This window comes from Pseudomonas mosselii (assembly GCF_005796105.1).
In the GTDB taxonomy this organism is placed as follows: domain Bacteria; phylum Pseudomonadota; class Gammaproteobacteria; order Pseudomonadales; family Pseudomonadaceae; genus Aquipseudomonas; species Aquipseudomonas mosselii_C.
This window is the reverse complement of record NZ_VAUO01000002.1, coordinates 626,975-683,792: the sequence shown is the minus strand read 5'-3', so window position 1 is coordinate 683,792 and position 56,818 is coordinate 626,975. Positions and strand designations below refer to the sequence as shown.

52 protein-coding genes (2 of these 52 cut by a window edge) are annotated in these 56,818 nt (G+C 62.7%); 31 read left to right on the top strand and 21 right to left on the bottom strand.

What is annotated here, in order from left to right:
- Positions 1–192, top strand: the 3' portion of a protein-coding gene (locus tag FEM01_RS08100; protein ID WP_138218911.1) for a glycine zipper 2TM domain-containing protein. Its footprint begins 357 nt before the window's first position; the window shows 192 of its 549 coding nt (coding positions 358–549); its start codon lies off the left edge, out of view; its stop codon occupies positions 190–192.
- Positions 193–259: 67 nt separating this feature from the next.
- Here the strand turns inward: FEM01_RS08100 and suhB are convergent, their stop codons facing one another.
- On the bottom strand, positions 260–1,078 hold the full coding sequence (suhB, locus tag FEM01_RS08095; protein WP_138218910.1) for a type III secretion system regulator SuhB: 819 nt from the start codon (positions 1,076–1,078) through the stop codon (positions 260–262).
- Between the two features lie 150 nt (positions 1,079–1,228).
- On the opposite strand from suhB, the gene trmJ reads away from it, so the two are divergent.
- The 21 genes from trmJ to FEM01_RS07990 all read left to right on the top strand — a co-directional run bounded on the left by trmJ (position 1,229) and on the right by FEM01_RS07990 (position 19,821).
- A complete protein-coding gene (trmJ, locus tag FEM01_RS08090) occupies positions 1,229–1,984 on the top strand; it encodes a tRNA (cytosine(32)/uridine(32)-2'-O)-methyltransferase TrmJ (protein ID WP_138218909.1) in 756 nt (251 codons plus the stop codon).
- 3 nt (positions 1,985–1,987) lie between these two features.
- Positions 1,988–2,776 (top strand): serine O-acetyltransferase, encoded by a 789-nt coding sequence (gene cysE / locus FEM01_RS08085; protein WP_138218908.1) that lies wholly within the window; start codon positions 1,988–1,990, stop codon positions 2,774–2,776.
- Between the two features lie 168 nt (positions 2,777–2,944).
- Positions 2,945–3,436, top strand: a complete 492-nt coding sequence (gene iscR / locus FEM01_RS08080; RefSeq protein WP_138218907.1) for a Fe-S cluster assembly transcriptional regulator IscR — start codon at positions 2,945–2,947, stop codon at positions 3,434–3,436.
- A 44-nt stretch (positions 3,437–3,480) separates the two neighbouring features.
- Complete coding sequence (locus FEM01_RS08075) at positions 3,481–4,695, top strand: IscS subfamily cysteine desulfurase (RefSeq protein ID WP_138218906.1); 1,215 nt, start codon at positions 3,481–3,483, stop codon at positions 4,693–4,695.
- Positions 4,696–4,741: 46 nt separating this feature from the next.
- A complete protein-coding gene (iscU, locus tag FEM01_RS08070) occupies positions 4,742–5,128 on the top strand; it encodes a Fe-S cluster assembly scaffold IscU (RefSeq protein ID WP_003248539.1) in 387 nt (128 codons plus the stop codon).
- Positions 5,129–5,152: 24 nt separating this feature from the next.
- The gene (gene iscA / locus FEM01_RS08065; RefSeq protein WP_003248536.1) at positions 5,153–5,476 is read left to right on the top strand and encodes an iron-sulfur cluster assembly protein IscA; all 324 of its coding nucleotides are present in this window, start codon (positions 5,153–5,155) and stop codon (positions 5,474–5,476) included.
- An 8-nt stretch (positions 5,477–5,484) separates the two neighbouring features.
- Entirely contained in the window at positions 5,485–6,006 is a 522-nt protein-coding gene (hscB, locus tag FEM01_RS08060; RefSeq protein WP_138218905.1) for a co-chaperone HscB, read from the top strand.
- Positions 6,007–6,049: 43 nt separating this feature from the next.
- Positions 6,050–7,912, top strand: a complete 1,863-nt coding sequence (hscA, locus tag FEM01_RS08055) for a Fe-S protein assembly chaperone HscA (protein WP_138218904.1) — start codon at positions 6,050–6,052, stop codon at positions 7,910–7,912.
- 3 nt (positions 7,913–7,915) lie between these two features.
- Complete coding sequence (fdx, locus tag FEM01_RS08050) at positions 7,916–8,257, top strand: ISC system 2Fe-2S type ferredoxin (protein ID WP_138218903.1); 342 nt, start codon at positions 7,916–7,918, stop codon at positions 8,255–8,257.
- Between the two features lie 10 nt (positions 8,258–8,267).
- Entirely contained in the window at positions 8,268–8,468 is a 201-nt protein-coding gene (iscX, locus tag FEM01_RS08045) for a Fe-S cluster assembly protein IscX (RefSeq protein WP_138218902.1), read from the top strand.
- 88 nt (positions 8,469–8,556) lie between these two features.
- Positions 8,557–8,988, top strand: coding sequence for a nucleoside-diphosphate kinase (ndk, locus tag FEM01_RS08040; RefSeq protein WP_138218901.1), 432 nt, complete (start codon positions 8,557–8,559; stop codon positions 8,986–8,988).
- A 24-nt stretch (positions 8,989–9,012) separates the two neighbouring features.
- Entirely contained in the window at positions 9,013–10,155 is a 1,143-nt protein-coding gene (gene rlmN / locus FEM01_RS08035; RefSeq protein ID WP_138218900.1) for a 23S rRNA (adenine(2503)-C(2))-methyltransferase RlmN, read from the top strand.
- A gap of 14 nt (positions 10,156–10,169) precedes the next feature.
- Entirely contained in the window at positions 10,170–10,931 is a 762-nt protein-coding gene (gene pilW, locus FEM01_RS08030; protein WP_138218899.1) for a type IV pilus biogenesis/stability protein PilW, read from the top strand.
- Positions 10,928–11,944: a RodZ domain-containing protein gene (locus FEM01_RS08025; RefSeq protein ID WP_138218898.1), complete on the top strand. Its 1,017-nt coding sequence runs from the start codon at positions 10,928–10,930 to the stop codon at positions 11,942–11,944. The genes pilW and FEM01_RS08025 overlap by 4 nt, the downstream gene beginning before the upstream one ends.
- A gap of 3 nt (positions 11,945–11,947) precedes the next feature.
- Complete coding sequence (ispG, locus tag FEM01_RS08020) at positions 11,948–13,057, top strand: flavodoxin-dependent (E)-4-hydroxy-3-methylbut-2-enyl-diphosphate synthase (protein WP_138218897.1); 1,110 nt, start codon at positions 11,948–11,950, stop codon at positions 13,055–13,057.
- 24 nt (positions 13,058–13,081) lie between these two features.
- On the top strand, positions 13,082–14,371 hold the full coding sequence (gene hisS, locus FEM01_RS08015) for a histidine--tRNA ligase (protein WP_138218896.1): 1,290 nt from the start codon (positions 13,082–13,084) through the stop codon (positions 14,369–14,371).
- Between the two features lie 38 nt (positions 14,372–14,409).
- Positions 14,410–15,051, top strand: a complete 642-nt coding sequence (locus tag FEM01_RS08010; RefSeq protein WP_138218895.1) for a tetratricopeptide repeat protein — start codon at positions 14,410–14,412, stop codon at positions 15,049–15,051.
- Entirely contained in the window at positions 15,026–16,195 is a 1,170-nt protein-coding gene (gene bamB / locus FEM01_RS08005) for an outer membrane protein assembly factor BamB (protein ID WP_138218894.1), read from the top strand. The genes FEM01_RS08010 and bamB overlap by 26 nt, the downstream gene beginning before the upstream one ends.
- 117 nt (positions 16,196–16,312) lie before the next feature.
- Entirely contained in the window at positions 16,313–17,776 is a 1,464-nt protein-coding gene (gene der, locus FEM01_RS08000) for a ribosome biogenesis GTPase Der (protein ID WP_138218893.1), read from the top strand.
- 117 nt (positions 17,777–17,893) lie between these two features.
- A complete protein-coding gene (locus tag FEM01_RS07995; RefSeq protein ID WP_138218892.1) occupies positions 17,894–19,042 on the top strand; it encodes a pyridoxal phosphate-dependent aminotransferase in 1,149 nt (382 codons plus the stop codon).
- Positions 19,030–19,821 carry an amidohydrolase gene (locus FEM01_RS07990; RefSeq protein ID WP_138218891.1) on the top strand — a complete coding sequence of 264 codons (792 nt, stop codon included), beginning with the start codon at positions 19,030–19,032 and terminating at the stop codon, positions 19,819–19,821. Before FEM01_RS07995 ends, FEM01_RS07990 begins: the two co-directional genes overlap by 13 nt.
- A gap of 366 nt (positions 19,822–20,187) precedes the next feature.
- Here the strand turns inward: FEM01_RS07990 and FEM01_RS07985 are convergent, their stop codons facing one another.
- Positions 20,188–22,743 (bottom strand): sulfite reductase flavoprotein subunit alpha, encoded by a 2,556-nt coding sequence (locus FEM01_RS07985; RefSeq protein WP_138218890.1) that lies wholly within the window; start codon positions 22,741–22,743, stop codon positions 20,188–20,190.
- 121 nt (positions 22,744–22,864) lie between these two features.
- Positions 22,865–25,153, bottom strand: a complete 2,289-nt coding sequence (locus FEM01_RS07980; protein ID WP_138218889.1) for a TonB-dependent receptor — start codon at positions 25,151–25,153, stop codon at positions 22,865–22,867.
- Positions 25,154–25,375: 222 nt separating this feature from the next.
- Here FEM01_RS07980 and FEM01_RS07975 point away from each other — a divergent pair, with 222 nt between their 5' ends.
- The 3 genes from FEM01_RS07975 (at position 25,376) to FEM01_RS07965 (ending at position 27,461) form a co-directional block, all read left to right on the top strand.
- The gene (locus FEM01_RS07975; protein ID WP_138218888.1) at positions 25,376–26,056 is read left to right on the top strand and encodes a Fe2+-dependent dioxygenase; all 681 of its coding nucleotides are present in this window, start codon (positions 25,376–25,378) and stop codon (positions 26,054–26,056) included.
- Between the two features lie 3 nt (positions 26,057–26,059).
- Entirely contained in the window at positions 26,060–26,809 is a 750-nt protein-coding gene (locus FEM01_RS07970; RefSeq protein WP_138218887.1) for a tetratricopeptide repeat protein, read from the top strand.
- A 97-nt stretch (positions 26,810–26,906) separates the two neighbouring features.
- Entirely contained in the window at positions 26,907–27,461 is a 555-nt protein-coding gene (locus FEM01_RS07965) for a hypothetical protein (protein WP_138218886.1), read from the top strand.
- 78 nt (positions 27,462–27,539) lie between these two features.
- Here FEM01_RS07965 and FEM01_RS07960 read toward each other — a convergent pair whose 3' ends face one another.
- The 5 genes from FEM01_RS07960 to FEM01_RS07940 form a co-directional block, all read right to left on the bottom strand.
- Positions 27,540–28,703, bottom strand: coding sequence for a type III PLP-dependent enzyme (locus FEM01_RS07960; protein ID WP_138218885.1), 1,164 nt, complete (start codon positions 28,701–28,703; stop codon positions 27,540–27,542).
- A gap of 592 nt (positions 28,704–29,295) precedes the next feature.
- Entirely contained in the window at positions 29,296–30,453 is a 1,158-nt protein-coding gene (locus FEM01_RS07955; RefSeq protein WP_138218884.1) for an osmoprotectant ABC transporter ATP-binding protein OsmV, read from the bottom strand.
- Positions 30,450–31,103 carry an ABC transporter permease gene (locus FEM01_RS07950; protein WP_138218883.1) on the bottom strand — a complete coding sequence of 218 codons (654 nt, stop codon included), beginning with the start codon at positions 31,101–31,103 and terminating at the stop codon, positions 30,450–30,452. Before FEM01_RS07950 ends, FEM01_RS07955 begins: the two co-directional genes overlap by 4 nt.
- Positions 31,100–32,014 carry a glycine betaine ABC transporter substrate-binding protein gene (locus FEM01_RS07945; RefSeq protein WP_138218882.1) on the bottom strand — a complete coding sequence of 305 codons (915 nt, stop codon included), beginning with the start codon at positions 32,012–32,014 and terminating at the stop codon, positions 31,100–31,102. The genes FEM01_RS07950 and FEM01_RS07945 overlap by 4 nt, the downstream gene beginning before the upstream one ends.
- A gap of 13 nt (positions 32,015–32,027) precedes the next feature.
- A complete protein-coding gene (locus FEM01_RS07940; protein WP_138218881.1) occupies positions 32,028–32,741 on the bottom strand; it encodes an ABC transporter permease in 714 nt (237 codons plus the stop codon).
- Positions 32,742–33,234: 493 nt separating this feature from the next.
- On the opposite strand from FEM01_RS07940, the gene FEM01_RS07935 reads away from it, so the two are divergent.
- Positions 33,235–34,818, top strand: a complete 1,584-nt coding sequence (locus tag FEM01_RS07935; RefSeq protein ID WP_138218880.1) for a peptide chain release factor 3 — start codon at positions 33,235–33,237, stop codon at positions 34,816–34,818.
- A 361-nt stretch (positions 34,819–35,179) separates the two neighbouring features.
- Here FEM01_RS07935 and FEM01_RS07930 read toward each other — a convergent pair whose 3' ends face one another.
- The 4 genes from FEM01_RS07930 to FEM01_RS07915 all read right to left on the bottom strand — a co-directional run bounded on the left by FEM01_RS07930 (position 35,180) and on the right by FEM01_RS07915 (position 38,955).
- A complete protein-coding gene (locus FEM01_RS07930) occupies positions 35,180–36,259 on the bottom strand; it encodes a polyamine ABC transporter substrate-binding protein (protein WP_138218879.1) in 1,080 nt (359 codons plus the stop codon).
- Positions 36,260–36,311: 52 nt separating this feature from the next.
- Positions 36,312–36,653, bottom strand: a complete 342-nt coding sequence (locus FEM01_RS07925; RefSeq protein WP_138218878.1) for a cupin domain-containing protein — start codon at positions 36,651–36,653, stop codon at positions 36,312–36,314.
- A gap of 31 nt (positions 36,654–36,684) precedes the next feature.
- Entirely contained in the window at positions 36,685–38,091 is a 1,407-nt protein-coding gene (locus FEM01_RS07920) for an NAD(P)/FAD-dependent oxidoreductase (protein WP_138218877.1), read from the bottom strand.
- 63 nt (positions 38,092–38,154) lie between these two features.
- Positions 38,155–38,955 carry an AraC family transcriptional regulator gene (locus FEM01_RS07915; RefSeq protein ID WP_138218876.1) on the bottom strand — a complete coding sequence of 267 codons (801 nt, stop codon included), beginning with the start codon at positions 38,953–38,955 and terminating at the stop codon, positions 38,155–38,157.
- 214 nt (positions 38,956–39,169) lie between these two features.
- Between FEM01_RS07915 and FEM01_RS07910 the strand changes: the two genes are divergently transcribed.
- Entirely contained in the window at positions 39,170–40,069 is a 900-nt protein-coding gene (locus FEM01_RS07910) for a hypothetical protein (RefSeq protein WP_138218875.1), read from the top strand.
- 217 nt (positions 40,070–40,286) lie between these two features.
- Here the strand turns inward: FEM01_RS07910 and FEM01_RS07905 are convergent, their stop codons facing one another.
- The 9 genes from FEM01_RS07905 to FEM01_RS07865 all read right to left on the bottom strand — a co-directional run bounded on the left by FEM01_RS07905 (position 40,287) and on the right by FEM01_RS07865 (position 52,008).
- Complete coding sequence (locus FEM01_RS07905; protein ID WP_138218874.1) at positions 40,287–41,255, bottom strand: peptide ABC transporter ATP-binding protein; 969 nt, start codon at positions 41,253–41,255, stop codon at positions 40,287–40,289.
- Positions 41,255–42,223, bottom strand: coding sequence for an ABC transporter ATP-binding protein (locus FEM01_RS07900; RefSeq protein ID WP_138218873.1), 969 nt, complete (start codon positions 42,221–42,223; stop codon positions 41,255–41,257). The genes FEM01_RS07905 and FEM01_RS07900 overlap by 1 nt, the downstream gene beginning before the upstream one ends.
- Positions 42,224–42,233: 10 nt before the next feature.
- Positions 42,234–43,160, bottom strand: a complete 927-nt coding sequence (locus FEM01_RS07895) for an ABC transporter permease subunit (RefSeq protein ID WP_138218872.1) — start codon at positions 43,158–43,160, stop codon at positions 42,234–42,236.
- A gap of 10 nt (positions 43,161–43,170) precedes the next feature.
- Positions 43,171–44,181: an ABC transporter permease subunit gene (locus FEM01_RS07890; protein WP_138218871.1), complete on the bottom strand. Its 1,011-nt coding sequence runs from the start codon at positions 44,179–44,181 to the stop codon at positions 43,171–43,173.
- A 76-nt stretch (positions 44,182–44,257) separates the two neighbouring features.
- Positions 44,258–45,853, bottom strand: a complete 1,596-nt coding sequence (locus tag FEM01_RS07885; protein ID WP_138218870.1) for an ABC transporter substrate-binding protein — start codon at positions 45,851–45,853, stop codon at positions 44,258–44,260.
- 71 nt (positions 45,854–45,924) lie between these two features.
- On the bottom strand, positions 45,925–47,295 hold the full coding sequence (locus tag FEM01_RS07880) for an OprD family porin (RefSeq protein WP_431188571.1): 1,371 nt from the start codon (positions 47,293–47,295) through the stop codon (positions 45,925–45,927).
- 253 nt (positions 47,296–47,548) lie between these two features.
- The gene (locus FEM01_RS07875; protein ID WP_138218868.1) at positions 47,549–49,141 is read right to left on the bottom strand and encodes an ABC transporter substrate-binding protein; all 1,593 of its coding nucleotides are present in this window, start codon (positions 49,139–49,141) and stop codon (positions 47,549–47,551) included.
- 217 nt (positions 49,142–49,358) lie between these two features.
- Positions 49,359–50,984 (bottom strand): ABC transporter substrate-binding protein, encoded by a 1,626-nt coding sequence (locus tag FEM01_RS07870; RefSeq protein ID WP_138218867.1) that lies wholly within the window; start codon positions 50,982–50,984, stop codon positions 49,359–49,361.
- 307 nt (positions 50,985–51,291) lie between these two features.
- A complete protein-coding gene (locus tag FEM01_RS07865; RefSeq protein ID WP_138218866.1) occupies positions 51,292–52,008 on the bottom strand; it encodes an SIMPL domain-containing protein in 717 nt (238 codons plus the stop codon).
- 301 nt (positions 52,009–52,309) lie between these two features.
- Here FEM01_RS07865 and FEM01_RS07860 point away from each other — a divergent pair, with 301 nt between their 5' ends.
- The 4 genes from FEM01_RS07860 to FEM01_RS07845 all read left to right on the top strand — a co-directional run.
- Positions 52,310–53,563 (top strand): ATP-binding protein, encoded by a 1,254-nt coding sequence (locus tag FEM01_RS07860; protein WP_138218865.1) that lies wholly within the window; start codon positions 52,310–52,312, stop codon positions 53,561–53,563.
- A 2-nt stretch (positions 53,564–53,565) separates the two neighbouring features.
- A complete protein-coding gene (locus FEM01_RS07855; RefSeq protein ID WP_138218864.1) occupies positions 53,566–54,126 on the top strand; it encodes a response regulator transcription factor in 561 nt (186 codons plus the stop codon).
- A gap of 412 nt (positions 54,127–54,538) precedes the next feature.
- On the top strand, positions 54,539–55,480 hold the full coding sequence (locus FEM01_RS07850) for an AEC family transporter (protein ID WP_138218863.1): 942 nt from the start codon (positions 54,539–54,541) through the stop codon (positions 55,478–55,480).
- A gap of 60 nt (positions 55,481–55,540) precedes the next feature.
- Positions 55,541–56,818 carry the 5' portion of an amino acid permease gene (locus FEM01_RS07845; RefSeq protein WP_138218862.1) on the top strand. It continues 81 nt past the right edge of the window, so only the first 1,278 of its 1,359 coding nucleotides appear in the window; the start codon lies at positions 55,541–55,543; its stop codon lies off the right edge, out of view.

Below are 56,818 nucleotides of genomic sequence, written 5' to 3'. Positions count from 1 at the left end.
GATACCTACACCACCACGCAGACGCGCTGCAACACGGTCAACGATGTCAGTGAGAAGGTGGTGGGCTACAACGTCACCTATTCCATTGGTGATCAGGTGGGCAAGGTGAAGATGGATCACGAGCCGGGCTCGACTATCCCGCTGGACAAGAACGGCAAACTGATTCTTGGGCAGAATCAGGCGGGGCAGTGATCGCCGCGCTGCGGCTGTGAGGTACAAAAAAAGCACCCCGAGGGGTGCTTTTTTGTACCTGAGGCAATCAGCGCTTCAGGTGTTCGGGCAGGTGCGGCTGGATGGCGATCAGCACGCCCTTGAAGCATTTGGTGCCGCCGGCGACGATGTGGCCCTTCTCGAGGAATTCGTGGCCACCTTTGAAGTCGCTGACTCGGCCACCGGCTTCTTGGATCAGCAATACGCCAGCAGCCATGTCCCATTCGGACAGGCCCGACTCCCAGAAGGCATCGAAGCGGCCAGCGGCCACGTACGCCAGATCCAGGGCGGCGGAACCGGCGCGACGGATGCCTGCGGTCTGGCCGGTCAGGGCGCGGAGCATGCCCAGGTAGTTGTCCAGGTCGGCCATTTGGTTATCGCGGAACGGGAAGCCGGTGCCCAGCAGGGCGCCGTCAAGGCTGTTGCGCGCGCTGCAGCGAATGCGGCGGCCATTGAGCTGGGCGCCACGGCCACGGCTGGCGGTGAATTCTTCTTGGCGGACCGGGTCGACGATCACGGCATGCTCAAGGCGGCCGCGATACTTACAGGCGATGCTCACGGCGAAGTGAGGAACGCCACGCAGGAAGTTGGTGGTGCCGTCCAGCGGATCGATGATCCACAGGTAATCCTTGCCTTCTTCACCGGTACCGGCATGCAGGCCGGTCTCTTCACCCAGGATGGAGTGGTTCGGATAGGCCTTGCGCAGGGCATTGACGATGGTCTGCTCGGCAGCGCGATCCACCTCGGACACGTAGTCCTTGGCTTCTTTTTCGTCGACTTTGATGGTGTCCAGGCGTTCGATGGAGCGGAAAATCAGTTCACTGGCGCTGCGAGCGGCGCGCAGGGCGATATTCAGCATAGGCTGCATGGGCGTTTCACCTGGGATGTTAAAGAGGAAAGCCGCCTAGTCTATCAGAAATCTGCCTCGGCAGAAGGGTGACATGCGCATTCGTGGCGTTACGCCCGTCGGTTCTGTAAGATCATTCGCCCCTTCTTCTGTATCCGTGAGCTCAACACCTTGTTGCAGAATATTCGTGTTGTTCTGGTCAATACCAGCCACCCCGGTAACATCGGCGGCGCTGCACGTGCCATGAAAAACATGGGCCTGTCGCGCCTGGTGCTGGTCCAGCCACTGGATTTCCCTGCTGCGGACGCCCGCGCCCGTGCCTCGGGCGCCGACGATGTGCTCGACGCCGCCGTGGTGGTCGAAACCCTGGAGCAGGCGCTGGCCGGCTGTAGCTTGGCGATTGGCACCAGCGCCCGCGAGCGCAGCATCCCTTGGCCGCTGCTCGATCCGCGCGAGTGTGCGGGCAAGGCCGTCGAGCGTGCCGCTGGCGGTGAGGAAATCGCCCTGGTATTCGGTCGCGAGCACGCAGGCCTGACCAACGACGAGCTGCAGCGATGTCACTTTCACGTGCACATCCCCTCCAATCCCGACTTCAGCTCGCTGAATCTGGCTGCCGCAGTCCAGGTGCTCGCCTACGAGGTGCGCATGGCCTGGCTGGCAGTTCAGGGCGAGCCGTCGAAAGCCGTGAAGGACGACGCCTGCGAACTGGCGACCCTGGATGAGATGGAGCGATTCTACGACCACCTGGAGCAAACCCTGGTGGGTATCGGCTTCCTCGATCCTGAAAAGCCCAAGCACCTGATGGCTCGCCTGCGCCGGCTGTACGGGCGCAGTTCGGTAGAGCGTACGGAAATGAGTATTTTGCGCGGCATCCTCACCGAGACCCAGAAGGTCGCCCGGGGTGAGCCGCATAAGAAGAAGGACTGATCGATGTTCGAACGTCTGCGTGAAGATATCCAGAGTGTGTTCCACCGTGACCCGGCAGCGCGTAATGCCTTCGAAGTGTTGACCTGCTATCCGGGCATGCATGCCATCTGGCTGCACCGCCTGGGTAATGCCCTGTGGCGCCGCGACTTCAAGTGGTTGGCGCGGCTGGTGTCCAACTTCGGGCGCTGGATGACCGGGATCGAGATCCATCCGGGTGCGACCATCGGTCGGCGTTTCTTCATCGACCACGGCATGGGTATCGTGATTGGCGAAACCGCCGAGATCGGTGATGACGTGACGCTCTATCAGGGTGTCACGCTTGGTGGCACCAGTTGGAACAAGGGCAAGCGTCACCCAACCCTGGAAAACGGTGTGGTGGTCGGTGCTGGTGCCAAGGTGCTGGGTCCGTTCACCGTCGGCGCCGGGGCCAAGATCGGCTCCAATGCCGTGGTCACCAAGGCGGTACCGGCAGGCGCTACGGCGGTGGGTATTCCAGGGCGTATCATCGTCAAGCACGAAGATGACGCGGTGCAAGCCAAGCGCAAGGCAATGGCCGAGAAGATCGGCTTCGACGCCTATGGCGTCAGCGGTGACATGCCTGACCCGGTGGCGCGGGCCATTGGCCAGATGCTCGACCATTTGCAGGCAGTCGATGAACGCCTCGAAGGCATGTGTGGCGCGCTGACCCGCATGGGCAGTGACTACTGCGCCAAGGAGCTGCCCGCGCTACCCGCCGACGAGTTTGCCGAGGCCTGCGCCGAGGCCAAGCAGGGCGACACTCAGCCGCACTGATTGCGTCTTGCCGATACAAGGGGCGTGTGCTCGCGCCCCTTGTCTGCTACACTCGCGCCCGCCTTCCGCATGCTTACCCGACTAAAGCACTAGGTCTAATAGTTGACTTAAATGCTCGGGAATCGCATACTCGCACACATCCTGTAACTCCCGTGGTAACCATACGCCATGCGACTGACTACCAAAGGCCGATACGCCGTGACCGCCATGCTTGATCTGGCGTTGCACGCGCAGCATGGGCCGGTGTCTTTGGCCGATATTTCCGAGCGCCAGGGCATTTCCCTCTCTTATCTGGAGCAGCTGTTCGCCAAGCTGCGCCGCAGCAGCCTGGTTTCCAGCGTGCGCGGCCCGGGCGGCGGATACCAGCTGTCGCGCGGTATGGAAACCATCCAGGTGGCCCAGGTCATCGATGCAGTCAACGAATCGGTCGATGCCACCCGTTGCCAGGGCCTGGGGGATTGCCATGCCGGTGATACCTGCCTGACTCACCACCTGTGGTGCGATCTGAGCCAGCAGATCCATGAATTTCTCAGTGGCATCAGCCTGGCCGACCTCGTCGTGCGCCGTGAGGTGCAGGAAGTCGCCCAGCGCCAGGACCTGCGCCGCGTCGCGGGCCGTACCGCACAGCTGGACAAGATTGAGACGTCCGCCGTCGACTGAATTAGCCGCGATGAGCGACGCCACCGCCTGATAGGAGATACTCAATGAAGTTGCCGATCTACCTCGATTACTCCGCGACCACCCCGGTCGACCCGCGCGTTGCCCAAAAAATGGCCGACTGCCTGCTGGTCGACGGGAACTTCGGTAACCCGGCCTCGCGCTCCCACGTGTTCGGCTGGAAAGCTGAAGAAGCCGTGGAAAACGGTCGCCGTCAGGTTGCCGAGCTGATCAACGCCGACCCGCGCGAAATCGTCTGGACCAGCGGTGCCACCGAGTCCGATAACTTGGCCCTCAAAGGCGTGGCGCACTTCTATCAGACCAAGGGCAAGCACATCATCACCTCCAAGATCGAGCACAAGGCGGTCCTGGACACCGCTCGCCAGCTCGAGCGCGAAGGTTTCGAAGTCACCTACCTCGAGCCAGGCGAAGACGGCATCGTTACCCCAGCCATGGTCGAAGCCGTGCTGCGTGACGACACCATCCTGGTCTCGCTGATGCACGTGAACAACGAAGTCGGCTCGATCAACGACATTGCCGCGATTGGTGAACTGACCCGTTCGCGTGGTGTGTTGTTCCACGTCGATGCCGCCCAGTCGGCCGGCAAGGTCGAGATCGATCTGCAAAAGCTGAAAGTTGACCTGATGTCGTTCTCGGCCCACAAAGCCTACGGTCCTAAAGGTATCGGCGCGCTGTATGTCAGCCGCAAGCCTCGCGTGCGTCTGGAAGCCATTATCCATGGTGGCGGTCATGAGCGCGGCATGCGCTCGGGTACGCTGCCGACCCACCAGATCGTCGGCATGGGCGAAGCCTTCGCCATCGCCAAGCAGGAAATGGCTGCCGAGAACCTGCGTATCAAGGCCCTGAGCGAGCGCTTCTTCAAGCAGGTCTCCGACCTCGAAGAGCTGTACGTCAACGGCAGCCAGACTGCCCGCGTGCCGCACAACCTGAACCTGAGCTTCAACTACGTCGAAGGCGAGTCGCTGCTGATGTCGCTCAAGGACATCGCCGTTTCGTCCGGTTCGGCCTGCACCTCCGCTTCGCTCGAGCCGTCCTATGTCCTGCGTGCCCTTGGCCGCAACGACGAACTGGCGCACAGCTCGATTCGCTTCTCTTTCGGCCGCTTCACCAGCGAAGAAGAAGTCGACTATGCGGCGCAGAAAGTCTGCGAAGCCGTGAACAAGCTGCGTGAGCTGTCGCCCCTGTGGGACATGTACAAAGACGGCGTCGACATCTCCAAGATCGAGTGGGCCGCCCACTAAGCAGTCGCCGGCAAGAGCGGCTCCCTGATGAGGAAGGAATTGCACCATGGCATACAGTGAAAAGGTCATCGACCACTACGAAAACCCACGCAACGTCGGCAAGATGAATGCCGAGGACCCGGATGTCGGGACCGGCATGGTCGGCGCGCCGGCCTGCGGTGACGTGATGCGTCTGCAGATCAAGGTCAACGAGCAAGGCGTCATCGAAGACGCCAAGTTCAAGACTTACGGCTGTGGTTCGGCCATCGCCTCCAGCTCCCTGGCTACCGAGTGGATGAAGGGCAAGACCCTGGACGAAGCCGAAACCATCAAGAACACCCAGTTGGCCGAAGAGCTGGCACTTCCGCCGGTCAAGATCCACTGCTCGGTACTTGCCGAGGATGCCATCAAGGCTGCCGTACGCGATTACAAGCAAAAAAAAGGCTTGATCTAAGTCGCCGCGAGGTAAGGAGTTCCGATGGCTATCAGCATGACAGAAGCCGCCGCCAACCACATTCGCCGCTCCCTCGACGGGCGCGGCAAAGGTGAGGGCATTCGCCTGGGCGTGCGCACCACCGGCTGCTCGGGCCTGGCCTACGTGCTGGAATTCGTTGACGAGCTGGCCGACGAAGACCAAGTGTTCGAGAACCATGGCGTGAAGGTCATCATCGACCCCAAGAGCTTGGTGTATCTCGACGGCACCGAGCTGGACTTCGTCAAGGAAGGGTTGAACGAAGGCTTCAAGTTCAACAACCCCAACGTGCGCGGTGAGTGTGGCTGCGGCGAAAGCTTCAACGTCTGAGGCGGGCCGTGGGTACTCTCTGTCATTTCGCTCTGTTCGACCTGCAACCGGGCTTCAAGCTGGACCTGGAGCGGCTTGCCACGCGTTACCGCGAGCTGGCCCGCGAGGTCCATCCTGATCGCTTCGCCGACGCTTCCGAGCGTGAGCAGCGCGTTGCCCTGGAAAAGTCCGCGGCGCTCAACGATGCCTACCAGACCTTGCGCAGTGCACCGCGTCGTGCGCGTTACCTGCTGGCCATCGGTGGCCATGAGGTGCCTCAGGAAGTCACCGTTCACGACCCTGACTTCCTGTTGCAGCAGATGCAGTGGCGCGAAGAACTCGAAGACTTGCAGGACGAAGCCGACCTCGAGGGTGTCGCGGTGTTCAAAAAGCGCCTGAAGGCTGCCCAGGACACCCTTAACGAGGACTTCGCCGCCTGTTGGGATGTAGCTGCCCAGCGCGACCAGGCCGAGCGCCTGATGCGCCGTATGCAGTTCCTCGACAAGCTCGCCCAAGAAGTGCGCCAACTCGAAGAGCGCCTCGACGATTAACCCCGGCGTCGCCCGTGACGACGCCTAAGGTACCCCGACAAGCATGGCCCTACTGCAGATCGCCGAACCCGGTCAGAGCCCCCAGCCGCACCAGCGCCGCCTGGCGGTGGGTATAGACCTGGGCACCACCAACTCTCTTGTCGCCGCCGTACGCAGTGGGCGCAGCGAACCGCTGCCCGATGCGCAGGGCAGCGTCATCCTGCCGTCCGCAGTACGTTACCTGGAAGCAGGTATCGAGGTCGGCCAGGCTGCACGCGAAGCGGCTCCAAGCGACCCTTTGAACACCATCATGTCGGTCAAGCGCCTGATGGGGCGCGGCCTGGCAGACGTCAAGCAACTGGGTGAGCAACTGCCTTATCGCTTCGTCGGTGGCGAGTCGCACATGCCGTTCATCGACACGGTGCAGGGCGTCAAGAGCCCGGTGGAGGTGTCTGCCGACATCCTCAAGGTGCTGCGCCAGCGCGCCGAGCAAACGCTCGGTGGTGAACTGGTTGGTGCCGTGATTACCGTGCCGGCCTACTTCGACGATGCCCAGCGCCAAGCCACCAAGGACGCTGCGCGTCTGGCCGGCCTGAATGTGCTGCGTTTGCTCAACGAACCGACCGCCGCTGCCGTTGCCTATGGCCTGGACCAGAACGCCGAAGGCGTGGTGGCGATTTTCGATCTGGGCGGTGGCACCTTCGACATTTCCATCCTGCGCCTGACCGCTGGCGTGTTCGAAGTGCTGGCCACTGGTGGCGATACCGCCCTGGGTGGTGATGACTTCGACCACGCCATCGCCGGCTGGATCATCGAGCAGGCGGGGCTTAGCGCCGACCTCGACCCGGCCACCCAGCGCCTGCTATTGCAGACGGCCTGCGCCGCCAAGGAAGCCCTGACCGACGCCGATGCCGTCAGTGTCAGCCACGGCGCCTGGCAGGGCGAACTCAGCCGCGCTGCGTTCGAAAGCATGATCGAGCCACTGATCGCCCGCAGCCTCAAGGCCTGCCGCCGCGCCGTGCGCGACAGCGGTATCGAGCTTGAAGACGTTGGCGCAGTGGTCATGGTTGGCGGTTCGACCCGTGTACCCCGTGTGCGCGAAGCCGTGGGTACGCTGTTTGGCCGCACACCGTTGACCTCCATCGACCCGGATCAGGTGGTCGCCATTGGCGCCGCTGTCCAGGCCGATACCCTGGCCGGCAACCGTCGCGAGGGTGGCGAACTGCTGCTGCTCGATGTCATCCCGCTGTCGCTGGGTCTTGAGACCATGGGCGGGCTGATGGAAAAAGTGATTCCGCGCAACACCACCATTCCGGTGGCCCGTGCCCAGGAGTTCACGACGTACAAAGACGGCCAGTCGGCCATGATGATCCACGTGCTGCAAGGTGAGCGCGAGCTGATCAGTGACTGCCGCTCGTTGGCGCGCTTCGAGCTGCGTGGCATTCCGGCCATGGTCGCCGGTGCTGCGAAAATCCGCGTTACCTTCCAGGTGGATGCCGATGGCCTGCTCAGCGTTGCCGCGCGTGAACTGGGGTCGGGCGTCGAGTCGAGCATCCAGGTCAAGCCCTCGTATGGCCTGACTGACGGCGAGATCGCGCGCATGCTCAAGGACTCGTTCGAGCACGCAGGCTCCGACAAACACGCGCGTCAGCTGCGTGAGCACCAAGTCGACGCCGAGCGCCTGCTCGAAGCGGTACAAGGTGCCCTGGATGCCGACGGCGAGCGTCTGCTCAGCAGTGACGAGCGCGACGCCATCGCCTTCCAGATGCAGGAACTACGTGATTTGCTGGCCGGCACCGATGGCGCTGCCATCGAGCAACAGACCAAGCGTCTGTCGCAGGTGACCGATGCTTTTGCCGCCCGTCGCCTTGATTCGACGGTCAAAGCCGCACTGGCCGGGCGCAACCTGAATGAGATCGAGGAGTAATCGATGCCGCTGGTGACATTCCTGCCGCATGAGAAGTTCTGCCCCGAAGGGCTGAGCGTGGAAGTACCGACCGGGACCAACATCCTGGAGCTGGCCCACGACCATCACATCGAGATGGAAAGCGCCTGCGGCGGCGTCAAGGCCTGCACCACCTGCCACTGCATCGTGCGCAAGGGCTTCGACTCGCTGGATGAGGCTGACGAGCTCGAAGAAGACATGCTGGACAAGGCCTGGGGCCTGGAAGCGCAGTCACGCCTGGGCTGTCAGGTGGTGGTGGGCGATCAAGACCTGACCATCGAGATCCCCAAGTATTCGCTCAACCACGCCGCCGAAGCGCCGCACTGAGGAGGCCTGCATGAGTCTGAAATGGATTGATGTACTTGAGATCGCCATCGAGCTTGCAGAAAGCAAGCCTGAGGTCGATCCTCGTTACGTGAATTTCGTCGATCTGCACCGTTGGGTGCTGGCACTGCCTGCGTTCAGCGACGATCCGTCGCGCGGCGGCGAGAAAGTGCTCGAAGCCATCCAGGCGGCCTGGATCGAAGAAGCCGACTGAGCGCACGCTGCAGGTTAGGCAATCCCCTGGAACCCGCGTATAATTCGCGGGTTTAATTTTTCGCAATACTCATTTTCTGGAGTTTTCCATGGCTGTTCAACGTACTTTCTCCATCATCAAGCCTGACGCTGTTGCCAAGAACGTCATCGGCGAGATCACCACTCGCTTCGAGAAAGCCGGCCTGCGCGTCGTTGCCTCGAAAATGAAGCAACTGTCCAAAGCCGAAGCCGAAGGCTTCTACGCCGAGCACAGCGCTCGCGGCTTCTTCGCTGACCTGGTTGCCTTCATGACTTCCGGTCCGGTCGTTGTTCAGGTACTGGAAGGCGAGAACGCTGTTCTGGCTAACCGCGAGCTGATGGGTGCCACCAACCCGAAAGAAGCCGCTGCCGGCACCATCCGTGCTGACTTCGCCGTTTCCATCGACGAGAACGCCGTTCACGGTTCCGACTCGGAAGCTTCGGCTGCCCGCGAAATCGCTTACTTCTTCTCCGCTACCGAGCTGTGCGACCGCATTCGCTAAGCGAAGCAGGTCTTGGGTGATTCCATGAGTGACATGACTGGCAAGATCAACCTGTTGGGCCTGCCCCTCCAGGAAATGGAAAAATTCTTCGAGTCCATCGGAGAGAAGCGTTTTCGTGCCGGTCAGGTCATGAAATGGATTCACCACTATGGCGTCGACGATTTCGCCGCCATGACCAATGTCGGCAAGGCCTTGCGCGAAAAGCTCGAGGCCGTTGCCGAGATTCGGGGGCCGGAAGTGGTCAGCGAAGACATTTCCGCCGACGGTACCCGTAAATGGGTGATCCGCGTTGCCTCCGGCAGCTGCGTCGAGACCGTCTACATCCCCACCGACGATCGCGGTACCCTGTGCGTGTCGTCGCAAGCCGGTTGTGCCCTGGACTGCAGCTTCTGCTCCACCGGCAAGCAAGGCTTCAACAGCAACCTCACCGCCGCCGAAGTGATCGGTCAGGTGTGGCTTGCGAACAAATCCTTCGGGACCGTCCCGGCCAAGATCGACCGCGCCATCACCAACGTGGTCATGATGGGTATGGGCGAGCCCCTGCTGAATTTTGACAATGTCATCGCCGCCATGAAGATCATGATGGAAGATCTGGGCTATGGCATTTCCAAGCGCCGCGTCACCCTGTCCACTTCGGGCGTGGTGCCGATGATCGACGAGTTGGCCAAGCACATCGACGTGTCGCTGGCCCTGTCGCTGCATGCGCCCAACGATGAGTTGCGCAACAAGCTGGTGCCGCTGAACAAGAAGTACCCGCTCAAGGTGCTGCTGGATTCCTGCATGGGCTACATGTCCACGCTGGGCGGCAAGCGCGTGCTGACCGTCGAGTACACGTTGCTCAAGGACGTCAACGACCAGCCCGAACACGCGGCGCAGATGATCGAACTGCTGCGTGACGTGCCGTGCAAGATCAACCTGATTCCTTTCAACCCGTTCCCGCATTCGGGCTACGAGCGGCCGAGCAACAATGCCATCCGCCGCTTCCAGGACCTGCTGCACCACGGCGGTTTCAACGTCACCACCCGCACCACCCGCGGTGACGACATCGACGCCGCCTGTGGTCAGTTGGTCGGGCAGGTTAACGACCGTACCCGTCGAAGCGAGCGCTACATCGCCGTGCGTCAGCTTGCCGCCGACGAGCCGCAAGACAGCGCCGCGCGCCTCTGACGAGCAGGCCATCCATGACCCTGCGCGCTGCGCTGTCGATCCTCACGCTTGCGCTGCTGGCCGGCTGCGTGTCGGGTGGCGCCAGCGATCCACTGGCCACGCGTCAGGGCCGCGAGCAGGCGAGCCGGGCGTATGTGCAGCTTGGGCTGGGTTATCTGCAACAAGGACTGACCGCGCAGGCTAAGGCTCCGCTGGCCAAGGCATTGGCGCTCGACAGCCGCGATGCCGACGCGCATGCCGCCTTGGCGTTGGTGTTTCAGGCCGAGGGTGAGCCGCAACTGGCCATGCAGCATTTCGAAAAAGCCCTGGCCATACGTTCGAGTGACACGCGAATCCGCAACAACTACGGCAGTTTCCTATATGCTCAGGGGCGGTTCGCCGAGGCCCAGGCAATGTTTCGCCTGGCCGCCGCCGATACCTTGTATCCTGAACGCTCCCGGGTGTATCAGAACCTCGGCCTGACGGCACGCAAGCTGGGTGAGGGCGAGCAGGCCCGCGAGTATCTGGAAAAAGCCCTCCGGCTCGATCAGCGGCAACCGAAAGCGTTGCTTGAAATGGCTGAGTTGTCCTACGAAAACAGGCATTATGTGCCGGCCTGGGACTACTACGATCGTTTCAGCCAACTGAGCGACCAGAGCGCCCGTAGCCTGCTGCTAGGCAGCCGCCTGGCCATTGCCCTTGACGATCAGGGCAGTGCGGCCCGGATGGGCCAGCAATTACAACGACTTTATCCCGGTACGCCGGAATATCAGCAATACCTGTCGGAGCAACGATGAAAGCCGCTCACACCGAAGTAGCAGCAGCGCCTCGCCACAATCCCGGGGATGTCTTGCGCCAGGCCCGCGAGCAGCGGGAATGGAGCCAGGCTGAGGTCGCAAAAAAGCTCAACCTTACGGTTTCTTCGCTGAACAACCTTGAAACTGGCGCTTTCGACAAGCTGCCCGGGCATACCTTCGCCCGTGGTTACATCCGTGCCTACGCCAAACTGATGGACATGGATCAAGCACCCTTGGTGGCTGCGTTCGACCAGATCACCGGTACCCACGCCCAAGGCAGTGATGTGCACTCGCTGGGTCGCATCGAAGAACCGGTGCGCCTCTCGCATAACATCCTGCGGGTGGTTAGCCTGGTGTTGCTGGTAGCGGTTATCGGAGGCGGTTTCGTCTGGTGGCAGGACCAAGGTAGCTTGCGTGGCAAGGACCTGGCCAAGATCGCGCTGGAGCACGTCGAGGTCGAGAGTGCCGACGGCACCACCCAGATTCACCCGCTGGACGAGCCGGAAGACCAGGCCGTCAGTGAAGCGCAGCAGCCAGAAGGCCAGGTATTGCCGCTGGAGCCGGTCAATGGGAGCGAAGCGCCAGCCGCCAGCGAAGAGACGCCGATAGCTGTCGCTCCGGCCGCGAGCGCTGCGGCACCGGCGGTGGCCAGCACGCCTGCTGCTACGCCAGCACCTGCCGCTCCGGCGGCCCCTGCGGCACCCACTGCCAGCGTCGCCCCGGTTGCGCCGGTTGCCAGCGTTCCAGCCGCACCCGCCGTTGCACCTGCCGGCAGCGCCAAGGTACACATCCAGTTCACCGCCGATTGCTGGACCCAGGTCACCGATGGCAACGGCAAGGTGCTGTTCAGCGCCATCAAGCGCAAGGGCGACAGCCTCGATCTGACCGGCCAGCCACCGTTCGCGGTTCGCCTTGGGTTCGCCCGCGGCGCCCAGGTGAGCTACAACGGCCAGGCAGTCGATGTGGCCCCGTTCACCAGTGGCGAGACCGCTCGCCTGAAGTTGGGACAGTAAGTCATGCACGGCGAATCTCCGATCAAACGTCGCGAATCCCGCAAAATCTGGGTCGGCAATGTGCCGGTGGGCGGCGATGCGCCCATCGCGGTGCAGAGCATGACCAACACCGACACCAACGATGTGGCCGCCACCGTGGGTCAGATCCAGCGCCTGGTCGATGCAGGGGTGGACATCGTTCGCGTCTCGGTCCCGGACATGGACGCCGCCGAGGCCTTCGGCAAGATCAAGCAGCAGGTCAGCGTGCCGTTGGTCGCCGACATCCACTTCGACTACAAGATCGCGTTGCGCGTGGCTGAGCTGGGCGTCGACTGCCTGCGCATCAACCCGGGCAACATCGGTCGCGAAGACCGCGTGCGTGCGGTGGTCGACGCCGCCCGTGACCGTGGCATCCCGATCCGTATCGGTGTCAATGCGGGCTCTTTGGAAAAAGACCTGCAGAAGAAGTACGGCGAGCCGACCCCGGCAGCCCTGGTCGAGTCTGCGCTGCGCCATGTCGAGCACCTCGACCGCCTGGATTTCCAGGATTTCAAGGTCAGCGTCAAGGCATCCGATGTGTTCATGGCCGTCGAAGCCTACCGCCAGTTGGCCCGGCAGATCGTGCAGCCGCTGCACCTGGGCATCACCGAAGCCGGTGGCCTGCGTTCGGGAACGGTGAAATCCGCAGTCGGCATCGGTATGCTGCTGGCCGAAGGCATCGGCGACACCATCCGTATTTCGCTGGCGGCCGATCCTGTCGAAGAAGTGAAGGTCGGCTACGACATCCTCAAGTCGCTGCACCTGCGTTCGCGTGGCATCAACTTCATCGCCTGCCCGAGCTGCTCGCGGCAGAACTTCGATGTGGTCAAGACCATGAACGAGCTGGAAGGGCGCCTGGAAGACCTGCTGGTGCCGCTGGACGTGGCGGTGATCGGTTGCGTGGTCAACGGACCGGGCGAAGCCAAGGAGTCCCATGTAGGGCTCACCGGTGGTACGCCGAACCTGGTGTACATCGATGGTAAGCCATCGCAGAAGCTGAACAACGAGAACCTGGTCGACGAGCTGGAAAAGCTCATTCGCCAGAAAGCGGCCGAGAAGGTCGAGGCCGACGCGGTGCTGATCGCCCGCGGCTGATACACAGATTCGTAAGGACTTTTCGTGAGCAAATCGCTGCAAGCCATTCGTGGCATGAACGACATCCTGCCCGAGCAGTCGCCGCTGTGGCGCTACTTCGAAGGCACCGTGGCCGGCCTGCTGGACAGCTACGGCTACAGCCAGATCCGTACGCCGATCGTCGAGTTCACCGAGCTGTTCAAGCGCTCTATCGGTGAAGTCACCGATATCGTCGAAAAAGAGATGTACACCTTCGAGGATCGCAACGGCGATTCACTCACCCTGCGTCCCGAAGGCACCGCCGCGTGCGTGCGTGCCGTGCTCGAACACGGGATCACCGGCAACGGCCAGGTGCAGAAACTCTGGTATGTGGGGCAGATGTTCCGCCACGAGCGCCCGCAGAAAGGCCGCTACCGCCAGTTCCACCAGATCGGCGTCGAGGTGTTCAACCTCGACGGCCCAGATGTGGATGCCGAGCTGATCATGCTCACCTGGCGCCTGTGGGGCCTGCTGGGGATCCAGGACGCCGTGCAGTTGCAGCTCAACAGCCTGGGCACCAGTGAAGCCCGCGCCCGCTACCGTGACGCGCTGGTCGACTACCTGTCGGCGCGCCTGGAGCAACTGGACGAAGACAGCCAGCGCCGCCTCAAGAGCAACCCGCTGCGCATCCTCGACAGCAAGGACCAGAACACCCAAGCCGTGCTGGTCGACGCGCCCAAGCTCGAAGACTACCTCGATGAAGAATCCCGCGTGCACTTCGAAGGCCTCAAGGCCCGTCTCGATACCGCGGGCATTCCGTTCGTGATCAACACCAAGCTGGTACGTGGCCTGGACTACTACAGCAAGACCGTGTTCGAGTGGGTCACCGACAAGCTCGGTGCCCAGGGCACCGTCTGCGCCGGTGGCCGCTACGACGGCCTGGTCGAGCAGATGGGCGGCAAGCCGACCCCAGGCGTTGGTTTCGCCATGGGTATCGAGCGTCTGATCCTGCTGCTGGAAACCCTCGACAAGGTGCCCGCATCCATCAGCCGGACCATCGATGTGTACCTCTGTGCGTTCGGTGATGCCGCTGAACTGGCTGGCCTGCGCCTGAGCGAAAGCCTGCGCGACCGCCTGCCGGGCCTGCGCCTGGCGGTGAACGCCGGTGGTGGTAGCTTCAAGAGCCAGTTCAAGAAAGCCGACAAGAGCGGCGCGCTGTTCGCCCTGATCCTGGGCGACGACGAACTTGCCCAGCAGACGATTGGCGTCAAGCCCCTGCGTGGCCAGGGCGAACAACAGAACATTGCCTGGGATGCTCTGGCAGAGCACCTGGAAACCGCGATCGCCCAGGCGTAACGCGGTTCAACAACGAATAGGCGAAAAGGAGTATTGGGGTGTCGAGTACCGATGATGATGATCTGGCAGGCGTCAAGGACTGGTGGAACCGCAACGGCAAGCCGCTGCTGACCGGTGCACTGCTGGCCGGCGTGGTGGTGATGGGCTGGCAGACCTGGCACAAGTACCAGGCTAACCAGTCGCAAGGCGCCTCGGCGCTGTACCAGGCCCTGTTGGAAACCTCGCTGACCCCGAGCGGCCAGCCCGACACGGCCAAGGTTGCCGAGCTGTCCGGCAAGCTCAAGAGCGAGTTCGCCGGTACCGCCTACGCCCAGTACGGCAGCCTGTTCGTAGCCAAGGTCGCGGTGGACAGCGGCAAGCTGGACGACGCTGCCAGCGAGTTGAAAAGCGTGCTGGACAAGCCAGCCGACGCCACCCTGGGCGAGATTTCGCGTCAGCGCCTGGCGCGTGTTCTGGCCGCACAGGACAAAGCCGAAGAGGCCCTCAAGCTGCTCGACGGCGACACCGACAAGGCGTTCCAGGCCAGCCGCGAGGAGCTCAAGGGCGACCTGCTGGTTCAGCTGGGGCGCGCCGATGACGCCCATAGCGCCTACGAAAAAGCCAAGGCCGCGCTGTCTGACGACGCCGCGATCGGTGGCCTGCAACTGAAGCTGGATGACCTGGCCAAAGGGGACGCCTGAAGTGAAGGGTTGGAAACAAGCAGCAGTGCTCACCCTCGCCGTGTTGGCCGCGGGTTGCAGCAGCAACAGCAAGAAGGAACTGCCACCGGCCGAACTGACCAAGTTCACCGAGGAAGTGGTGCTGAAGAAGCAGTGGAGCCGTTCGATCGGTGACGGCCAGGGCGAGACCTACAACACCCTGGTACCGGCTATCGAGAACGACCGCATCTACGCTGCCGATGTCAACGGCAAGGTCTTCGCCCTCGACCGCAACAACGGTGACGTGGTCTGGAAAAAAGACCTCGAGTTGCCTGTTTCCGGCGCCGTCGGCGTGGGTTACGGCCTGCTGATGCTGGGCACCCTCAAGGGTGAAGTCGTGGCCCTGGACTCCAGCACCGGTGAAGAGCGTTGGCGTGCGCGCGTGACCAGCGAAGTGCTGGCCCCGCCTGCCAATAACGGCGACGTGGTGGTGGTACAGACCCAGGACGACCGTCTGATCGGTCTCGACGCCGCCACTGGCGAGCGCCGCTGGATCTACGAAAACACCCCGGCGGTGCTCACCCTGCGTGGCACCGGTGCGCCGATCGTCACTAACCGTTTGGCCGTCGCTGGCCTGTCCACCGGCAAGGTGGTGGCGGTAGACATCAGCAACGGCGTGCCCGTTTGGGAGAGCCGCGTGGCTATTCCGCAGGGCCGTTCCGAGCTGGATCGTGTGGTGGACATTGACGGCGGCTTGCTGCTATCCGGTGGCACGCTCTATGTTGGCACCTACCAGGGCCGTGTGGCTGGCCTGGACCTGGAAAGCGGCCGTGTGCTGTGGCAGCGTGATGCGTCCAGCTACGTTGGCGTGGCCCAGGGCTTCGGCAACGTCTACGTGAGCGAGGCATCGGGCACCGTCGAAGGTATCGACGAGCGTTCCTCCAGCGCGCTGTGGAGCAACGACAGCATGGCCCGTCGCCAACTGTCGGCGCCTGAGGTGTTCTCCAGCTATGTGGCGGTCGGTGACTTCGAAGGTTACCTGCACCTGCTCAGCCAGGTCGATGGTCGCTTCGTCGGCCGTGAGCGTATCGACAGCGATGGTCTGCGCGCCCGCCCTCTGGTAGTCGGCGACACCATCTATGTCTTTGGCAACAGCGGCAAGCTTGAGGCATTGACCATCCGCTGAAGCTAAGCTTGGGGCTCTGACCGGCCCCGGGCCGCGGTGCATGATGCGCCGCCCGAATACCGGCCGCTGCCTTGCAGCGGCCTTTGCATTTTCAAGAATTCAAGAGTGGAGAGCCGCATGGTTCCCGTAATCGCCCTGGTGGGCCGGCCGAACGTCGGCAAATCCACCCTGTTCAACCGCCTGACCAAGACCCGCGATGCCATCGTCGGTGACCTGTCGGGCCTGACCCGTGACCGCCAGTATGGCGATGCCAGCTGGCAGGGTCGTTCGTACATCCTCATCGACACCGGCGGTATCACCGGTGACGAAGTGGGCATGGACGAGAAAATGGCCGAGCAGTCGCTCATGGCCATCGAAGAAGCCGACTACGTGCTGTTCCTGGTCGATGCCCGTGCCGGCATGACCGCCGCCGACCAGATGATCGCCGATCACCTGCGCAAGCGGAACAAAGCGGCGATCCTGGTCGCCAACAAGATCGACAACATCGATCCTGATATCGCGCGTGCCGAGTTCTCGCCGCTGGGCATGGGCAACGCCATCCCGGTGGCTGGCTCTCAGGGGCGCGGCATCAACGCGCTGATGGAGTCGCTGCTCGGCCACATTCCGCGCGACCCTGAAGAAGAAGCCCTGGACGAGGAGGTCGCCGAAGGCGAGGAAGCCACGCGCATTCCAGGTCCGAGCGAGAAGGATGGCATCAAGATCGCCATCATCGGTCGCCCCAACGTTGGCAAGTCCACGCTGGTCAACCGCATGCTCGGTGAAGAGCGCGTGGTGGTGTACGACCAGCCGGGCACTACCCGCGACAGTATCTACATCCCGTTCGAGCGCGATGGCGAGAAGTACACCTTCATCGACACAGCCGGTGTGCGCAAGCGCGGCAAGATCCACGAGGAAGTCGAAAAGTTCTCGGTGGTGAAGACGCTGCAGGCGATCAAGGACGCCAACGTGGTGATCTTCGTCATGGATGCCCGCGAAGGCGTGGTCGACCATGACTTGAACCTGCTGGGCTTCGCCCTGGACGCTGGCCGCGCCGTGGTCATCGCCCTGAACAAGTGGGACGGCATGGAGTCGGGCGAGCGTGACTACGTCAAGACCGAGCTGGAGCGCCGGCTGTTCTTCGTCGACTTTGCCGATATCCACTTCATCTCGGCCTTGCACGGCACGGGCGTGGGCCATCTGTACAAGTCGGTACAGGCTGCGTTCAAGTCGGCGGTGACCCGCTGGCCGACCAGCCGCCTGACGCAGATCCTCGAAGACGCCATCAGCGTGCACCAGCCGCCGCTGGTCAACGGGCGTCGGATCAAGCTGCGCTACGCCCACCTCGGGGGGGCCAACCCGCCGCTGATCGTGATCCACGGTAACCAGACCGACAAGATCCCCAACTCCTACTCGCGTTACCTGGAGAACACCTATCGCCGCGTGCTCAAGCTGGTCGGCACGCCGATCCGCATCGAGTACAAGGGCGGTGACAACCCGTTCGAGGGCAAGAAGAACACCCTCACCGATCGTCAGGTCAACAAGAAGCGCCGCTTGATGTCGCACCACAAGAAGGCTGAGAAGAAGCGTCGCGACAAGCGCTGACAGGCGCAACCGGCAAGCTTCAAGCTGCAAGAAGAAGCAAACGGTGATTCACGCCGCTTTTTCTTGCAGCTTGAAGCTTGTAGCTTATAGCTCTCAGTCCCCAGGAAAGAGGGCTCCATGATTCGCAGCAAACTGCCGAACGTCGGCACGACCATCTTCACCACCATGTCGCAACTGGCCGTCCAGACCGGTGCGCTGAATCTCTCCCAAGGCTTTCCCGACTTCAATGGCCCGCAGGCGTTGCTCGATGCCGTCGGCCGCCATGTGAGCGCCGGGCATAACCAGTATGCGCCGATGACCGGCCTGCCGGCACTGCGTCAGCAGGTGGCGGCGAAGGTCGCGCGCCTGTACGGCGTGAACGTCGATGCCGAGCAGGAAGTGACCATCACCCCCGGTGCCACCGAGGCGATCTTCTGCGCAATCCAGGCGGTGATCCACGCCGGAGACGAGGTGATCGTGTTCGACCCAAGCTACGACAGCTACGAGCCTTCGGTGGAGCTGGCAGGGGGGCGTTGCGTGCATGTGCCGCTCAGCGACGAAGGTTTCAGCATCGACTGGCAGCGTTTCAGCGATGCCCTGAGCCCGCGTACGCGCATGGTCATCCTCAACTCGCCGCACAATCCCAGCGGCGCGCTGATCAGCCGTGACGACCTGGACCAGTTGGCGTGCCTGATCGGCGAGCGCGATATCTACCTGGTCAGCGATGAGGTCTACGAGCACCTGATCTACGATGGTGTGCGCCATGCCAGCGTGCTGGCCCACGAGCAGTTGTACTCACGCGCCTTTGTCGTCAGTTCGTTCGGCAAGACCTACCACGTCACGGGTTGGAAGACCGGCTATGTAATCGCGCCACCGGCCTTGAGCACAGAACTGCGCAAGGTGCACCAGTACGTCAACTTCTGTGGCGTCACGCCGCTGCAATGTGCCCTGGCCGACTTCATGGCCGAGCACCCGGAGCATATCGACGAGTTGCCTGGTTTCTACCAGGCCAAGCGCGACCTGTTCTGCGACTTGTTGCAGGATTCGCGCTTCACCTTCACCCGCACGCCTGGTACGTACTTCCAGCTGGTCGACTACCGTCAGATCCGCCCCGACCTGAACGATGTGGAGATGGCCCTGTGGCTGACCCGCGAGCATGGCGTGGCCAGTATTCCCGTGTCGGTGTTCTACCAGCGCCCCATGCCTGAGCAACGTCTGGTGCGCCTGTGCTTTGCCAAACGAGAGGAGACGCTGCGAGAGGCGGCGGAACGACTATGCGCGATCTGAGTGCACTGCCCAACTTGAGAGTCGCCTTGGTCCAGACCACCCTGGCATGGCACGACCGCGAGGCCAACTACGCCCATTTCGAGGAACTGATCGGCCAGGTGGGCGAGGTGGATCTGGTGATCCTGCCGGAGATGTTCACCACCGGCTTCTCGATGGATTCCGAAAGCCTCGCCGAGCCGGAAAATGGCCCGACCTATAAATGGCTGAAGGCCCAGGCCAAGAAAGCCAACGCGGTGATCACCGGTAGCGTGATCATCCAGGCCGCCGATGGCAGCCACCGCAACCGATTGTTGTGGGCTCGGCCCGATGGCGAGTTGTTGCACTACGACAAGCGCCACTTGTTCCGCATGGCCGGAGAGCACAAGCATTACACCCCGGGCGAGCGCCAGGTGCAGTTCGAACTCAAGGGCTGGCGGATTCGTCCGCTGATTTGCTATGACCTGCGCTTCCCGGTGTGGAGCCGTGATGCTCAGGATACCGATCTGCTGTTGTACACCGCCAACTGGCCGGCGGCGCGCCGTTTGCACTGGAACCGCCTGCTACCGGCGCGGGGCATCGAGAACCTGTGCTTCGTGGCGGCGGTGAACCGCGTGGGCACCGATGGCAAGGGCTTTGCCTATTCCGGCGACAGCCAGGTGCTGGATTTCCAGGGCGAGAGCCTGCTCAGCGCAGGGGAGGCCGATGGCGTGTTCACCGTGGAACTGAGGGCGGCGGAACTGGCGGCCTACCGCACGCGCTTCCCTGCCAACCTGGATGCCGATACCTTCGCCCTGCACTGAGGCGTCGCCAGTCCCCTGTAGGAGCGGCCTTGTGTCGCGAACGGGCTGCGTAGCGGCCCCAGGATTTGTGCCGCATGCAAAATCGCCTGGGCTGCTGCGCAGCCCGTTCGCGACACAAGGCCGCTCTCATAGAACTACACATAACTTGTTGATTTAGCAGGGACCTGTGGGAGCGGGCTTGCCCGCGAACACCGGCGAAGCCGGTGCCATACACCGAGTCGCCTGCTTCGCGGGCAAGTCGGGGCGCCGAACCGCCGCTCCCACAGGGTACGCGGAGCGCTTGCGAAATCAGTTCTCTGCGCGACAGCGCAGCCCAAAGGGCTGGGTAATCTCCTACAGGGACTGCGACCTCAGCTTAGATGGGCATCAGTACACATCCCGCCGATACCGCCCATCCTCGATCAATTGCTGCACACGGGCTTGCCCAAGCACACCCTGCAACGCCGCATCCACCCCGGCAGCCATGCCATGCAGGCTGCCGCATACGTACACGCAAGCGCCATCATCGATCCAGCGCTTGAACTCGGCGGCCTGTTGAAGCAGCACATCCTGCACATACACTTTCTCTGCCTGGTCCCGCGAAAACGCAAGGTCCAGCCGTGCCAGCTCACCCGTAGCCAGCCAGCCTTGCAGCTCGGCGCCACACAGCAGGTCGTGGGCGCGGTTGCGTTCGCCGAACAGCAGCCAGTTGCGTGTCTCGCCGCCAGCGATACGCGCCTTGATCAGGCTGCGCAGTCCGGCCAGGCCAGTGCCGTTGCCGATCAGTACCATCGGTGCCGGAGCTGCCGGCAGGTGGAAAGCACTGTTGCGGCGCAGGCGCAGGCTGACGCTTGCGTCCAGCGGCAGGTATTCGGTGAGCCAGCCGGAGCCCAGGCCCAACTGGCCGTCGGGGTGGCGTTCCTGGCGCACGATCAGCTCCAGCTCGCCATCGCTGGCAATCGAGGCGATGGAGTATTCGCGCGTTGCCAATGGGATCAGCGCGTCGACCAAGGCTTGGGCGTGCAGGCCGATCAGGTGTTCGCGGCTGCTCGGCAACTGGCGGCTGGCCAGCGCCTGGCTCAGGGTTTCGCGCAGGCCGTCCAACTCAACTGGGCTTTGCGGGTCCAGGCCCAGCCCGGCGAGCAGCGCGTCGACGCGCGGTTGGCCGTTGCGCGGCAGGATTTCCACCAAGTCGCCGGCTTCCCAGCTAGACGGTGTTTGCGCTTGCAGGCCGAGCAGGTAGACCGGTGCGCCCTGGCTGCCGGGGTTGAGCAGCGTGCGGCGGGCCAGGCGCCAGTTGCCGAAGCTTGGCGGTTGCCAGGCGGTTACCGCCTGGGCGCCGGTGAGTTGCGCCAGCTCCTGGTGCCACAGCTGCAATGCGCCAGGGTCGGCGTTGTCCACCTCCACCGGGCTGAAGGCGCTGCTGGCGCCACGCTCGCTCAACCAGGCTTGCAACCTGCGGGCAAACCCGCAGAAGTGCGGATACTGGCGGTCGCCCAGGGCGAGCAGGGCGTAGTCCAGGTGCGCCAGCGCCCAGGGTTGGCCGATGACCTTGCGTTCGAAGGCACGGGCGCTATCGGGCGCTTCGCCATCGCCGAAGGTACTGACTACGAACAAGGCGCGGTTGGCTTGGCGCAGCTCGGTTTCGCCCAGCTCGGCCAAAGCGCGCACCTGCACCGGGTAGCCTGCGGCCTGAAGTTGGCCGGCGCTCTGCCAGGCCAGTTGCTCGGCCAAGCCGCTCTGGCTGGCGAAGCCGATCAGCCAGCTATCGCCGCTGTTGCCAGTGGCGCCTACCGCACCACGCGCCGCGCGCACCTGGCGCTTCTTGCGGCGACGGTCGAGGTAGAGCAGCCAGCCGGTGACGAAGAACAGCGGCATGCTCAGGCTGGCGAGGGTGACGATGATGCGTCCTGGCAGGCCGAAGTATTCGCCCACGTGCAGGGCATAAACGCTTTGCAGCAGTTGCGCCTTGAAGGATTTTTCGGTGTAGCGGTCGTGGTTTTTCACCGTGCCGGTGGCAGGATCCAGCACCAAGGTATTGAAGGCGCGCGAGTGTGCAGCGTCCTCCAGCAGGTAGAACAGGTTGGCCGGCTGGCCGCCTACCGGTGGCAGTCGCAGGTTGTAGGCCGCGAGGCTCGGCCCTGCGTCATTCTTGAGGCTGCTCCAGATGGCGTCGTAGTCCACCACCAAGGGCGCTGCGTTCTTGTCGAGCTGGGGCGGTCCGTGGCGCCTGCCACGGCCTTCTCCGCGCTTTTGCTCACTGGCCGCGGGCTTGTCGGCAAGCCATGCGTTCAGGCCTTGGCGGTACCAGTCGTAGGACCAGAACAGCCCGGTCAGGGCGAACAGCAGGTAGAACAGCAGGCACCAGGTACCGAACACGGCGTGCAGGTCCCAATTGAAGGCGCGGCCTTTCTTGGCCCAGTCCAGGGTTAGCCAGGTACGCCAGTTCAGGGCCTTGCGCGGCCAGCGCAGGTACAGGCCCGACAGGCAGAAGAAGATCAGCATCAGGGTGCAGGCCCCGGTGATCTGCCGGCCGGTTTCACCCATGGCAAGGAAACGGTGCAGGTTGAGCATCAGGTTGAAGAAGCCGGCGCCGGCCACATCACCTTTGAGCGCGCCGGTGTAGGGGTCGGCGTAGCGCAGCGTGCCGCGACGCTCGCCAGGCGGCGGGGTGAAGAATATCCGTGCGGCATTGCCTTGGCGCACATCGACCCAGAGCATCGAAACCTTCTCGCCCTGGGCGGCTTCGACCCGGCGCACCAGCTCTGCCGGTGGCAACACGCCTTGCGGGCGGACTTCGACCTTGAGCGTATCGGTATTGAAGGTACGCAGCAGTTCTTCCTGGAACGAATACAGCGCACCGGTGATGCCCATCACGGCTAGCACGAGGCCGGCCGTGATGCCAAACAACCAGTGCAATTGAAACAGCGTCTTCTTCACCACATCGATCACCTTGTCTTGCCGCTCGAGCGCCAGCGGCGTGCATTATGCCTTCATACGCGAAAACCCCGTCCACTGAATGGGCGGGGCTTTGCCACTTGCCTGAGCGCGGTTGGCCGCTGAATCAGAAGTGCAAGCGGGTGCTCAGTAACGCGGTGCGACCTGCCGCCTGGTTGGCGAAGTGGGTCGCGAACGCCTTGTCGTAGTAGGTCTTGTCGGTCAGGTTCTGCACGTTCAACTGCAAGTCGATGTGCTTGGTCAGCTTGTAGCTGGCCATGGCGTCGTAACGCCAGTAGGACGGCACATACGTCGAGTTGGCGACGCTGCCCCAGACTTTGTCGACGAAGAATGCGCCCCCGCCGAGGGTCAGCTTGTCGGTGACCGCGTAGGTGTTCCACAGGCTGAAGCTGTTCTTCGGCGTGTTGCCCAGCTCGTTGCCGTTGGTCAGTGCTTCGACGAAGATCGGTGCCAAGGCAGTGCCGATGTTCACCTTGCCGCCATCGATCTGTTCGCTGTCCAGGTAGCTGTAGCCAGCGAATACCTGCCACTTGGCGGTGAGCTTGCCCGAGGCTGACAGCTCGACACCGTCCACACGCGTCTGGCCCGCGTTCTCATAGGTATTGAGGTTGGTCAGGACACGGGTGTTTTCCTTTTCAGTGCGGAAGATCGCCGCGCTCAGCGACAAGCGCTGGTTGAACAGGTCCCATTTGGTGCCGATTTCGTAGTTGGTGGTTTCTTCCGGCTGCATGTCGTTCTTGACGGCTCCGGTGGTCACCGGGTTGCCATCGGTGCCTTCGCCCAGCATCGAGCCGGTCGGGGTGGCCGAGGTGGCATACGAGACGTAGATGCTGCCGTTGTCACGCGGTTTCCACACCAGGCCAACCTGGCCGGTGACGAACTCGCTGACGTCCTCGCCCTTGTTCTGGAAGCCGCTGGTGACGGTGGTCACGCCGCTGGCATTGTAGGTGCGGAACTTGGTGGTGAAATGGTCGTAGCGCAGCCCCAGGTTGAGCAGCCATTGCGGATCGAGTTCTAGGGTGTCGAAAGCATAGAGCGCGCGGGTGGTACTGCTGGTGTCGGTGCCCGCGTAATTGCGGCTGATGGTGCCTGTCCATGCGTCGTCCGGGTTCGGGTCGTCCAACGAGGTACAGCTGCCGCCGTTGCTTGGGCCGGTACAGGTGGTGATCCTGCTGTTCGGGCTGACCAGGTAGCTCTGGCGGGTGGCGTCCTCGTGGCTCAGCTCGATGCCGGTCGAGAAGTTGTTCTTGAAACCGCCCAGGTAGAACTCGCCGAACAGGTCGGTCTGGTTGGTGGTGGTGGCGGTGTTGCCGACACGGCTGTTGGCGCGGCGCCACACGCCGTTGTTGATCACGTTGCCGGCGCTGTCGTCGGGCTGGGTCAGCACGTAGTCCTGCATGCTGTTGCCATGGCGCAGGGTGTTCTTGACGGTCAGGCTGTCGCTCAGGTCGTGTTCGATGCTGAAGGTGCCGATGTCTGTGCGGGTCTTGCGAAAGTCCCGGCTGGTCAGGCCGTAGAAGTTGCTGCTGTCGCCGCCATCGGTGGGCTTGTCGGGGCTGGCAGCGGTATGGGTTCGGCCCACCGAGTAGCCATACGGGATGCCCGAGTCGGGCAGGTCGTCGCTTTCTACGTGGTAAAAATCAAGGTTCACACGCGTTGGCGTGCCCAGGCCGAAAGCCAGCGACGGGGCGATCCCCCAGCGGTCGTAGTTGACCTTGTCGCGGCCGGCGACGTTGCTTTCATGGCTCATCAGGTTCAGACGCCCGGCGGCGCTGTCGCTGAATTGATAGTTGCCATCGAACGTGTAGCGTTGGGTCTGGTCCGAACCCCAGGTGTAGCCAGCGTCCAGCGAGTCTCCCAGGTGGGCTTTCTTGCTCACCAGGTTGATGCTGCCGCCGGCCGAGCCGCGACCACCCATGGCCGAGTTCGGCCCTTTGCTGACCTCGACCGATTCCACCGCGAAGATTTCGCGGGTCTGTGCGCCGGTGTCACGCACACCGTCGATCATGGTGTCGCTCTGCGCGTCGAAGCCGCGAATGAACGGACGGTCGCCTTGCGGGTTGCCACCTTCTCCGGCGCCCATGGTGATGCCGGGCACCGTGCGCAGGGCGTCCTGCAGGGTCAGGGCATTGGTGTCCTTGATCACTTGCTGTGGGATCACGGTGACCGAGCGTGGCGTGTCTACCAGTGGCGCGGTGTATTTGTGCGACGCGGCTTGCTCGACCTTGTAGTCGGTGCTCGCCTGTTCGGCCTGGCCACTGACGCTGGTGGCGTCGAGGGTGATGGTCGCCGGGGCGACCGGATCGGCGGCATACGCGGAAGTGGCGGTGATTGCCATGCCGATGGCAGAGGCGAGCCGGCGTGGTGAGCTGACAGCGTGTGGCACGTGACGCATGGTTGTAGACCTTCCCCAAGGTTCGAAGGCGGCGGATGGTAATGTAAGCGAATGTAAGGAACAATTGAGAAGCGTTACCATTCGTGAGGAATTTACATTCTTTACAAATTTCCCTTACGGTTTTCGTGGGCTCATGCGTCTCTTCGTGACGAAGGGGGCTTGTGGTACGTAAAAGGGAATCAATATCATTGCCACCCCTTTGCCGAGCCAGGTGCCATCGTCATGCTGCTTCACATTCCCGGGCTGTTCGACGCTGACGAAATCCAGCGAATCCGCCAGGCCCTGGAGCAGGCCGACTGGGCCGATGGCAAGGCAACCGCCGGTTATCAGTCGATCAAGGCCAAGCACAATCTGCAATTGCCCGAGGCGCATGCCCTGGCCAAGGAGATCGGCAGTGCGCTGATCGATCGGCTGTGGCGCAACCCGTTGTTCATGTCGGCGGCGTTGCCGCACAAGGTATTTGCGCCGCTGGTCAACTGCTACCGCGAGGGTGGTCATTTCGATTTCCACATCGACAACGCCCTGCGCCAGCCCAAGGGCAGCCCGGATCGGGTGCGCACCGACCTGTCCTCGACCCTGTTCCTCAGCGACCCTGAGAGCTACGACGGCGGCGAGCTGGTGATCCAGGACACCTACGGCGTGCAACAGGTCAAGCTGGCTGCCGGCGACCTGGTGCTGTACCCAGGGACCAGCGTACACAAAGTCAATCCGGTGACCCGTGGTACGCGTTATGCGGCGTTCTTCTGGACCCAAAGCCTGGTGCGCGACGATGGCCAACGTACGCTGCTGTTCGGGATGGACAACGCCATCCGCCAGCTCAGCGCCGATGTACCGGATCATCCGTCGCTGCTGCAACTGACCGGCACCTATCACAACCTGTTGCGCCGCTGGGCGGAGGTTTGAGGTATGTCCTACCCGCTGCGGCGTGAAGAGACCTTGGATATCGCTGGCCTCAAGGCCATGCTCGAGCACAGCCCCGGCCAGGCTGCCCAGGCGATCTTGGCGGCGGCAGGCCAGGGGGTGGTCGAGGCGCAGTTGTTGCTTGGGCAGATCCTGCTCGATGGGCGCGGCATCCAGCAGGACGAGCAGGTTGCCCGGCGCTGGTTCAGCATTGCCGCGACGGCCGGCAGCGCCATGGCCCATAACATGCTGGGGCGTTGCCTTGAGCATGGCTGGGGCGGTGACGTCGATCTGCAACAGGCGGCGATTCACTACGCAATCGCTGCGGATACGGGCCTGGACTGGGGCCTTTACAACCTGGGTAACTTACTGGCTACCGGGCGTGGCGTACCGGTCAACCAGGCGCAGGCCTTGGTGTGCTACGAGCAGGCTGCGCAACTGGGCCATGCCAAGTCGATGAACTTGTATGGACGCTACCTGGAGCAGGGTATTGCCACCACCGCGAGTCCAGCGCGGGCCGTGCGCTGGTATCGGCGCTCGGCCGAGGGTGGGGACTTTCGCGGTATGTTCAGTCTGGCGTTGGTGCTGGTGGAACGGGGGGAAATCGCCGAGGCTGCGCCCTGGTTCGATAGGGCGCGGGAGGACGGCAACCTCAACTTTCTGCGCAGTGCACTGGCGACGCTGCAAGGCGCGGGGCCGACGTTGATGAGCTTCGCGGCGCGCTACGCCGAGGAGATCGAACGGCGCGGGGAATGACCTGCCCCGCGCCGACGGAGTGTTTCCCAGTTATACCGCCTCGGTGTCTTGGTTAGCGTGGCGGTCGGCCATGTGGGCCGTTACCGGGAGCTGGACCATGAGCGACACGATTTATCTGAAATGGCTGCGCGGCCGTCTGACCTGTGAGCTGGGTGGTGCAGTATGGCCGGTCTGTTTCAACCGCAAGGGCTATCTGGAGGTCATGCGCCAGGCGGTAGAGCCAGAACTGTTCTACATCGGGATGTTGAAGCACCCGGCAATTGGGGGCGAAATCGCATTTGAGTTTCGCACTGCCGATGGCCAGCAGGTCACTGGGGGCGAGCATGCCGGGCTTACCGCTTCGAGGGAGTTGCTGCCAACCCCCGGTCCGGCCCTGCGCATTTTCAGCAAGGGAGAGGTCGGGCCGGACTTCCCCAACCAACACTACGTCAAGTTGCAATCCCTCGATTCGCGTTGGGTCGCAGTGAGCGGCCGGCGCAAGGTGGACCGTGACTGGCAGTGGTTCGCCATCAATCCGGCCCGTGAAGTACCCATCAGTATCGCCGAGCGTGAGGCTGGCATTCTGCGTCTGCTTGAGCCGCATTTTGCGGGGGCGACAACCTTCACCCTGGAACTGATCGATAGCGACGAGTATGAAGCCCCCGAGACATGAAGGGGGGGCTTTGGGGTCCTTCGTCGGCAAGTGCAGGATGGCACATATGAAAACGGGGCCTTTCGGCCCCGTCTTGCGTTACAGGTAGTAAGCCTTCAGCGGCGGGAAGCCGTTGAACTCCACTGCGCTGTAGCTGGTGGTGTAGGCGCCGGTGGACAGCCAGTACAGGCGGTCGCCGATGGCCAGGTTCAGCGGCAGGCCATACTTGTAGTGCTCGTACATGATGTCGGCGCTGTCGCAGGTTGGGCCGGCGATGACCACTTCTTCGGCTTCGCCTTTCTTCTCGGTCCAGATCGGGAACTTGATGGACTCGTCCATGGTTTCGATCAGGCCGGAGAACTTGCCCACGTCGGTGTAGATCCAGCGCTCGACGGCGGTGCGCGACTTACGTGCCACCAGCACCACTTCGCTGACCAGGATACCGGCGTTGGCGATCAGCGAACGGCCGGGCTCCAGGATGATTTCCGGCAGGTCGTCGCCGAAGTCTTCCTTCAGGAAGCGAATGATCTCTTCAGCGTAGGTTTCCAGGCTGTTGGTGCGGGTGATGTAGTTGGCCGGGAAGCCGCCACCCATGTTGATCAGCTTCAGCTCGATGCCGTCTTCTTCCTTGAGGCGCTCGAAGATCACCTTCACCTTGGCGATGGCGGCGTCCCACACGCTGATGTCGCGTTGTTGCGAACCTACGTGGAAGGAAATGCCGTACGGCACCAGGCCCAGGTCGCGGGCGAGGATCAGCAGGTCCATGGCCATGTCGGTCTGGCAGCCGAATTTACGCGACAGGGGCCAGTCTGCAGTGGTGGAGCCTTCGGTGAGGATACGTACGTAGACTTTCGAGCCCGGCGCAGCCTTGGCAATGTTGCGCAGGTCGGCTTCGGAGTCGGTGGCGTACAGGCGCACACCTTTCTCGTAGAAGTAACGGATGTCCTTGGACTTCTTGATGGTGTTGCCGTAGCTGATGCGGTCGGCGCTGACACCACGGCCCATCACCTTGTCCAGCTCGTAGATCGAGGCGATGTCGAAGCTCGAACCCTTGTCCTTCAGCAGGTCGATGATCTCGACTGCCGGGTTGGCCTTGACCGCGTAGTAGACCTTGGCGAATTCGAACCCTGCGCGCAGGTCGTCATACGCCTGGCTGATCATCTGGGTGTCGATGAGTACGAACGGGGTTTCCTGCTTGTCGGCGAACGCCTTCATTTTCTGGAAGGTGTCACGCGCGAAATAGTCTTCGACCTGGATCGACATGCTCAAGGGCTCCATGGGCAAACTGAAAAGATAAGTGGCTGCAAACTGAACGCCCTCCGTATCCCCACTTTGGTTCGCCTACTTCCCAAGGCATGTCGCCGAAAGCAAAAAGGTCAACCGTGCCTGTGAAGCGGCGGCGGGTGACCTTGCTGTCTCGTCGTCAGTACTTGAGCCGGATGGATCGTTTCCAGCATGGACGTTCGGCGCGCACTTTAGGGCGTGAAGACAGCAAGATCAACAGGTAATCCGGGCGCGTTCGTCGCGGATCGGCCACCAGCATTCTGAATAACCGACTCGTGTGACCGGCAGATGTTCCCAGGCATGTTGCAAGCGTTAAATATTGTGGAATAGAGCGCATTGGCGCCTGTGCGGGCAAGCCCGCTCCCATAGGCATCAGGTGGCACAGCATGGGGGCGTGCGTGCCTCGCTACAGGGCGCAAGTGTTCATATTTATGGCCACGTTTTTCTGGTACTGGCGTGCAATGAAGCGTGCATAAATTTTTTGTTACCGACGGGCGGAATCGTCGATTTCCAGCTGCATCGCCAGCGGTTGGCCTCGCCAGGAGCCTCCGTGCTCCCGGACAGGCCCCAGTCAGGAGGCCAGTGCCTCGGCGGGCGACACGATGGAGCTCTTGGCTCCGCGCGAGCGCCCTGAACTCAGATAGGCGGCAATCGACTCCTGGGTCACTTCGCCGAGGAACACTTGCTCAGCATCGAGCACCGGCAACCACGCGCGGTTGAACTCGTACATCCGCGACAGCAGGATGCGCAGGTGCTCGTCATGCGCAGCGGTGGCATTGAAGTTGCGCAGGAAGTCCGCGCAACTACCTTGCTGGCGGTGCATGTCGCGCCGGCGCACATACCCCAGTGCCTTGTTCTGCGCATCGGTCACTACCACGTAGCGGCGGTCATGTTCATCCAGCAGCTCCAGTGCATCGCTGACCGGCGTCTCGGGGCTGACCGACGGGGCGTTGTCCGCAGCATCTTCGGCGCGTACCAGCAGCAGGCGTTTCAAGGTGCTGTCCTGGCCGACGAAGTTGCTGACGAAATCATCCACCGGATGGGCCAGCAAGGTGTCTGGATGATCCAGCTGAAGCAGCTTGCCGGCACGGAAGATGGCGATCTTGTCACCCAGCTTGATGGCCTCGTCGATGTCGTGGCTGACCATGATCACGGTCTTGTTCAGTGCCCGCTGCATCTCGAAGAATTCGTGCTGGATCAGCTCGCGGTTGATCGGGTCCACCGCACCGAACGGCTCGTCCATCAGCAGTACCGGCGCTTCGGCCGCCAGCGCGCGGATCACGCCGATGCGCTGCTGCTGCCCACCGGACAGCTCGCGTGGGTAGCGTTGCAGGTACTGCTTGGGTTCGAGCTTGATCATGTGCATCAGCTCGCGAGCCCGCTCGCGGCATTTCTGCTTGTCCCAACCCAGCAGGCGCGGGACCACGGTGATGTTCTCCTCGATGGTCATGTTGGGGAACAGGCCGATCTGCTGGATCACGTAGCCGATGTGGCGGCGCAGGGTGACCTCGTCCAGCGCGTTGGTGTCCTCGCCGTTGATGAACACCTGGCCGCTGGTGGGGGCGATTAGGCGATTGATCATCTTCAGCGTGGTGCTCTTGCCGCAGCCGGAGGGGCCGAGGAACACGCAGATCTCGCCTTCGTTGACGGTGAGACTTACCGAGTCGACGGCTTTGACGTCCTTGCCGTTGACGTTGAAGGTCTTGCTGAGGTTCTTCAGTTCGATCATGGGCGCAGTCCTTGTGGAGTCAGGGCACGTTGCAGGGTTTGCAGGATGAGGTCGGCGATGATCGCCAGCAGGCTGACCAGCACAGCGCCGACCAGCAGCATCGACATGTCGCTACGGCTGATGGAGGTGAGGATGAGTACGCCAAGCCCGCCGGCGCCGATGGTCGCGGCGATGGTCATCACGCCGATGTTCATCACCACCGCAGTACGCACGCCGGCGAGGATCACCGGCACCGCGATGGGTAGCTCGACCATGCGCAGGCGCTGGCCGAAGGTCATGCCGATGCCTCGGGCGGCTTCGCGAATGCCGGGTTCGACGCTGGTCAAGGCCAGGTAGGTGTTGCGCAGGATCGGCAACAGTGAATAAAGGAACACCGCGGTGATCGCCGGCAACGGCCCAAGGCCTTGGCCGAACTTGCTGTAGAACGGTAGCAGCAGGCCGAACAGGGCGATCGACGGGATCGTCAGCAGCACCGTGGCGCTGGCTTGCAAGGGGCCAGCCACGGCGGGGAAGCGGGTCATCAGGATGCCCAGCGGCACGCCGACGATGATCGCCAGGCCCACCGCGATACCCACCAGGGCCACGTGCTGCCCGGTCAGTTGCAGGACCTGAGCCCAGTCGAGGTGGGCGAAGGTGTCGAGCATGTTCATGGCTGTACCTCGCGGGTCAGAGGGTGCTCGCGCAGAAAGGCGGCCGCCACGGCGGTCGGGTTCTGATGCTCGACATCGACCTTGGCGTTGAGCGTGCGCATGGTCTGGTCATCGAGCTGTTCGGCCAGCGGCTTGAGCAGGCCCGCCAGTTGCGGGTTGGCGTCGAGCACAGGCTTGCGTACCACCGGCGCTGCGGTGTAGTCGGGGAAGTAGTGTTTGTCGTCTTCGAGCAGCTTGAGGTTGAACGCGTTCAGGCGCCCGTCGGTGGTGTAGACCAGCCCTGCGAACACCTGATTGTTGCGCATTGCGGTGTAGACCAAGCCGGCATCCATCTGGCGGATGTTCGGGCGGCCGACTTGCAGGTCGTACATCGCCTTGAGGCCGACCAGGCCATCGGGGCGATTGGCAAACTCGGTATCCAGTGCGAGCAGGTGATTGCGCGAACGTTCGTCACGCAGCACCTGATTGAGGTCGCTGATGGTGTTGACCTGTGGATAAGCCTCGGCGACCTGGTGGGGCAGACCCAGGGCATAGGTATTGCTGAACTTCGATGGGGTCAGCCAGACCAGGCCCTTCTTCGCATCCAGTGCCTTGACCTTGGCGTAGGTGGCCTCGGCGCTGGGCATGCGTTCATCGACGTGGTTGTACGAGACCAGCGACACCCCGGTGTACTCCCACATCAGGTCGAGCTGACCGGTTTCCTGGGCTTGGCGCGCGATGTTGCTGCCAAGGCCGCTGGTCACCTGCACCTCGAAGCCGTTGGCGCGCAGGTATTGAGCGGTGATTTCGGCCAACACGGTCTGTTCGGTGAACACCCGTGCGCCGATGCGGATCAGGGGTTTTTCTGCGGCTTGGGCAAACCCTGCGCACAGCAGGGCCGCGCCCAGCAGCAAGGCGATTGTCTTTTTCATGGGTGCCTCTTCTTTATTGGGCCAGGCCACGTTCCAGCCAGCGCTTGCTGGAGAAACTCACCAACGCATCCAGTGCCAGGGCGAGCAATGCCGTACAGGCGGCCCCCAGCAGCAACTGTGGTTGGTTGTTAAGGGCGATGCCGGGGAAAATCAGGCTGCCCAGGCTGTTGGCGCCGATCAGGAACGCCAGGGGCGCGGTGCCCACATTCAGCGCCAGGGCCACTCGCACACCGCCGACGATGATCGGCACGGCATTGGGCAGCTCTACCTGCCACAGTTGCTGGCGCGGGGTCATGCCGATGCCGGTGGCGGCTTCCTTGAGCGAGGCAGGGACGTTTTTCAGGCCCTCATAGGTGTTGCGCACGATCGGCAGCAGGGAGGCGAGGAACAGCGCGAAGATCGCCGGGCCCGCGCCGATGCCCAGGACACTCAGGGCGATGGCCAGGACGGCCAGGGGAGGAATGGTGTTGCCAACGTTGAAGAACTGCATGAAGCGCTCGGCTTTGTCGACCCGGTGCGGTCGACTCAAGGCAATGCCGGCAGGGATGCCTACGGCCAGCGCCGCCGCCATCGAAGCCAGCACCAGTACCAGGTGCGCTTGCAGGTAGAACCCAAGATCGTCGCGATAACGCGCGATTGTGTCGATGCCGATCCAGTGGACCAGCAGGGCCAGGATGACGAGCACGGCGGCCCATCCCAACAGCCCTTTACCGTAGCGTGTTGCCACAGGCGGACTCCTTCTTGTAGTCGGCGCCCGCACCCCCGTGTGGCCGGCCATTCCTGGCGGCGGGTAGTGTGAGCGCGAGTAGCAGCGTGAGGCAGGTTGAACGCCGCGATCACGCCATGAGCCGAACCCCGTCGGGCCCGAAAATGCTGATGAAACCAATCCCCAACCGAAGCGGGTTGCAGGGGAGTGGACGTCTCCGTGGGCGTAAAGGTTCCCATCTGAGGCGGCATTTGGCCAGTGTCAATCACTGGTGCCTGATAAAATTGGCGAGAAAAAACATCGGGTTAATGCTCTGTAGGCGTTGAAATACCTGTCCTGTAGCCTTTTGTCGTGATAAAGCAATTGTTTGCTGCGTCTAGACGTAGCTGTGCCGGCCCTTTCGCGGACACTGCGCAGGGCTGGGCCTGTAGGCGCTGGTTCAGCCGATTTTGGTCCAGGCCCAAACTCAGGTATGATATCGCCCCTTTTTAATCCCCCAGTCAGGCGATTTCCCATGACCAACCAGGCCGCCGAAGTCGCGAAGCGCCGCACTTTCGCAATCATTTCCCACCCCGACGCCGGTAAGACCACCATCACCGAGAAGCTGTTGCTGATGGGCAAGGCGATCTCCGTCGCGGGTACCGTGAAGTCGCGCAAGTCCGACCGCCACGCCACCTCCGACTGGATGGAAATGGAGAAGCAGCGCGGTATCTCCATCACCACCTCGGTGATGCAGTTCCCGTACCGCGAGCACATGATCAACCTGCTCGACACCCCCGGCCACGAAGACTTCTCCGAAGACACCTACCGCACCCTGACTGCGGTGGACTCGGCGCTGATGGTGCTCGACGGCGGTAAGGGTGTAGAGCCGCGCACCATTGCCCTGATGGACGTTTGCCGTCTGCGTGATACGCCGATCGTCAGCTTCATCAACAAACTCGACCGTGACATCCGCGACCCGATCGAGCTGCTCGATGAAATCGAAGCGGTCCTCAAGATCAAGGCCGCGCCGATCACCTGGCCAATTGGCTGCTACCGCGACTTCAAGGGCGTGTACCATCTGACCGGCGACTACATCGTGGTCTACACCCCCGGTCACGGCCACGAGCGCACCGAAGCCAAGATCATCCAGAAGCTGGACTCCGACGAGGCCCGCGCGCACTTGGGCGACCAGTACGATGGGTTCGTCGAGCAACTGGAACTGGTGCAGGGCGCCTGCCACGAGTTCAACCAGGACGAGTTCATCAACGGTCAGCTCACCCCGGTGTTCTTCGGTACTGCGCTGGGCAACTTCGGTGTCGACCATGTACTCGACGCGGTTGTCGACTGGGCGCCGCGCCCGCTGGGCCGCGTGGCCCACGAGCGCACCGTGGAGCCGGTCGAGGAGAAGTTCACAGGCTTCGTGTTCAAGATCCAGGCGAACATGGACCCGAAACACCGCGACCGCATCGCCTTCATGCGGATTTGCTCGGGCAAGTACGAGAAGGGCATGAAGATGCGCCACGTGCGCCTGAACAAGGACCTGCGCATCGGCGATGCGCTGACGTTCTTCTCTTCCGAGCGTGAGCAGCTGGAAGAGGCCTTCGCTGGCGACATCATCGGCCTGCACAACCACGGCACCATCCAGATCGGCGACACCTTCACCGAAGGCGAGGCGCTGGGCTTCACCGGTATCCCGCACTTCGCCCCGGAGCTGTTCCGCCGCGTGCGCCTGAAAGACCCACTCAAATCCAAGCAATTGCGCCAGGGCTTGCAGCAGTTGGCCGAAGAGGGTGCTACCCAGGTGTTCTTCCCTGAGCGCAGCAACGACATCATCCTGGGTGCGGTCGGTGTGCTGCAGTTCGACGTGGTCGCCAGCCGCCTGAAGGAAGAGTACAAGGTCGAGTGCGCCTATGAGCCGATCACCGTCTGGTCTGCCCGCTGGATCAGCTGCGACGACAAGAAGAAGCTCGAGGAATTCCAGAACAAGGCCATGGAAAACCTGGCCATCGACGGTGGTGGTCACCTGACCTACCTGGCGCCGACCCGGGTCAACCTGTCCTTGATGGAAGAGCGCTGGCCGGACATCAAGTTCCGCGCGACCCGCGAGCATCACTGACAGCCAGCGCGGTCCCTGTACATAGGAGCGGCCTTGTGTCGCGATGGGCTGCAAAGCAGCCCCCAAATTTGCTGCTCTTGCAGAGATCTTGGGGCTTCTTCGCAGCCCATCGCGGCACAAGGCCTCCCTCATAGAAATACACATAACTTGTTGATTTAGAAGGAATCTGTGGGAGCGGGCTTGCCCGCGAACACCGGCAAAGCCGGTGCCATCCACCGAGTCGCCTGCTTCGCGGGCAAGTCGGGGCGCCGAACCGCCGCTCCCACAGGGTACGCGGAGCGCTTGCGAAATCAGTTCTCTGCGCGACAGCGCAGCCCAAAGGGCTGGGTGATCTCCTACAGGGGTGGTGTCATGCCTGAACTCAATTCCCGGCCTTGATGCTGGTCCAGATCCGCGTGCGAATGCGGTCGATCTTCGCCGGCATTGCTTCCAGGGCATACAGCTTGCCCATCACATCCTCGCTCGGATAAATCATCGTGTTGGCCTTCAGCGCCGGCTCAACCTTCGCATCCGCCGCCAGGTTGCCGTTGGCGTACTGCACGTGGTTGCTGATGTTGGCCATCGCGTCAGGGTCCAACAGGTAGTTCATGTAGGCGTAACCGGCCTTTTCGTCCGGCGCATCGACTGGCATGGCGACCATGTCGAACCACATCGGCGCGCCTTCCTTCGGGATCGAGTACCCCACCTTCACCCCGTTCTTCGCCTCCTCGGCGCGGTTCTTGGCCTGTAGCACATCACCCGAGAAACCCACCACGACACACACATCGCCATTGGCCAGGTCGCCGGTGTACTTGGATGAGTGGAAGTAGCTGATGTACGGGCGCACTTTCATCAGCAGCGCCTTGGCCTTGTCGTAGTCGGCCGGGTTCTGGCTGTGGTGTGGCAGGCCGAGATAGTGCAGGGCGATCGGCAGCAGCTCGGGGCCGTTGTCCAGCACCGCCACGCCGCAGCTCTTGAGCTTGCTCATGTACTCGGGCTTGAAGATCAGGTCCCAGGAATCCACCGGGGCGTCCTCGCCCAGCACGGCCTTGACCTTGTCGATGTTGTAGCCGATACCGGTGCTACCCCACAGGTACGGGAAGCCATACTGGTTGCCGGGGTCGTTCACCTCCAGCGCCTTGAGCAGCACCGGATTGAGGTTCTTCCAGTTGGGCAATTGCGACTTGTCCAGCTTCTTCAGGGCCTTGCCCTGGATCTGCCGGGCCATGAAGTGGTTGGAGGGAAACACCACGTCATAGCCGGAATTGCCGGTCATCAGCTTGCCGTCGAGGGTCTCGTTGCTGTCGTACACGTCGTACGTCGGGTTGATGCCGGTGGCCTTCTGGAAGTTCTGCAGGGTGTCGGGGGCCACATAGCTGGACCAGTTATAGATCTTCACCGAGTCGGCGGCGCTGGCTACGCTGGCGGCCAGCATCAGGGGTGCGAGAAAGAGGGTACGCATGTCGGGGTTACCTTGCTTTGTCTGTTGTTATCGAAGGCAGGCGATCAGCGGATCAGAAAATCAGTACGTAACTCTTGCGCACGGTCTGCTGGATGTCCCAGATGCCGGTGCTGTTGGCCGGTAGCATCAGTGCGTCTCCGGCTTCTATGATCAGTGGCTCGCCGCCGTCGGGAGTGAAGGTGCAGCGGCCCTTGATGAAGTGGCAGAACTCCTGTTGCACGATCTGCCGCCGCCAGCGGCCCGGGGTGCATTCCCAAATGCCGGTCTCGACCCCGTCGCTGCGCTCGACGCAGGTGACCGAAGTGACGGCGACCGGCTCGCCAAGGGGGACGGCGACAGGGTTGGAGCTGTCCAGCGTGATGCTGTCGGTGTGCTTGAACTGGGTGATGCGCATGACCGGTGTTTCCTGTGTGGTGGGCGGGAAGTCAGTGCATGAAGCCTTCCATGAAGTCGGCCAGCCCCGTGGCCAAGCGCCGCCGCCAAGGCGCGCTGGCTGGGTTGGCGAGGGTCCGGTCCTCGTTGACGAAGCTCTGGATGATCGCGTTGTAGCCCAGCCAGCGGCACGGTTCTGGCGGCCAGCTGGCCAGGCTCGCGACTGGGCGGTTGTCGTGCACCCACGGCTGCGCGGTGAGGGCGTTGTGTTGGCCAAGGATCAGCGCGGCGAGGGTGCGCCCGCCTAGGTTGCTGGCGCCTACGCCTTCACCGCCGTAGCCACCGGCCAGGGCGACGCCGCGCTGGCGGTCGCACAGCATGTGCGGGCGGAAGCGCCGGGCCATACCCAGGTTGCCGCCCCAGGAGTGGGTGATACGCACATGCTTGAGCTGCGGGAAGAGTTCGCCGAACAGGTAGCGGCGCAGTTCGATCTCGTGATGTTCGAGGTTGAAGTTTTCCCGCAACCGCCCGCCGAAGCGATAGCCGCCACGTGCGCCGAACACCAGGCGGTTGTCGGCGCTGCGTTGGCCATAGGTGACCTGGCGGCTGTTCTCGCTGAACGCCTGGCCCTGGCTCAGGCCAATCTGTTCCCAGGTGGACTCTGGCAGTGGCTCGGTGGCCACCAGCAGGCTTTGCACTGGCAACTGGTGGCGCCCCAGCGGCGGCAAGCTGGCGGCGTAGCCCTCGACGGCGGGCACGATCCAGTGGCTGCGGATGCGCGCCAGCGGCGTACGTACTTCACCTGTCTGCCAATCGAGCGCCGGGGTGTTCTCGTAGATCGTAACGCCTAGCGCCTCGACCGCCCGGGCCAGGCCGCGCACCAACTTGGCGGGCTGGAGGGTGGCGGTGTGCGGGCTGAAGACCGCGCCATAGGGGTTGCTGATGCGTAACTGGGCATCGAGCTGTTCGGGGCGCAGCCAGTGGTAGTCGTGTTCGGTCATGCCCTGGCGGTAGAGATCGTCCAGCCACGCGCGCAGGCTACGCTCCTGTTCGGGGTAACGGGCCGCGCAGTACAGCACTCCGCCCTTGCGGTAGTCGCAGTCGATGCCTTCGCGTTGCAACACGTGCTGGACTTCGTCGGGGGTGCCCTGCAACAGGTCGATACTGGCCCGGCGTTGCTGCGGCGAAAGGCTGGCGAGCAGGCGGTCTTCGCCCAGGATGTTGCCCATCAGCCAACCGCCGTTGCGCCCGGAGGCGCCGAAGCCTGCAATGTTCGCCTCGATCAGCGCGATGTTCAGTTGAGGGGCCTGGCGCTTGAGGTAGTACGCGGTCCACAGGCCCGTGTAGCCGGCGCCGATGATGCACACGTCGAGGTCCAGGTCCTGGCGCAGGGCCGCACGCGCACACAGCGGCTCGTCGAGCTGGTCCATCCACAGGCTGATCGTGCGCAGGGATTGCATCGGTCGTGCTCCACATCCGTCAAGGTCTGTGGGCGATCCTAGTGAAGCGTGGGGAAGGCTGTCTTACGTGCGTGCACGCAGGGAAATCTGCTTGAGATACGCCTTGGGCGTGACGCCGGTGTGCTCGCGAAAGGCTTTGTAGAACGCCGAAAGCGAGTTGAACCCGGCATCGAACGCCAGGGCGTCGATGGGCGCCTCGATGCGGTCGTCGTCGAGGCGGGCCATCAGGTGTTGCAGGCGGGCCTGGTTGACGTAGCGATAGAAGCTCTGGCCCAGCACCTGGTTGAGCAGGTAGGAGATCTGGTTACGGCTGTAGCCGCTTTCGTCGGCCACCTGTTGCAGATCCAGCTCCGGGTCCAGGTAGGGACGGCGGTTGTGGAAGTAGTGCTCCAGGTCCTGGGCCATGGTCGACAGCTGCCGTGGCGACAGGCCCAGGCGGCTGGTGGCCGGGCGCAGTCCAGTGCCCGAGGCGCCTTTAGTGTCTTGGCGCACCAGCGTTGCGTACTCGTTGACCCGCCAGATAAGGCTGTCCTTGACGGTGATCGCTTCGCTCGACTGAAACGCCGCCAGGCCGTCGCCGCCCTGCACGGTTACCTGGTACTGGATGAATGCGGTGCAGCCGTCGACGCGAATACGGTCGCTATGGACGATGTCCTCGCCGGCTTCATGGGGCAGGCAGGCGCGCACATAGTCGCGCAGTTGCGCATAGCCGAGTACGCGGTTCTGGAAGAAGTCGTGGTACTGCACATCCGGGTGAAACAGCGCCATCACACCGTCCAGGTCGCGATGCTTCCAGCACAGGTGGTAGCGCATGACGGTGTCGGCGGTGAGCGGGGTCTGGGCGCTGCTGTCAGGAAGTGTCATGCCTGGATCATGCCTTGGCGTCCGGGCGGCGACAAGAATGCAGAACACCTGATGGCAAACGGTGATTCGCGCATTTTGCACGGTCCTGTCTCTACGATCGTGGTTAACGTATTGATTTCAAAGGACGTCATTTTTCGTCACAACTGGCACAGGCACTGCAACGGTTAGCACGTGAAGGGATATCTCGCTAACAACTCATACAGGCGAACACATCATGATCACCTCTGCCGACTCTGTCGTTGTCGATAACCAAAGCCGTTCGGGCGTGTCCTGGGCGGCGATTTTCGCGGGTGCCGCTGCCGCTGCTGCCGCGTCGCTGATCCTCGTGGTCCTGGGGGCTGGCTTGGGCTTGGCGGCCACATCGCCGTGGGCTGACGAAGGGGCCAGCGCCAAGGCACTGGGCATCTCCACTATCGTCTGGTTGTTGCTCACGCAAATCATCGCATCAGGCCTTGGCGGTTATATCGCCGGGCGGTTGCGGGTGAAGTGGGCCAACCTGCATGGCGATGAGGTTTACTTCCGCGATACTGCCCACGGCTTCCTGTCCTGGGCCGTGGCGACCCTGGTTGCGGCAATGCTGGTGCTCGGAACCGCCGGCAACCTGATCGGCGCTGGCGCCAGCGCGGCATCCCAGGTGGTCACGGTCAGCGCTGCCGCTGGGGGCGCTGCGGCGGCGGGCAATCACAACGACTCGATGGGCTATTTTGTCGACAGCCTGTTCCGTAGTGAGGGGCCGGCTCCGGTCAGCGAGGATGCCGCCAACGGCGTGGCCGCGCGGATCCTTGCCAAAGGTGTCGCCAATGATGGAGCCCTGCCAGCAGAGGATCGTGCCTACCTGGCGCAGTTGGTGGCGCAACGTACGCGTTTGACCTTGCCAGAGGCCGAGGCGCGTGTGGATCAGGTCATGGCACAGGTACAGCAACTCAAAGTCCAAGCCAAGCAAGCGGCTGACAAGGCCGCCAGCGTGGCCGCCTGGACCGCGTTGTGGACCTTCGTTGCACTGCTTTGCGGCGCATTCTTCGCCAGCCTGGCTGCGCTGTTTGGCGGCCGTCTGCGTGACCGCGTGCAGTGGCTTGAAGGCGACTACGTAACCCATCGCACCATTCAACGTTAAGCAGGGAGAACCGATATGCGCTCGATTTTGCTGTGGATGCTTGGAGTACCTATCCCCGTGATTATCCTGATTGCAATTTTCATGCATTGACCGAGAAGGGCAGCTTCACGTAGCGCTGGCCATTCAGGGCTGCGTTGCAGCCCATCGCGGCACAAGGCCGCTCCTACAGCGTGCTGTAGGAGCGGCCTTGTGCCGCGATCGGTTGTGCTGCGACTACCTAGAGAAACTGCTCTGCATAGTGACAAGCCACCTGCCGGGTACTCACCGCACGCAATGCCGGTACCTCCTTGGCACAACGCTCGGTCGCATGCGGGCAGCGCTTGTGGAACGCGCAGCCATCCGGTGGATTCAGCGGGTTGGGGAGTTCACCGGCAATGCGGATCTTCGGCTTGAGCGGATCCGGGTGAATCGCCGGGGTCGCTGACAGCAGCGCTTGGGTGTAAGGGTGCAGGGGCTTGGCGTAGATATCCTCTTTAGGCCCCATCTCCGCAGGCCTGCCCAGATACATGACCAGCACGTCATCGGCCACATGACGGACCACGGCCAGGTTGTGGGAGATGAACACGTAAGCGGTGTTGAATGCCTTCTGCAAGTCCATGAACAGGTTCAGCACCTGTGCCTGGATCGACACGTCCAGCGCCGAGGTGGGTTCATCCGCCACCAGCACTTTCGGTTGCAGCATCATCGCGCGGGCCAGGGCAATGCGCTGGCGCTGGCCGCCCGAGAACATGTGCGGGTAGCGCTGGTAGTGCTCGGGACGCAGGCCCACCTGCTCCATCATCTTCTGCACCTTTTCACGGCGCTCGGCCTTGCTCAGCGAGGTGTTGATCAGCAACGGCTCGGCCAACTGGTCGCCGACCTTCTGGCGTGGGTTGAGCGAAGCGTAGGGGCTCTGGAAGACCATCTGCACGTCACGGCGTAGTTGCTTGCGTGCTTGCTTGTCGGCGCTATTGACCTCGATGCCGGCGATTTGCAGTGAGCCTGAGGAAGGCGCCTCGATCAGCGTGAGGGCGCGGGCCAGGGTCGACTTGCCACAGCCGGATTCGCCGACCACGGCCAGGGTCTTGCCGGCCTCCAGTTCGAACGACACGCCGTTGAGTGCGCGCACCAGGGCATGGCCCTTGAACAGGCCACGGGACACTTCATAGTGACGGGTCAGGTCACGGGCGGACAGTACGACGCTCATCACGCCACCTCCTGGTTGAGCGGGTAGAAGCACCGCGCGAGGCTATGAGCCTGGGGGGCGAGGGCTGGGCGCTGTTGACGGCAGTTGTCCTGCACGTACGGGCAGCGTGGCGACAGCAGGCAACCCTGCGGGCGGTCGTAGCGACCGGGGACGATGCCGGGCAGGGTGGCCAGGCGCTCGGCACCGAGGCTGTGCTCGGGAATGGCCGCAAGCAGCGCTTCGCTGTAAGGGTGGGCGGGGATCTCGAACAGCTCCGGCACCTGGCCTACCTCCACGGCTTGGCCGGCGTACATTACGCATACGCGCTTGGCCGTTTCGGCGACCACTGCCAGGTCATGGGTGATCAGGATCAGCGCCATGTTGCGCTCTTTCTGCAGGTTCACCAGCAGCTCCATGATCTGCGCCTGGATGGTCACATCCAGCGCCGTGGTGGGTTCGTCGGCGATCAGCAGCTTGGGTTCACCGGCAATCGCCATGGCAATCGCCACGCGCTGGCTCATGCCACCGGAGAGCTGGTGCGGGTAGGCATCCAGGCGGCTTTCGGCAGCCGGGATTTCGACCTTCTTGAGCAGCTCCAGGGCGCGCTGGCGCGCCGCCTTGCCTTTGAGGCCCAGGTGCTGGCGCAGCACTTCTTCGATCTGGAAGCCCACGGTGTAGCTGGGGTTGAGCGCGGTCATCGGGTCCTGGAAGACCATCGCGATGTCCTTGCCAACGACCTTGCGCCGCTGGCGGCCGCTCAGCTTGAGCATGTCGGTGCCGGCGAAGTGCATGCGTTCGGCAGTGATGCGTCCGGGGGCGTCGATCAGCCCCATCAGGGCCATCATGGTGACGGACTTGCCCGAGCCGGACTCGCCGACGATGGCGAGGATTTCGCCAGCATCCACCGTCAGGTCGAGGCCATCGACCACCGGCACGGCATGGGCGTCGCCGAAGCGCACGTCGAGCTTGTTGATTTCTAGCAGTGACATGGCGGTCTCCTCAGGCGGCGTTCTTGAGTTTCGGGTCTAGCGCGTCGCGCAGGCCGTCGCCCATCAGGTTGATTGCCAGCACACTGAGCAATATGGTCAGGCCGGGCAGGCTCACCACCCACCAGGCGCGTTCGATGTAGTCACGGGCCGAGGCCAGCATGGTGCCCCACTCAGGCGTCGGCGGTTGTACGCCGAGGCCCAGGAAGCCCAGTGCGGCGGCATCCAGGATCGCCGAGGAGAAACTGAGCGTGGCCTGCACGATCAGCGGCGCCATGCAGTTGGGTAGCACGGTGACGAACATCAGCCGCGGCAGGCCGGCGCCAGCCAGGCGGGCGGCGGTGACGTAGTCGCGGTTGAGTTCGCCCATCACCGCCGCGCGGGTCAGGCGCACGTAGGACGGCAGCGACACGATGGCGATGGCTATCACGGTATTGATCAGGCCAGGGCCGAGGATGGCGACGATCGCCACGGCCAGCAGCAGTGACGGCAAGGCCAGCATGACGTCCATCAGGCGCATGATCGACGGGCCCAGCAGGCGTGGGAAGAAACCGGCGAACAGGCCCAGCAGGATGCCAGGGATCAGCGACATCACCACCGAGGACAGGCCGATCAGCAGCGACAGACGTGCGCCTTGTATCAGCCGCGAGAGCAGGTCACGGCCTAACTCGTCGGTGCCGAGGATGAACTGCCAGGTGCCGCCTTCGAGCCACACCGGTGGGGTAAGCAGAAAATCGCGGTACTGCTCGCTAGGGTCATGCGGCGCGACCCAGGGGGCGAACAGCGCGCAGAACACGATCAGCAGCATGAAGGCAAGGCCGGCCACTGCGCCTTTGTTGCGCGAGAAGGCGTGCCAGAACTCTTTGTAGGGCGAGGGGTAGAGCAGGCTCTGGTCGACCACGCCGGTTGGGGTGACAGATTTTGCAATCGGGCTTGTCATGGCGTGGACCTCAGCGCTGATGACGGATGCGAGGGTTGGCCAGGCCGTAGAGGATGTCCACGACGAAGTTGACCAGGATCACCAGGCAGGCGATCAACAGGATGCCGTTCTGGACCACGGGGTAGTCACGCGCACCGATGGCTTCGATCAGCCATTTGCCGATGCCCGGCCAGGAGAAGATGGTTTCGGTGAGTACCGCACCGGCGAGCAGCGCGCCGACTTGCAGGCCGAACACCGTCAGCACCGGGATCAGCGCATTGCGCAGGCCGTGGACGAACACCACGCGGGCCGGTGACAGGCCCTTGGCGCGGGCGGTGCGGATATAGTCTTCGCGCAGCACTTCGAGCATCGAGGAGCGGGTCATACGGGCGATCACCGCCAGTGGAATGGTGCCCAGCACGATGGCTGGCAGGATCAGGTGCATCAGCGCATCCTTGAACGCACCGTCTTCATCGCTGAGCAGGGTGTCGATGAGCATGAAGCCGGTTTTCGGCTCGATGTCGTAGAGCAGGTCGATACGCCCGGACACTGGCGTCCAGCCCAGGCTCACCGAGAAGAACATGATCAGGATCAGGCCCCACCAGAAGATCGGCATCGAGTAGCCGGCCAACGAAATGCCCATCACCCCATGGTCGAACAGCGAGCCGCGCTTGAGTGCGGCAATCACGCCGGCCAACAGCCCGACGATGCCGGCGAACAAAAGGGCCGCCATGGCCAGTTCCAGGGTGGCCGGGAACAGCGTGGCGAACTCGCTCCAGACACTGGTGCGGGTGCGCAACGACTCGCCCAGGTCGCCCTTGGCGAGCTTGCCGATGTAGTCTAGGTACTGGACGGGCAGGGGTTTGTTCAGGCCCAGGCGCTCCATGGCCTGGGCGTGCATTTCGGGATCGACCCTGCGCTCGCCCATCATCACTTCCACCGGATCGCCGGGGATCAGGCGTATGAGCGCGAAGGTCAGCAAGGTGATACCGAAGAAGGTCGGGATCAACAGGCCCAGGCGCCGTGCAATAAAACTCAACATTGTCGGGGTTACCTCATCAGCCGTTGTACGGCGGTGCCGCCGGTGCCCGTATGGGGTGTCGGCGGTCGTTGTTGTTCTACTTCACCTTGGTGGTGGCGAAGTTGTTGTTGGTCAGGGGATTGATCACGTAGCCCTCCACGTTCTCGCGCATTGCGGTGAACATCTTGGGGTGGGCCATGCTGATCCAGGGCTGGTCCTCATCGTACACCGCCAAGGCCTCGCTATAGAGCCTTGCGCGTTCATCGTTGTCGATCACTTCGCGGGCACGGGTGATCAGCTCCTGGAACCTTGGATTGCACCAGCGGGCATAGTTCTCACCCGTCTTGGCCGCCTCGCAGCCGAGCAAGGGGGTGAGGAAGTTGTCCGGGTCACCGTTGTCGCCGGCCCAGCCTGTAGACACCAGGTCCGCCTCGCCGTTTTTCGCCCGGCGCAGCATTTCGGCCCACTCCATCACGCGGATGTCCAGCCTCAGGCCGATCTTGGCAAGGTCGGCTTGGAGCATTTCGGCGGACAGGCGTGGGTTGGGGTTGGTCGGGCCGCCGCCGTTGCGGGTGAACAGGGTGAGCACCGCGCCGTCAGGGACGCCTGCCTCCTTGAGTAGGGCGCGGGCTTTGGCCAGGTCGTAGGGTGGGCTCTGGTTCCGGGTGTTGTAGCCGATCATCGTGGGTGGATAAGGATTCACCGCCACCAACGCATTGCCTTTGCCGAACAGTTGGTCGACGTGGGTCTGACGGTCGAAGGCCATGTTGATCGCCCGACGCACGCGCGCATCGCTCAGGTACTTGTGCTGGGTGTTCATCGCGATGTAGCCGGTCACCAGCGCTTCGATCTCAGCGACTTTCAGCGTGGGGTCGGCCTTGATCGCCGGCACATCGTCCGGCTTGGGGTACAGCGCCACCTGGCATTCGTTGGCGCGTAGCTTTTGCAAGCGCACGTTGTTGTCGGTGGCGATGGCGAAGACCAGCGTGTCGCTGGGCGGCTTACCACGGAAGTAGTCAGGGTTGGCCTTGTAGCGAACCTGGGCGTCCTTGTTGTAGCGCTGGAAGATGAACGGGCCGGTGCCTATTGGCTTGCTGTTGAGGTCGGCGGTGTTGCCAGCCTTGAGCAACTGGTCGGCATATTCGGCCGAATAGATCGAGGTGAAGGCCATGGCCATGTCACGCAGGAACGGCGCTTCGGGGCGGGTGAGGGTGATGACCACGGTATGCTCGTCGGTTTTCTCCACCGACTTGAGCAGGTCCTTGAAGGCCATGCTCTCGAAGTACGGGTAGCCAACGCTGGTCTTGGCGTGCCACGGGTGATCGGTGCGCAACTGGCGATTCAGGCTCCACAGCACGTCGTCGGCGTTGAGCGTGCGGGTGGGCTTGAAGTAGTCGGTGGTGTGAAACTTTACCCCTTCGCGCAGGTGGAAGGTGTAGGTCAGCCCGTCGGGGCTGATGTCCCAATGCGTCGCCAGGGCCGGCTCGATGTCGGTGGTCCCGGGCTTGAAGTCCACCAGGCGATTGAAGATGGTCTCGGCCGAGGCGTCGGCGGTCACGGCGGTGGTGTATTGCACGATGTCGAAGCCTTCGGGGCTCGCCTCGGTGCACACCACCAGCGGCCTTGCCGCCAGGTTCGACGCCGCGCCCAGGATGAGCGCCGCCAGGGCGGCGCGTAGCGGTAGCGATTTCATGGAACCTCCCTGCAGTGATTGTTCCAGCGTAGCTGCCCCGACCCGCCCAAGGCGGGCCGGGGCGCCGACGGTCAGAGGATGTTGAATGGAATGGTGGTGACGATACGCAGCTCGTCCAGGCTGCCGTCGGCCTGGGCCTTGCTGGCGCGGTGCGCGGTGTAGGTGGCGCGGATGCTGGTGTCTTTCAGCGGCCCGCTCTGTACCGCGTAGCTGGTGCCGATGCCCCACTCGTAGTGGGTCTCGCCATCCATGCCGCGCACGTTGTAAGCGTTACCCTGGTAGTGGGTGCCGTCGATGCCCCAGCCGCGTGCGTTGTACAGGTTGAACTTCAGGCCTGGCACGCCGTAGGCCGCCATGTTCAGCACGTAGCTGATCTGCAGGGACTTTTCGTTCGGGCCGTTGAAGTCCGATAGCAGCGAGTTGGCCAGGTAAATGCCGTTGGTCTCGTGCAGGTAGTCGAAGTATTCATTGCCGTTGACCTGCTGCCAGGAGGCGCTGAGGGTGTGAGCCTGGTGCGTCAGGCCGAACGACAGGCTGTAGGTGTCGTTGTCGATCTGGCCCATTTTCTGGCTGCCTGCGTCCACGGTCTTGTAGTAGTTCAGGCCGGTGGTCAGGCTCAGCACCGCACTGTCGCCCAGCACGTGGTTGGCGCCGAAGTAGTACTGGTTCCAGAAATCCTCGACCTTGGTGGCGTAGAGGCTGGTGGTCAGGCTCTTGAGCGGCTGGTAGTTCAGGCCAACGGTGCTGGCGCGGTCGGTTTCCACGCCGGTCTCGCCATATTCGCTGCGGAACTTGCTCAGGCTCTGCTCGGTACGTGGCGAGACGCGGTCGAAGGTGCCCAGGTCGAACGACAGGTTGTCGAACTCGGCGCTGTGCAGGAATGCGCCCTGGAAGCTCGACGGCAGGGCGCGGTTGCCAATGTAGGCGATCATTGGCGTATCGACCGACTGGCGGCCGAGGGTCAGGGTGGTGTTGGAGACCCGTGCCTTGACGTTGCCCAGGCCCATCTTGCTCCAATGGCCGATCACATCGCCGTCGCTGTGGGTCAGGGTGCGGTTGTTCGGACCGGCGACCGCAGCACGGCCGCGCTCGAGGGCGATGGCGTTGTAGGCAGCGGCTTCGACGGCAAAGCCCACGGTGCCCTGGGTGAAGCCCGAGCTGTAGTCGAGGATGGTGCCTTGCAGCCAGTTGTCACGGCTGTGGGTGGCACGGCGGGTGCCATCGCCTTTGGTGTGGGTGAACAGCGGTGCGCGGGTGGCGCGTTCGCGGGCGTACCAGTTGCGGGTGCTGCCCGACAGGCTCTGGCCATCGATGAAACCCTTGGCCTCGGCCTGCTCGTTGCCTGGCTTGAGGGTGATCGGGACGAAGTCCTGACTTTGCGTCTCGGCCTGGGCCAGGCTGCTGCATGCGCCGATGGCCAGTGCCAGCGCGGTGGTTGTCATGGTTTTCAACGTTGAAGCTCCCTTTGACTCTTTTAGTTATGCCCGTGCCTTGTGAGCGCGGGAGTTGTGCGGTACTGCGTGGGGGTGTTGCCAGGGTTCGCCCGGGATCGCCGGGCCAATTCGGGGATGTGTGTAGCGCGTGTCGGCCTTTTCGCGGGCGAACCCGCTCCCACAGGTGCGATGCGAATCTCACGACCTGCACTGAACCTGTGGGAGCGGGTTTACCCGCGAAGAGGCCCTTGAGGGTTGGGCATCAATCGATGCTCACATCGGAAAACACGTTGCGTCCGAAGGGGCTGACCTTGAAACCCTCGACCTTGACGCTCAGCGGTTGATTGACCGTGGAGTGGGCCACCGGGGTAATCGGCACCTGCTGCTTGAGGCGCTGCTGGGCCTGTTGGTAGAGCGCTGTACGCTGTTCCCGGTCTGTGACCCGCTTGGCCTGCTTGACCAGGGAGTCGTACTCACGGTCGCACCACAGTGAGTAGTTGTTGCTGCCGATGGCATCGCAGCTGTAGAGCGTGCCGAGCCAGTTGTCCGGGTCGCCGTTGTCGCCGGTCCAGCCGATCAGGGCGATGTCGTGCTCGCCGCTCTTCATGCGCTTGAGGTACTCGCCCCATTCGTAGCTGACGATGCGCACCTTCAAGCCCAGCTTGCTCCAGTCCGCCTGGAGCATTTCGGCCATGAGCTTGGCGTTGGGGTTGTAAGGGCGTTGTACCGGCATCGCCCAGAGCGTGACCTCGGTGCCTGGCTTGACCCCAGCCTGTTGCAACAGTTGCTTGGCTTTTTCCGGGTTGTATGGGGCGTCCTTGAGGGTGTCGTCATAGGACCATTGGGTGGGCGGCATGGCGTTGACTGCTGCCTGCCCGGAGTCCTGGTACACCGCCTGGATGATCGCCGGCTTGTTCACCGCCATGTCCATGGCCTGGCGCACGTCGAGGCGGTCGAAAGGCGGGTGCTGGGTGTTGTAGGCGATGTAGCCTAGGTTGAAGCCGGGCTGTTGCAGCACTTGCAGGGTCTTGTCCTGGCGCAGCGCGGCGAGGTCGGCAGGGCGTGGGTGCAGCGTGACCTGGCATTCGTTGCGGCGCAGTTTCTGGATGCGCACCGAGGGGTCGATGTTGATCGAGAACACCAGGTTGTCGAGCTTTACCCGTTCTGGCGCCCAGTATTGCGTGTTGCCCTTGTAGCGGATCTGCGAGTCCTTCTGGTAACGCTGGAACACGAATGGGCCGGTGCCGATCGGGCGCTGGTTGATGTCGCTGGGCTTGCCGTTGGCCAGCAGGTGATCGGCGTACTCGGCGGAAAGGATCGAGGCGAACGCCATGGCCAGGTTCTGGATGAACGCGGCGTCGACATGCTCGAGGGTGAATACCACACTGAGCGGGCCGGTCTTCTCGATGCGGGCGATGTTCTTGTCCAGGCCCATGCTGACGAAGTAGGGAAACTCGGTGGGGTAGGCCTGGCGGAACGGGTGCTGCTTGTCGAGCATGCGGTTGAAGGTGAACAGCACGTCGTCGGCGTTGAACTCACGGCTGGGGGTGAAGGCCTGATTGGCATGGAACTTCACCCCAGGGCGCAGGTGAAAGGTGTAGTGCAGGCCATCTTCGGAGACCTCCCAGTGGGTCGCCAGCGCCGGCTGCACGGCGGTGCCGCCGCGCTCGAACTCGACCAAACGGTTGTACAGTGGCTCGGCGGCATCGTTGTCGGTGGCCGAGGTGTATTGGGCGGTGTCGAACCCCGCCGGGCTGCCTTCGGAACAGAACACCAGGCTGTTGGCCTGGCTCGAGGTGGCTTGGCCGAGCAGGCCAAGTGCGATCAGGGTGGTGCACAGTGTCGTGGTGCGCATGGCAGGTCCTTTGTCCATATCGTCTGGGGCCGCGATGGCTAAAACGCGGCTGCAAGTGGCCTGTCCTGACGATAGGGACGTCAGGACAAGGCAACCAGTGACCGGGAGCTGATAGGGGGGAGAGGGTTTTCCGACAGATTTGCAGGAAATGCCCTACCCATAGCTCGGACGGTTAATCACCCTGCCGACTAACGTCGCGGCAGGGTGGTGCTCACCGTCACTTGGCTACGCTGACCCCATAGAAGGCGTTCAGGCCGAATGGACTGATCTTGAAGTCCTTCACGGACGTGCTCATGGGTTGATACACGGTGGAGTGTGCGATCGGGGTGATCGGCACCTGTTCCTTGAGGATGTGCTGGGCCTTTTGGTACAGCTCGATGCGCTTGGCCTGGTCGGAGGTGGCCTTGGCCTGCTTGATCAGGTCGTCGTAGGGCTTGTAGCACCACTTGGAGAAGTTGTTGCCTTGCAGGGCATCGCAACCGTAGAGGGTACCCAGCCAGTTGTCCGGGTCACCGTTGTCGCCGCTCCAGCCGATCAGCATGGCGCCTTGCTCGCCGGCCTTGGAGCGCTTGATGTACTCGCCCCACTCGTAGCTGACGATCTTGGCCTTGATGCCGATCTTGGCCCAGTCGGACTGAAGCATCTCGGCCATCAGCTTGGCGTTGGGGTTGTAGGGGCGCTGTACCGGCATGGCCCATAGGGTGATCTCGGTACCCTCCTTGATGCCGGCTTCCTTGAGCAGTTGCCTGGCTTTCTCGGGGTCGTACTTGGCGTCTTTGATCGAGGTGTCGTAGGACCATTGGGTGGGCGGCATGGCGTTGACCGCCAACTGGCCGGCGCCCTGGTACACCGATTCGATGATCTGCTGCTTGTTCACCGCCATGTCCAGGGCCTGGCGCACCTTGAGCTGGGCCATGGGGTTGGGCTGGCTTTCGCCCTTGATTGTGTCCATGACGTTGTAGGCGATGTAGCCAAGGTTGAAGCCGGCCTGCTCGGGCATCTGCAGCTTCTTGTCCTGCTTGAGCGGCTCGATGTCGGCTGGGCGCGGGAACAAGGTGACCTGGCACTCGTTCTTCTTGAGCTTCTGCATGCGCACCGAGGCGTCGGTGCTGATGGCGAAGATCAGGTTGTCGATCTTCACGTCATCGGGATTCCAGTAGTCCTTGTTGCCCTTGTAGCGGATCTGGGCATCCTTCTGGTACTTGCTGAACACGAACGGCCCGGTGCCGATGGGTTTCTGGTTGATGTCGGCGGCCTTGCCTTGCTTGAGCAGTTGCTCGGCGTACTCGGCGGACTGGATCGAGGCGAAGCTCATGGCAAGGTTCTGGATGAAGGCGGCATCCACCTCGTTCAGGGTGAAGCGCACGGTATGCGCGTCGACCTTCTCGATATGCGCGATGTTCTTATCCATGCCCATGTCGGTGAAGTACGGGAACTCGGTGGGGTATGCCTTACGGAACGGGTGGTCCTTGTCGAGCATGCGTTCGAAGGTGAACAGCACGTCGTCGGCGTTGAAGGTGCGGGTGGGCTTGAAGTAGTCGGTGGTGTGGAACTTGACCCCGTCGCGCAGGTGGAACGTGTAGGTTTTGCCGTCTTCGGAGACTTCCCAGCGGGTGGCCAGGCCGGGAATCACCGCAGTGCCGCCCCGTTCGAACTGGGTCAGACGGTTGAAAATGGTTTCGGCGGAGGCGTCGAAGTCGGTTCCGGTGGTGTACTGCCCTGGGTCGAAACCGGCCGGGCTGCCTTCTGAGCAGAACACCAGGTTGGACGCGGCGAGGGCGGAAGGTGCGCCAGCTAGCAAGCCTGCGCCGACCAGAAACGGAATGACTGCGTGTTTGAGCATGGTGGCCTCATTGTTTTCATTTTTTGAATTGAGGCGGCCTCGTGAGCCGACCTGCGGAAACTTATGCAGGGGGCATTCCCATTGCAACAGGCAACTGCCGGGTTGAAGGGTAAAAGTGGCACGACAGTACATGAATGTCGCATTCGTATAATTTTTGCGGATGTTGAACGTTTGCGCAGTAAAAATGAGCTAGTTTTTCAGCATGTTTCGCGAAGAGAGTGATGGCAAGATGCCCCCGAAATGGGCGTAGGAAAGGTCTGAAACTGTTGTACGAGGCGGATTACACCGCCTCGCAGTCGGGTGGGGGTCAGGGCATCTGGACTTCGATCAGGCCATCGGCGCTCATGCTGACTTCGCTGGTGCCCGCTTCGATGTCCGGCGCAGGTGCCGCTTCGTCGGCAGCCTTGGCCATCATCGCCATCGGGGCGCTGCGCAGGTACGGGCGTGGGTAGCCGCTGCTGTTCAGGTTCAGGCTGACCACCTTGTAGCCGTTGCCACCGAGGGCCTCGGTGGCCAGTTGCGCGCGAGCCTTGAAGGCGGCCACGGCGTCCTTGAGCAGTTCGTCTTCGCTGGCCTTGCGCGTGGATGGGGCAATTGAGAAGTCCATGCCGCCCATCTTCAAGTCCTGCAGCAGTTCGCCGGTGAGGTTGGACAGGGCAGGGAAGTCGGCGCTTTCCAGCCGCAGTTCGGCACGCTCGCGCCAGCCTGTGATCTTCTGGCCTTTGCTGTCGTAGATCGGGTAGCTATTGCGGCTGCCCTGGCTGATCTTCACGTCCTTGACCGCGCGCGCCTGTTGAACGGCTTTGTTCAGGGTCTCGGTGATCTGCTTGGCCAGTTTGCCCGCATCGGTGTTCTGCGCTTCGCTGTACAGCGTGACTACCATCAGGTCGCGGGCGACTTCCTTGCTGACTTCGGCGCGCAGCGAAACCTGGTTATAGCGCGGCTCGTCAGCAGCCAGGGCCGGCAGGCTGGCCAGCAGGCCACAGGACAGGGCGAACGCGGCACCGCGACGTGAAATGTGCATGTGTAGCTCCTTGGCAAATAGAGGGCGTGGCGAAGCAGTGCGTGCCACGCATGGCCGATCTGACCGGGGACATTTTAGGCAGTTCAAAGCTTCAAGCTTCAAACTGCAAGAAAGTATGTAGACGAACCGAAGGCCGATGTAACCTGTCCTGGCGTCGGACGGGTTATGCCAGATACCGTGATCAGCTTGCAGCTCGTCTCTAGAAGCTTAGCGGTGTGGCGCTTTGCCGCATCGCAGCAGCGAGGCGCCTGGCTTCGGTATACTTCAGCCGATTTTCCTGAAGCACTCATCGGGAGAGCGCATGCTCGCCGCCGTACACCCGCTTTCCGCGACCCGCCAGAATCTCTGGCGCCTGACCTTTATCCGCATCCTTGTGCTGGCCGCCCAGGCAGGCTCGGTGGGGGTCGCCTACTGGACCGAACTGCTACCGCTGCCCTGGCTTTCGCTGGCGGTCACGCTGGCCTTGTCTTCGCTGCTATGTGCGTTCACCGCGCTGCGCCTGCGCCTGTCGCTGCCAGTCACCGAGACCGAATACGCCCTGCAATTGGCCTGCGATCTGCTGATCCACAGCGCGTTGCTTTACTACACTGGCGGCTCGACCAACCCGTTCGTCTCCTACTACCTGGTGCCGCTGGCGATCGCCGCAGTCACTCTGCCGTGGCTCTACTCGCTGGTGCTCTCGGGCATCGCCCTGGTGGCCTACAGCCTGCTGCTGGTGCAGTTCTACCCGCTGGAGACGCTGCCGCTGGCCCGTGACACCATGCAGGTGTACGGCATGTGGTTGAGTATCGCCCTGGCAGCGGCGGTGATTACCTTCTTTGCCGCGCGCATGGCCGAGGAGCTGCGCCGCCAGGAGCACCTGCGCGCCGAGCGCCGTGAAGAAAGCCTGCGCGACGAGCAACTGCTGGCCGTGGCGACCCAAGCCGCAGGCGCAGCCCACGAACTGGGCACGCCACTGGCGACCATGAGTGTGTTGCTCAACGAGATGCGCCAAGATCACCCCGACCCGCTGTTGCAGGAAGACCTGCAAATCCTTCAGGACCAGGTCAAGCTGTGCAAAGAGACGTTGCAGCAGTTGGTGCGCGCCGCCGAGGCTAATCGTCGGCTGGCGATTGTCGAGCAGGATGTCACTGCCTGGCTCGACGAAGCGCTCAACCGTTGGCACTTGATGCGTCCCGAGGCCAGCTACCGTTTCCAGCGCCTGCGCGATGGCGAGGTGCCGCGGCTGAGCCCGCCGCCGGACCTGACCCAGGCGCTGCTGAATTTGCTGAACAACGCCGCCGATGCCTGCCCGGACGATCTTCAGGTTCAGTTGGACTGGACGTCCCAGGACATTCTCATCAGCATCCGCGACCACGGACCGGGCGTACCGCCAGCGATCGCCGAGGCTATCGGCAAACCTTTCATTACCACCAAGGGCAAAGGCTTCGGCCTGGGCCTGTTCTTGAGCAAGGCCAGCGTGACCCGTGCGGGCGGTTCGGTGAAACTCTATAGTCACGAGCAGGGCGGCACCCTGACCGAATTGCGCCTGCCCCATGGCAAGCGAGGAGATTAACGATGAGCGAAGAAAACCAGGTCGACGGCGAAGAACTACCGCACCTGTTGCTGGTGGACGATGACGCCACTTTCACCCGCGTGATGGCACGCGCCATGAGCCGTCGAGGTTTTCGCGTGAGCACCGCAGGCTCCGCCGAAGAAGGCCTGAAACTGGCCGAACAGGACCTGCCGGACTACGCCACGCTGGACTTGAAAATGGAAGGCGATTCGGGCTTGGTCTTGCTGCCCAAGCTGTTGGAGCTCGACCCCGAGATGCGCGTGGTGATTCTCACCGGCTATTCGAGCATCGCCACGGCAGTGGAGGCGGTCAAGCGCGGCGCCTGCAACTACCTGTGCAAGCCCGCAGACGCCGACGACGTACTGGCGGCATTACTCTCGGAGCATACCGACCTGGACACCCTGGTGCCGGAGAACCCGATGTCGGTTGACCGCCTACAGTGGGAACACATCCAACGCGTGCTGGGCGAGCACGAAGGCAACATTTCCGCCACTGCGCGGGCGTTGGGCATGCACCGGCGTACTCTGCAGCGCAAGTTGCAGAAGCGCCCGGTTCGTCGCTGATACACATTACTTGTTGATTTAAAACGGTTTCTGTAGGAGATCACCCAGCCCTTTGGGCTGCGCTGTCGCGCAGAGAACTGATTTCGCAAGCGCTCCGCGTACCCTGTGGGAGCGGGCTTGCCCGCGAAGCAGGCGACTCGGTGGATGGCACCGGCTTTGCCGGTGTTCGCGGGCAAGCCCGCTCCCACAGATTCCTTCTAAATCAACAAGTTATGTGTATTTCTATGAGAGCGGCCTTGTGCCGCGAATGGGCTGTACAAGGCCGCTCCTACGCAGGACACGCCTTACTGACGCGATAAGGCCATAAGTGGCATGAACAGCGTTAAAGTCCTCCTCGATCCCCGCAATGCCTGAACTGTTGGCGTATCATTAGCCCCCTAACGGCAACTCCCTCGCTCAGGACCGCTTGCGCATGCTCGCCCTTCTCATCCAGACGCTGAACATCACGGCTCCGGTCTTCGCCATGCTGTTCATGGGCATGCTGCTCAAACGCATCGGCCTGATCGACGACAATTTCAGCAGGGTCGCCTCGTCGCTGGTGTTCAACGTGTGCATGCCGGCGTTGTTGTTTCTTGGCATCTATCACGCTGACCTTGCCGCCGCCGTCAAGCCGGGGGTGATCTTTTACTTCATCGCCGCCACCCTGGTCGGGTTTGCGCTGTCCTGGGGCCTGGCCATTTGGCGCAGCCCACTGGCCGACCGTGGCATCTATACCCAGGGCGCATTTCGCGGCAACAATGGGGTGATCGGCCTGGCCCTGGCCGCCAGCCTGTATGGCGACTACGGTATTTCCCTGGGGGCGGTGCTGGCGGGCTTGGTGATCCTCATGTACAACTCGCTGTCGGCGGTGGTGCTGGCGGTGTACAGCCCGGACCTGAAGTCCGACCCGTGGAGCCTGTGCAAGAGCATCTTCAGCAATCCGCTGATCCTCAGCGTGCTGGCGGCTGCGCCTATGGCTTACTGGCAGGTGCCGTTGCCCAACTGGGTGCTGACATCGGGCGATTATCTGGCGCAGATGACCCTGCCGTTGGCGCTGATCTGCATTGGGGGCACCTTGTCGCTGGCGGCGCTGCGCGACAGCGGTAAGCTGGCGGTGGACGCAAGCCTGGTGAAGATGGTCTGGTTGCCGATCCTGGGCACCCTCGGCGCGTGGTTGTGCGGTTTTCGCGGCGCCGAGCTGGGGATCCTGTTTCTCTACATCGGCAGCCCGACCGCTGCGGCCAGCTATGTGATGGCCCGGGCCGCCAACGGTAACCATGAGCTGGCGGCGTCTATTATCGTGATCACCACGCTGATGGCAGCGATTACCACCAACATCGGCATTTTCGTCTTGCAGTGGGGCGGCTGGATTTAGTCGTCTGCGCAGCCTACTGCACATAAAACCAATAACACGGCCTCACCTAAAGGACACTTCATGCAAGACCAGAGTAGCCCCGAGCGCTTGCAGCGCGGGCTGAAGAACCGCCATATACAACTGATCGCGCTGGGCGGTGCGATTGGCACCGGGCTGTTCCTGGGCATCGCCCAGACCATCCAGCTGGCTGGCCCTTCGGTATTGCTGGGCTATGCCATCGCTGGCCTGATGGCCTTCCTGATCATGCGCCAGCTCGGCGAGATGGTGGTCGAGGAGCCGGTTGCCGGCAGCTTCAGCCACTTCGCCCACCAGTACTGGAACGAGTTCGCCGGGTTCGTTTCGGGCTGGAACTACTGGGTGGTGTACGTGTTGGTGGGCATGGCCGAGCTGACGGCGGTGGGCATCTACATCAAGTACTGGTGGCCGGACTTCCCCACCTGGGCCACGGCGGCGATCTTCTTCGTGGTGATCAATGCCATCAACCTGACTCAAGTGAAGGTGTACGGGGAGCTGGAGTTCTGGTTCTCGCTGGTCAAGGTGGTGGCCATCGTCAGCATGATCGGCTTCGGTGCCTGGTTGCTAGGCAGCGGCCAGGGTGGCCCGGACGCCAGCGTCGCCAACCTGTGGCAGTACGGTGGCTTCTTCCCCAATGGCGTGAGCGGGCTGGTGATGGCGCTGGCGGTGATCATGTTCAGTTTTGGTGGTCTGGAGCTGGTGGGTATCACCGCCGCCGAAGCTGCCAATCCGCGTGAGAGCATCCCGAAGGCCACCAACCAGGTGGTCTACCGCATCCTGATTTTCTATATCGGCGCCTTGGCGGTGCTGCTGTCGCTGTACCCGTGGCAGAAGGTGGTGCAGGGCGGTAGCCCGTTCGTGATGATCTTCCACGAACTCGACAGCGACCTGGTGGCGACCATCCTCAACGTCGTGGTGCTGACCGCTGCGCTGTCGGTCTACAACAGCTGCGTGTACGCCAACAGCCGCATGCTGTTCGGCCTGGCATCCCAGGGCGATGCGCCACGCCAGTTGCTCAAGGTCAGCCGCCGTGGCGTACCGCTCACGGCACTGGGGGTGTCTGCGTTCGCCACGGGCATGTGTGTGGTGATCAACTACCTGATGCCGGGCGAAGCTTTTGGCCTGCTGATGGCACTTGCCGTATCGGCGCTGGTGATCAACTGGGCGAGCATCAGCATCACCCACCTGAAATTCCGCAAGGCCAAGCTGGCTGCCGGTGTGACCCCGTTCTACCGCAGCTGGGGGCATCCGATCAGCAACTACCTGTGCCTGGCGTTCATCGTGCTGATTCTGGTGGTGATGTACCTGACGCCGCCGATCCGC

Bases quoted from the DNA above. Each gene is read 5' to 3' on its own strand.
- FEM01_RS08025 (WP_138218898.1), top strand. From the start codon at position 10,928: ATGAAAGCCGCTCACACCGAAGTAGCAGCAGCGCCTCGCCACAATCCC.
- FEM01_RS07880 (WP_431188571.1), bottom strand. From the start codon at position 47,295: ATGACAACCACCGCGCTGGCACTGGCCATCGGCGCATGCAGCAGCCTG.
- FEM01_RS07860 (WP_138218865.1), top strand. From the start codon at position 52,310: ATGCTCGCCGCCGTACACCCGCTTTCCGCGACCCGCCAGAATCTCTGG.
- FEM01_RS07970 (WP_138218887.1), top strand. From the start codon at position 26,060: ATGTCCTACCCGCTGCGGCGTGAAGAGACCTTGGATATCGCTGGCCTC.
- der (WP_138218893.1), top strand. From the start codon at position 16,313: ATGGTTCCCGTAATCGCCCTGGTGGGCCGGCCGAACGTCGGCAAATCC.
- FEM01_RS07885 (WP_138218870.1), bottom strand. From the start codon at position 45,853: ATGAAATCGCTACCGCTACGCGCCGCCCTGGCGGCGCTCATCCTGGGC.
- FEM01_RS07855 (WP_138218864.1), top strand. From the start codon at position 53,566: ATGAGCGAAGAAAACCAGGTCGACGGCGAAGAACTACCGCACCTGTTG.
- FEM01_RS08075 (WP_138218906.1), top strand. From the start codon at position 3,481: ATGAAGTTGCCGATCTACCTCGATTACTCCGCGACCACCCCGGTCGAC.
- FEM01_RS07955 (WP_138218884.1), bottom strand. From the start codon at position 30,453: ATGATCGAACTGAAGAACCTCAGCAAGACCTTCAACGTCAACGGCAAG.
- FEM01_RS07870 (WP_138218867.1), bottom strand. From the start codon at position 50,984: ATGCTCAAACACGCAGTCATTCCGTTTCTGGTCGGCGCAGGCTTGCTA.
- bamB (WP_138218894.1), top strand. From the start codon at position 15,026: ATGACCTGGCCAAAGGGGACGCCTGAAGTGAAGGGTTGGAAACAAGCA.
- fdx (WP_138218903.1), top strand. From the start codon at position 7,916: ATGCCGCTGGTGACATTCCTGCCGCATGAGAAGTTCTGCCCCGAAGGG.
- FEM01_RS07950 (WP_138218883.1), bottom strand. From the start codon at position 31,103: ATGAACATGCTCGACACCTTCGCCCACCTCGACTGGGCTCAGGTCCTG.
- FEM01_RS07980 (WP_138218889.1), bottom strand. From the start codon at position 25,153: ATGCGTCACGTGCCACACGCTGTCAGCTCACCACGCCGGCTCGCCTCT.
- FEM01_RS07915 (WP_138218876.1), bottom strand. From the start codon at position 38,955: ATGACACTTCCTGACAGCAGCGCCCAGACCCCGCTCACCGCCGACACC.
- FEM01_RS07900 (WP_138218873.1), bottom strand. From the start codon at position 42,223: ATGTCACTGCTAGAAATCAACAAGCTCGACGTGCGCTTCGGCGACGCC.
- ispG (WP_138218897.1), top strand. From the start codon at position 11,948: ATGCACGGCGAATCTCCGATCAAACGTCGCGAATCCCGCAAAATCTGG.
- FEM01_RS07975 (WP_138218888.1), top strand. From the start codon at position 25,376: ATGCTGCTTCACATTCCCGGGCTGTTCGACGCTGACGAAATCCAGCGA.
- suhB (WP_138218910.1), bottom strand. From the start codon at position 1,078: ATGCAGCCTATGCTGAATATCGCCCTGCGCGCCGCTCGCAGCGCCAGT.
- iscU (WP_003248539.1), top strand. From the start codon at position 4,742: ATGGCATACAGTGAAAAGGTCATCGACCACTACGAAAACCCACGCAAC.
- cysE (WP_138218908.1), top strand. From the start codon at position 1,988: ATGTTCGAACGTCTGCGTGAAGATATCCAGAGTGTGTTCCACCGTGAC.
- FEM01_RS07875 (WP_138218868.1), bottom strand. From the start codon at position 49,141: ATGCGCACCACGACACTGTGCACCACCCTGATCGCACTTGGCCTGCTC.
- FEM01_RS07910 (WP_138218875.1), top strand. From the start codon at position 39,170: ATGATCACCTCTGCCGACTCTGTCGTTGTCGATAACCAAAGCCGTTCG.
- rlmN (WP_138218900.1), top strand. From the start codon at position 9,013: ATGAGTGACATGACTGGCAAGATCAACCTGTTGGGCCTGCCCCTCCAG.
- iscR (WP_138218907.1), top strand. From the start codon at position 2,945: ATGCGACTGACTACCAAAGGCCGATACGCCGTGACCGCCATGCTTGAT.
- FEM01_RS07890 (WP_138218871.1), bottom strand. From the start codon at position 44,181: ATGTTGAGTTTTATTGCACGGCGCCTGGGCCTGTTGATCCCGACCTTC.
- FEM01_RS07865 (WP_138218866.1), bottom strand. From the start codon at position 52,008: ATGCACATTTCACGTCGCGGTGCCGCGTTCGCCCTGTCCTGTGGCCTG.
- FEM01_RS07905 (WP_138218874.1), bottom strand. From the start codon at position 41,255: ATGAGCGTCGTACTGTCCGCCCGTGACCTGACCCGTCACTATGAAGTG.
- FEM01_RS07850 (WP_138218863.1), top strand. From the start codon at position 54,539: ATGCTCGCCCTTCTCATCCAGACGCTGAACATCACGGCTCCGGTCTTC.
- pilW (WP_138218899.1), top strand. From the start codon at position 10,170: ATGACCCTGCGCGCTGCGCTGTCGATCCTCACGCTTGCGCTGCTGGCC.
- FEM01_RS07930 (WP_138218879.1), bottom strand. From the start codon at position 36,259: ATGCGTACCCTCTTTCTCGCACCCCTGATGCTGGCCGCCAGCGTAGCC.
- ndk (WP_138218901.1), top strand. From the start codon at position 8,557: ATGGCTGTTCAACGTACTTTCTCCATCATCAAGCCTGACGCTGTTGCC.
- FEM01_RS07935 (WP_138218880.1), top strand. From the start codon at position 33,235: ATGACCAACCAGGCCGCCGAAGTCGCGAAGCGCCGCACTTTCGCAATC.
- hscA (WP_138218904.1), top strand. From the start codon at position 6,050: ATGGCCCTACTGCAGATCGCCGAACCCGGTCAGAGCCCCCAGCCGCAC.
- iscX (WP_138218902.1), top strand. From the start codon at position 8,268: ATGAGTCTGAAATGGATTGATGTACTTGAGATCGCCATCGAGCTTGCA.
- FEM01_RS07945 (WP_138218882.1), bottom strand. From the start codon at position 32,014: ATGAAAAAGACAATCGCCTTGCTGCTGGGCGCGGCCCTGCTGTGCGCA.
- FEM01_RS07960 (WP_138218885.1), bottom strand. From the start codon at position 28,703: ATGTCGATCCAGGTCGAAGACTATTTCGCGCGTGACACCTTCCAGAAA.
- FEM01_RS07995 (WP_138218892.1), top strand. From the start codon at position 17,894: ATGATTCGCAGCAAACTGCCGAACGTCGGCACGACCATCTTCACCACC.
- FEM01_RS07965 (WP_138218886.1), top strand. From the start codon at position 26,907: ATGAGCGACACGATTTATCTGAAATGGCTGCGCGGCCGTCTGACCTGT.
- FEM01_RS07925 (WP_138218878.1), bottom strand. From the start codon at position 36,653: ATGCGCATCACCCAGTTCAAGCACACCGACAGCATCACGCTGGACAGC.
- FEM01_RS07920 (WP_138218877.1), bottom strand. From the start codon at position 38,091: ATGCAATCCCTGCGCACGATCAGCCTGTGGATGGACCAGCTCGACGAG.
- FEM01_RS07990 (WP_138218891.1), top strand. From the start codon at position 19,030: ATGCGCGATCTGAGTGCACTGCCCAACTTGAGAGTCGCCTTGGTCCAG.
- FEM01_RS07895 (WP_138218872.1), bottom strand. From the start codon at position 43,160: ATGACAAGCCCGATTGCAAAATCTGTCACCCCAACCGGCGTGGTCGAC.
- iscA (WP_003248536.1), top strand. From the start codon at position 5,153: ATGGCTATCAGCATGACAGAAGCCGCCGCCAACCACATTCGCCGCTCC.